This window comes from Sinomonas sp. ASV486 (genome assembly GCF_030908215.1).
Taxonomy (GTDB): Bacteria; Actinomycetota; Actinomycetes; order Actinomycetales; family Micrococcaceae; genus Sinomonas; species Sinomonas puerhi.
The window spans coordinates 115,344-171,916 of record NZ_JAVFJK010000001.1 but is presented as its reverse complement, the minus strand read 5'-3'; the positions used below and the strand labels follow the sequence as shown (position 1 = coordinate 171,916).

At 70.1% G+C, this 56,573-nt stretch carries 51 protein-coding genes and 2 tRNA genes (2 of these 53 cut by a window edge); 18 read left to right on the top strand and 35 right to left on the bottom strand.

Features of this window, described 5'->3' with window-relative positions; genetic code table 11:
* The 5 genes from RBS60_RS00750 to RBS60_RS00730 all read right to left on the bottom strand — a co-directional run.
* Positions 1-1,445, bottom strand: partial view of a DHA2 family efflux MFS transporter permease subunit gene (locus RBS60_RS00750; RefSeq protein WP_307955602.1) — the 5' portion only. Its footprint begins 58 nt before the window's first position; the window shows 1,445 of its 1,503 coding nt (coding positions 1-1,445); the start codon lies at positions 1,443-1,445; its stop codon lies beyond the left edge, outside the window.
* A gap of 66 nt (positions 1,446-1,511) precedes the next feature.
* Entirely contained in the window at positions 1,512-1,919 is a 408-nt protein-coding gene (locus RBS60_RS00745) for an ankyrin repeat domain-containing protein (protein WP_307955601.1), read from the bottom strand.
* Entirely contained in the window at positions 1,916-3,055 is a 1,140-nt protein-coding gene (locus RBS60_RS00740; RefSeq protein ID WP_307955600.1) for a folate-binding protein, read from the bottom strand. Before RBS60_RS00740 ends, RBS60_RS00745 begins: the two co-directional genes overlap by 4 nt.
* Positions 3,056-3,097: 42 nt before the next feature.
* Positions 3,098-3,727 carry an FABP family protein gene (locus RBS60_RS00735; protein ID WP_307955599.1) on the bottom strand — a complete coding sequence of 210 codons (630 nt, stop codon included), beginning with the start codon at positions 3,725-3,727 and terminating at the stop codon, positions 3,098-3,100.
* A gap of 194 nt (positions 3,728-3,921) precedes the next feature.
* Complete coding sequence (locus RBS60_RS00730; RefSeq protein WP_307955598.1) at positions 3,922-4,668, bottom strand: permease; 747 nt, start codon at positions 4,666-4,668, stop codon at positions 3,922-3,924.
* Positions 4,669-4,859: 191 nt separating this feature from the next.
* On the opposite strand from RBS60_RS00730, the gene RBS60_RS00725 reads away from it, so the two are divergent.
* Entirely contained in the window at positions 4,860-5,555 is a 696-nt protein-coding gene (locus RBS60_RS00725) for a response regulator transcription factor (RefSeq protein ID WP_307955597.1), read from the top strand.
* 27 nt (positions 5,556-5,582) lie between these two features.
* On the opposite strand, the gene RBS60_RS00720 is transcribed toward RBS60_RS00725, so the two are convergent.
* Positions 5,583-6,338, bottom strand: a complete 756-nt coding sequence (locus RBS60_RS00720; protein WP_307955596.1) for a GntR family transcriptional regulator — start codon at positions 6,336-6,338, stop codon at positions 5,583-5,585.
* A 346-nt stretch (positions 6,339-6,684) separates the two neighbouring features.
* On the opposite strand from RBS60_RS00720, the gene mshD reads away from it, so the two are divergent.
* The 7 genes from mshD (at position 6,685) to asd (ending at position 14,360) form a co-directional block, all read left to right on the top strand.
* The gene (gene mshD, locus RBS60_RS00715; protein WP_307955595.1) at positions 6,685-7,686 is read left to right on the top strand and encodes a mycothiol synthase; all 1,002 of its coding nucleotides are present in this window, start codon (positions 6,685-6,687) and stop codon (positions 7,684-7,686) included.
* Positions 7,687-7,746: 60 nt separating this feature from the next.
* Positions 7,747-10,110, top strand: a complete 2,364-nt coding sequence (locus RBS60_RS00710; RefSeq protein ID WP_307955594.1) for an RNA degradosome polyphosphate kinase — start codon at positions 7,747-7,749, stop codon at positions 10,108-10,110.
* Complete coding sequence (locus RBS60_RS00705; protein ID WP_307955980.1) at positions 10,107-11,084, top strand: NUDIX hydrolase; 978 nt, start codon at positions 10,107-10,109, stop codon at positions 11,082-11,084. The genes RBS60_RS00710 and RBS60_RS00705 overlap by 4 nt, the downstream gene beginning before the upstream one ends.
* A 14-nt stretch (positions 11,085-11,098) precedes the next feature.
* The gene (locus RBS60_RS00700; protein WP_307955593.1) at positions 11,099-11,917 is read left to right on the top strand and encodes a thymidylate synthase; all 819 of its coding nucleotides are present in this window, start codon (positions 11,099-11,101) and stop codon (positions 11,915-11,917) included.
* 8 nt (positions 11,918-11,925) lie between these two features.
* Complete coding sequence (locus RBS60_RS00695; RefSeq protein WP_307955592.1) at positions 11,926-12,465, top strand: dihydrofolate reductase; 540 nt, start codon at positions 11,926-11,928, stop codon at positions 12,463-12,465.
* Complete coding sequence (locus tag RBS60_RS00690; protein ID WP_307955591.1) at positions 12,462-13,100, top strand: hypothetical protein; 639 nt, start codon at positions 12,462-12,464, stop codon at positions 13,098-13,100. The genes RBS60_RS00695 and RBS60_RS00690 overlap by 4 nt, the downstream gene beginning before the upstream one ends.
* Before the next feature lie 120 nt (positions 13,101-13,220).
* On the top strand, positions 13,221-14,360 hold the full coding sequence (gene asd / locus RBS60_RS00685) for an aspartate-semialdehyde dehydrogenase (protein ID WP_307955590.1): 1,140 nt from the start codon (positions 13,221-13,223) through the stop codon (positions 14,358-14,360).
* A 229-nt stretch (positions 14,361-14,589) separates the two neighbouring features.
* Here asd and RBS60_RS00680 read toward each other — a convergent pair whose 3' ends face one another.
* The 11 genes from RBS60_RS00680 to RBS60_RS00630 form a co-directional block, all read right to left on the bottom strand.
* Positions 14,590-15,546 carry a type IV toxin-antitoxin system AbiEi family antitoxin domain-containing protein gene (locus tag RBS60_RS00680; protein WP_307955589.1) on the bottom strand — a complete coding sequence of 319 codons (957 nt, stop codon included), beginning with the start codon at positions 15,544-15,546 and terminating at the stop codon, positions 14,590-14,592.
* A gap of 92 nt (positions 15,547-15,638) precedes the next feature.
* A complete protein-coding gene (locus RBS60_RS00675; protein WP_307955588.1) occupies positions 15,639-16,763 on the bottom strand; it encodes a winged helix DNA-binding domain-containing protein in 1,125 nt (374 codons plus the stop codon).
* Between the two features lie 137 nt (positions 16,764-16,900).
* Entirely contained in the window at positions 16,901-18,127 is a 1,227-nt protein-coding gene (locus tag RBS60_RS00670; RefSeq protein ID WP_307955587.1) for an acetyl-CoA C-acetyltransferase, read from the bottom strand.
* Positions 18,124-19,818, bottom strand: coding sequence for an AMP-binding protein (locus tag RBS60_RS00665; protein ID WP_307955586.1), 1,695 nt, complete (start codon positions 19,816-19,818; stop codon positions 18,124-18,126). The genes RBS60_RS00670 and RBS60_RS00665 overlap by 4 nt, the downstream gene beginning before the upstream one ends.
* Positions 19,819-19,827: 9 nt before the next feature.
* Positions 19,828-21,009 (bottom strand): acyl-CoA dehydrogenase family protein, encoded by a 1,182-nt coding sequence (locus RBS60_RS00660; protein ID WP_307955585.1) that lies wholly within the window; start codon positions 21,007-21,009, stop codon positions 19,828-19,830.
* 25 nt (positions 21,010-21,034) lie between these two features.
* Positions 21,035-22,207 (bottom strand): 3-hydroxyacyl-CoA dehydrogenase NAD-binding domain-containing protein, encoded by a 1,173-nt coding sequence (locus RBS60_RS00655; RefSeq protein WP_307955584.1) that lies wholly within the window; start codon positions 22,205-22,207, stop codon positions 21,035-21,037.
* Positions 22,208-22,294: 87 nt separating this feature from the next.
* Positions 22,295-22,999, bottom strand: a complete 705-nt coding sequence (locus tag RBS60_RS00650) for a helix-turn-helix domain-containing protein (protein WP_307955583.1) — start codon at positions 22,997-22,999, stop codon at positions 22,295-22,297.
* Entirely contained in the window at positions 22,996-24,060 is a 1,065-nt protein-coding gene (locus RBS60_RS00645; protein WP_307955582.1) for a UDP-N-acetylmuramate dehydrogenase, read from the bottom strand. The genes RBS60_RS00650 and RBS60_RS00645 overlap by 4 nt, the downstream gene beginning before the upstream one ends.
* A 164-nt stretch (positions 24,061-24,224) precedes the next feature.
* Positions 24,225-25,535, bottom strand: coding sequence for an MFS transporter (locus RBS60_RS00640; protein WP_307955581.1), 1,311 nt, complete (start codon positions 25,533-25,535; stop codon positions 24,225-24,227).
* Between the two features lie 7 nt (positions 25,536-25,542).
* A complete protein-coding gene (locus RBS60_RS00635) occupies positions 25,543-25,977 on the bottom strand; it encodes a MaoC family dehydratase (RefSeq protein ID WP_307955979.1) in 435 nt (144 codons plus the stop codon).
* Positions 25,978-26,000: 23 nt separating this feature from the next.
* Positions 26,001-26,450, bottom strand: a complete 450-nt coding sequence (locus RBS60_RS00630; protein WP_307955580.1) for a MaoC family dehydratase N-terminal domain-containing protein — start codon at positions 26,448-26,450, stop codon at positions 26,001-26,003.
* 103 nt (positions 26,451-26,553) lie between these two features.
* Between RBS60_RS00630 and RBS60_RS00625 the strand changes: the two genes are divergently transcribed.
* The 3 genes from RBS60_RS00625 to RBS60_RS00615 all read left to right on the top strand — a co-directional run bounded on the left by RBS60_RS00625 (position 26,554) and on the right by RBS60_RS00615 (position 29,230).
* Complete coding sequence (locus RBS60_RS00625) at positions 26,554-27,063, top strand: hypothetical protein (RefSeq protein ID WP_307955579.1); 510 nt, start codon at positions 26,554-26,556, stop codon at positions 27,061-27,063.
* A 62-nt stretch (positions 27,064-27,125) separates the two neighbouring features.
* A complete protein-coding gene (locus tag RBS60_RS00620) occupies positions 27,126-27,524 on the top strand; it encodes a metalloregulator ArsR/SmtB family transcription factor (protein ID WP_307955578.1) in 399 nt (132 codons plus the stop codon).
* Positions 27,525-27,559: 35 nt separating this feature from the next.
* Positions 27,560-29,230, top strand: a complete 1,671-nt coding sequence (locus RBS60_RS00615) for a SulP family inorganic anion transporter (RefSeq protein WP_307955577.1) — start codon at positions 27,560-27,562, stop codon at positions 29,228-29,230.
* Between the two features lie 74 nt (positions 29,231-29,304).
* Here RBS60_RS00615 and RBS60_RS00610 read toward each other — a convergent pair whose 3' ends face one another.
* From RBS60_RS00610 to RBS60_RS00590, 5 genes are all read right to left on the bottom strand, one after another.
* Positions 29,305-29,529 carry a DUF3188 domain-containing protein gene (locus RBS60_RS00610; RefSeq protein WP_307955576.1) on the bottom strand — a complete coding sequence of 75 codons (225 nt, stop codon included), beginning with the start codon at positions 29,527-29,529 and terminating at the stop codon, positions 29,305-29,307.
* 17 nt (positions 29,530-29,546) lie between these two features.
* Positions 29,547-30,437: a CoA ester lyase gene (locus RBS60_RS00605; protein WP_307955575.1), complete on the bottom strand. Its 891-nt coding sequence runs from the start codon at positions 30,435-30,437 to the stop codon at positions 29,547-29,549.
* An 81-nt stretch (positions 30,438-30,518) separates the two neighbouring features.
* Complete coding sequence (locus RBS60_RS00600) at positions 30,519-30,686, bottom strand: hypothetical protein (protein WP_307955574.1); 168 nt, start codon at positions 30,684-30,686, stop codon at positions 30,519-30,521.
* Between the two features lie 113 nt (positions 30,687-30,799).
* Complete coding sequence (locus RBS60_RS00595; RefSeq protein ID WP_307955573.1) at positions 30,800-31,246, bottom strand: pyridoxamine 5'-phosphate oxidase family protein; 447 nt, start codon at positions 31,244-31,246, stop codon at positions 30,800-30,802.
* 68 nt (positions 31,247-31,314) lie between these two features.
* On the bottom strand, positions 31,315-33,045 hold the full coding sequence (locus tag RBS60_RS00590) for a glycoside hydrolase family 13 protein (RefSeq protein WP_307955572.1): 1,731 nt from the start codon (positions 33,043-33,045) through the stop codon (positions 31,315-31,317).
* A gap of 78 nt (positions 33,046-33,123) precedes the next feature.
* Here RBS60_RS00590 and RBS60_RS00585 point away from each other — a divergent pair, with 78 nt between their 5' ends.
* A complete protein-coding gene (locus RBS60_RS00585; protein WP_307955571.1) occupies positions 33,124-34,326 on the top strand; it encodes an ROK family protein in 1,203 nt (400 codons plus the stop codon).
* Positions 34,327-34,337: 11 nt separating this feature from the next.
* Here RBS60_RS00585 and RBS60_RS00580 read toward each other — a convergent pair whose 3' ends face one another.
* The 9 genes from RBS60_RS00580 to RBS60_RS00540 form a co-directional block, all read right to left on the bottom strand.
* On the bottom strand, positions 34,338-35,300 hold the full coding sequence (locus tag RBS60_RS00580; RefSeq protein ID WP_307955570.1) for an aldo/keto reductase: 963 nt from the start codon (positions 35,298-35,300) through the stop codon (positions 34,338-34,340).
* Positions 35,297-36,319, bottom strand: coding sequence for an acyltransferase (locus tag RBS60_RS00575; protein WP_307955569.1), 1,023 nt, complete (start codon positions 36,317-36,319; stop codon positions 35,297-35,299). Before RBS60_RS00575 ends, RBS60_RS00580 begins: the two co-directional genes overlap by 4 nt.
* A 382-nt stretch (positions 36,320-36,701) precedes the next feature.
* Positions 36,702-37,022, bottom strand: a complete 321-nt coding sequence (locus RBS60_RS00570; RefSeq protein WP_307955568.1) for a hypothetical protein — start codon at positions 37,020-37,022, stop codon at positions 36,702-36,704.
* Between the two features lie 185 nt (positions 37,023-37,207).
* Positions 37,208-37,281: transfer RNA gene (locus tag RBS60_RS00565), tRNA-Met, on the bottom strand.
* Positions 37,282-37,285: 4 nt separating this feature from the next.
* A tRNA-Thr gene (locus tag RBS60_RS00560) sits at positions 37,286-37,357 on the bottom strand.
* 327 nt (positions 37,358-37,684) lie between these two features.
* Positions 37,685-39,778, bottom strand: coding sequence for a DEAD/DEAH box helicase (locus RBS60_RS00555; RefSeq protein WP_307955978.1), 2,094 nt, complete (start codon positions 39,776-39,778; stop codon positions 37,685-37,687).
* A gap of 326 nt (positions 39,779-40,104) precedes the next feature.
* Positions 40,105-40,758, bottom strand: a complete 654-nt coding sequence (locus tag RBS60_RS00550; protein WP_307955567.1) for an MOSC domain-containing protein — start codon at positions 40,756-40,758, stop codon at positions 40,105-40,107.
* A gap of 38 nt (positions 40,759-40,796) precedes the next feature.
* Positions 40,797-41,495, bottom strand: a complete 699-nt coding sequence (locus RBS60_RS00545) for a response regulator (protein WP_307955566.1) — start codon at positions 41,493-41,495, stop codon at positions 40,797-40,799.
* On the bottom strand, positions 41,492-43,132 hold the full coding sequence (locus RBS60_RS00540) for an ATP-binding protein (RefSeq protein WP_307955565.1): 1,641 nt from the start codon (positions 43,130-43,132) through the stop codon (positions 41,492-41,494). The genes RBS60_RS00545 and RBS60_RS00540 overlap by 4 nt, the downstream gene beginning before the upstream one ends.
* Before the next feature lie 136 nt (positions 43,133-43,268).
* On the opposite strand from RBS60_RS00540, the gene RBS60_RS00535 reads away from it, so the two are divergent.
* Positions 43,269-43,703 (top strand): hypothetical protein, encoded by a 435-nt coding sequence (locus RBS60_RS00535; RefSeq protein ID WP_307955564.1) that lies wholly within the window; start codon positions 43,269-43,271, stop codon positions 43,701-43,703.
* Here the strand turns inward: RBS60_RS00535 and RBS60_RS00530 are convergent.
* From RBS60_RS00530 to RBS60_RS00520, 3 genes are read right to left on the bottom strand one after another with little or no spacing between them, the layout of a single operon-like run.
* On the bottom strand, positions 43,700-44,644 hold the full coding sequence (locus tag RBS60_RS00530; protein ID WP_307955563.1) for a cytochrome b/b6 domain-containing protein: 945 nt from the start codon (positions 44,642-44,644) through the stop codon (positions 43,700-43,702). The two genes, RBS60_RS00535 and RBS60_RS00530, sit on opposite strands and share 4 nt — an antisense overlap.
* Positions 44,645-44,684: 40 nt before the next feature.
* Positions 44,685-45,884, bottom strand: coding sequence for a cystathionine gamma-synthase (locus tag RBS60_RS00525; RefSeq protein WP_307955562.1), 1,200 nt, complete (start codon positions 45,882-45,884; stop codon positions 44,685-44,687).
* 11 nt (positions 45,885-45,895) lie between these two features.
* Positions 45,896-47,281, bottom strand: coding sequence for a cystathionine beta-synthase (locus RBS60_RS00520; protein WP_307955561.1), 1,386 nt, complete (start codon positions 47,279-47,281; stop codon positions 45,896-45,898).
* Between the two features lie 82 nt (positions 47,282-47,363).
* On the opposite strand from RBS60_RS00520, the gene RBS60_RS00515 reads away from it, so the two are divergent.
* The 3 genes from RBS60_RS00515 (at position 47,364) to RBS60_RS00505 (ending at position 53,368) form a co-directional block, all read left to right on the top strand.
* Positions 47,364-48,119: a hypothetical protein gene (locus RBS60_RS00515; protein ID WP_307955560.1), complete on the top strand. Its 756-nt coding sequence runs from the start codon at positions 47,364-47,366 to the stop codon at positions 48,117-48,119.
* Complete coding sequence (locus RBS60_RS00510; protein ID WP_307955559.1) at positions 48,116-49,708, top strand: DNA polymerase Y family protein; 1,593 nt, start codon at positions 48,116-48,118, stop codon at positions 49,706-49,708. Before RBS60_RS00515 ends, RBS60_RS00510 begins: the two co-directional genes overlap by 4 nt.
* Positions 49,709-49,771: 63 nt before the next feature.
* Positions 49,772-53,368: an error-prone DNA polymerase gene (locus RBS60_RS00505; protein WP_307955558.1), complete on the top strand. Its 3,597-nt coding sequence runs from the start codon at positions 49,772-49,774 to the stop codon at positions 53,366-53,368.
* Between the two features lie 40 nt (positions 53,369-53,408).
* On the opposite strand, the gene RBS60_RS00500 is transcribed toward RBS60_RS00505, so the two are convergent.
* The gene (locus RBS60_RS00500; RefSeq protein ID WP_307955557.1) at positions 53,409-53,804 is read right to left on the bottom strand and encodes a VOC family protein; all 396 of its coding nucleotides are present in this window, start codon (positions 53,802-53,804) and stop codon (positions 53,409-53,411) included.
* A gap of 184 nt (positions 53,805-53,988) precedes the next feature.
* Between RBS60_RS00500 and RBS60_RS00495 the strand changes: the two genes are divergently transcribed.
* A complete protein-coding gene (locus tag RBS60_RS00495; protein WP_307955556.1) occupies positions 53,989-55,563 on the top strand; it encodes a hypothetical protein in 1,575 nt (524 codons plus the stop codon).
* A gap of 76 nt (positions 55,564-55,639) precedes the next feature.
* Positions 55,640-56,573 carry the 5' portion of a DNA-3-methyladenine glycosylase gene (locus tag RBS60_RS00490; RefSeq protein ID WP_374049186.1) on the top strand. The gene runs 50 nt beyond the window's last position, so the window shows 934 of its 984 coding nt (coding positions 1-934); its start codon is at positions 55,640-55,642; its stop codon lies beyond the right edge, outside the window.

Genomic DNA, 56,573 nt, shown 5'->3' with positions numbered 1-56,573 from the left:
GCCGGCTTGACATAGAAGAACGCAACCACGAGGCCAATGACCAGCACGGCCGCGGGCAGCAGGACGGATTGGGCCATCGCGGTGGTGAACGGCGCCTGGATGAACGGCGGGAGCGGCCCGCTCGCGAGGGCTGCGGTGCTCTGGGACGCACCGCCCGGCCTGGCCGGGAGCTCTGCGGCGAGCCGCGCCTGCATGAGGGCGGCGATCGCCGCGCTGCCGAGCACCGCGCCGATCTGGCGGGTCGTGTTGTAGATGCCCGAGCCGGCACCCGCGAGGTGCGGCGGGAGGCTCCGGGTCGCGAGCGTGGCGAGCGGGCCCCAGAGGCCGGCGTTGGCGATGCCGAGGACGGCGCCGGGGATGAGGAGCACCCAGATGGGCTGGTCCGGCGTGAGCAGCACGTAGTAGAGGACGAGCGACACGACGAACAGGAGCATGCCGCCGATGTTCATGACCTTCGCGTGCCCACGGTCTACGAAGCGTCCGGCCACCGGCGCGAGTCCGCCGGAGAGCACGGCCATGGGGATCATCATGAGCGCCGACTGCGTCGGCGTCATCCCCCGGACCAGCTGGTAGTAGAAGATCGTCGGCAGGCCGAAGGATGTCACCGCGAAGCCCACGGTCGAGATGCCAAGGTTGGAGAGCGTGAAGTTCCGGTCACGGAAGAGGCCCAGTGGCACGAGCGGTTCGGCCTTGTTGCGCCACTGCCACAGCACGAAGACCGCCATCACGACCACACCGGCAGCGATGAGCCCCCACACCGTGACGGGGCCCGAGATCTCGCCCCACGAGTAGGTCTGGCCTTCCTGGATGCCGAACACGATGAGGAACATGCCCAGACCGCTCAGGATGACGCCGAGCCAGTCGAAGCGGTGCGAATGGGTCGCGAGCCTGGGGACCCTGCGCCACGCGAGGACGAACCCGACAACGCCCACCGGAATGTTGATGAAGAACACCCACTCCCAGCCGAATCCGTCCACGAGCAGCCCGCCCAGGATCGGGCCGACAAGCATCGCGACGCCCGCCGTCGAGCCCCAGATGCTCATCGCGGTGCCGCGGCGCTCGGGTGGGAAGATCCGCGTGATGACGGCCATGGTCTGGGGCGTCATCAGGCCCGCCCCTAGGCCCTGCGCCACGCGCGCGGCGATGAGCGATGTGATGTTCCCCGACAGGCCGCACCACAGCGAAGCGAGGGTGAAGAGCACGAGCCCGATGAGGTAGATGTTCTTGGGCCCGAAACGATCCCCGAGCCGCCCGGTGATCAGGAGCGGCACGACGTAGGCCAGCAGATAGGCGCTCGTGACCCAGATGACCTCGTTGATGTCCGCACCGATCCCCCGCATGATCGCGGGGTTGGCGACGGAAACGATCGTCGTGTCGATCAGGATCATGAAGAACCCGATCACCAGCGCCCACAGAGCGGCCCACGGCCGTTGAATATCTTCCATCCGACTAGGTTCTCACGTTACTGAGGACAGGGCCGGTCCGCAGGTCGCCGCCGAATGGGGCGGCCGCTAGCCGGCCGTCCCGAAGCGGTCCAGGATCTCGGCTCGGCCGAACAGGTGGGCGGCCTGACGCGCCGTGGGAGATCCCGCGTCGGGGTTTGCCCCCAGCGCAAGGAGCTCGTCGACGACCTCCGAGTGGCCTTTGAAGACGGCACCGGCGAGCGGTGTCTGTCCGCGGTCGTTGGCCGTCTCGACATCCGCACCGTGCTTGCCGAGGAGCCGCACGAGCGCTGGATGTCCGTGGTACGCGGCGAGCATCATGAGGGTGTCGCCGGACTCATTGGTCAGAGTGGCAGGTGCGCCGGCCGAGAGGTAAGAGCTCAGCGCGGTCTCGTCGCCGGCGCGCGCGGCGTCGAAGAGCTTGCCGGCGAGCGCGATGACGTCGTCGGGAATCTGGCTGTGCGGGGTGTCGGTCATGCGTTCCTCCTGAGCAATCCGGTGGGACGACCGACGACCTGGCCGGCGTCGGGCGCGACAATGGGCTCTTGAGCGGCGGCGTACTCCTCGCCCTCGGCCTCGCCGTGGACCACGAGGGCGGCGTCCGGGTCGACCGAGCGCTTGAGCACGGCGAGGGCAATCGGACCCATCTCGTAGTGGAGGGCCGCAGACGTCACCCGGCCCAGGGGCCTGGTGGCGTCCCCGGCGCCCCCTGCGGCCACCACGGGGCTGCCCGCCGCGGGCAGGGTGTGGGTAGAACCGTCGAGCTGGAGGAGGGTGAGGCGCCGCGGCGGGTGCCCGAGGTTGTGCACGCGCGCGATCGTCTCCTGGCCCTTGTAGCAGCCCTTCGAGAGGTGAACGGCAGTCCTGAGCAGGTCGAGCTCGTGCGGGATGGTGCGCTCATCAGTCTCGAGCCCCCAGCGCGGGCGCCACGCGGCGATGCGCAAGGCCTCGGAGGCCATCGTGCCGGCAAGCCCCACCCCGTCGGCCTCAAGGGCCTCGATGGCGTCGGCGAGCCGCGAGCGCTCCACCACATGCTCGAACCACGGCCGGTCGAGGCCCGGGTGGTGGGCGTCATCGACGGCCGCATAGCTGTAGCCGCCCGGCGCAACGTGCGGCCAGGGGTCGGCCCAGACGAGCGCAGCAGCGTGCGGGCCGAACGCATCGAGGGACTCGAGCCGCCGGGTCGACGCGAGGACGCCCCACCGCTCGGACTCGTCGGTGACCTCGACGCGGAGCATGAACTTCATGGACGTCAGCCACGTGGCGAGGCCCCCCGCCTCGCCCGCCTCGACGAGGAGCCAGGCCCGCTCGCCGTCGTCCATGATCCGGGCGTCGAACTCGATCCGGCCCTGGATGCTCAGCAGGAGCAGCTCACTCGAGTCCCCCGGCCTGAGGCCGGTGACCTGCTGGGAGGAGAGGGTCGTGAGCCACGAGAGCCGGTCGGGGCCCGCGACGGTCACGACGCCGCGGTAGGAGAGGTCGACGGCGGCACTCCCGTGCGCGAGTGCCCGCTGCTCCCGCATAGGGTCGCCATAATGGGCGGCCACACCCTCGTCGGGGCCAAGGGCCGCGACAGCACCGTGCCGCGCAAGGAGTGGGGAAGCGTACGTCATGATCAGTCCAACGCGTGAAGGGGAGATTTCACTCCCGGCGGTCTACTCTGATGGCGCTTGTGCGCTCCGCGGCCCGGAGAGCCGGCGGAGGATCGCGGAGGCGTGGGGAGCGAGCGGCGCGCCGGCCGCTGCCACGTCCCAGCGCCAGAAGAGGTCCGAGTTCACGAGTCCGAAGATGCGCGTGGCCGCCTTGTAGTCGCGGGCATGCGCACCGCGCAGCACGGCGTCCGTGCTCAAGTGGATCTGCGGGCCCTTGATCTGCCCGTAGTACAGCTCGGCGATACTACCTGGATGGACGATCGTGGCCGTGATGTCGAACCCGTCCTGGCTGTTGCGCAGGGACTCGACCGCCTCGGCGGACGTGTAGGTCGGCACGATGTCCGGCGGAGCGAGGCCCGGCCCGCCGTCGGCGTCCTGAAGCGGACGGTCGATCTGCCAGTAGCCCATCTCAGTCGCAAGGGGCCGGATGCGGTTCCCGTCCTCGTCGGCCAGCCAGCTCTCGGCGGTGTACTGCAGGTAGGGGAAGCCGGCGTCCACGAAGACCATGCGCTGGATGAAATGGGGGTCCTCCCCCTCCCCGGCACCGAGTCGGCCCCGTCCCTCCCATTCCCCGATGAGCCACGACAGTGGGACAAGCTCGGGGGTCAGTCCGGATGGGATCTCGATGGGCACTCAGGACTCCTTGGCGGCAGGGACGTCGTCGCGCCCTAGCGCTGGCCCTTGAACAGCTTCCAGACCACGAGGCCAGCGAACCAGGCCATGGCGACCGAGGCGACAGCAAGAAGGACGATGAAGAAGATCTCGAAGGCAACAACGCTCATAGCGCCATCGTAACGCGTTCCCGGGCAGTGCTTGCCCGGCCTGCGTCACACCACGAGCATGCGGTCCATGAAGTAGGCGATGGCTCCCACCGCAAAGGCTGGCGCGAGCCCGAGCGCCACGAACCCCAGGGCCGCGACCCTGTCCGGGCGGGTGCTGTTGAGCGCGCGGAAGGCCGCGAGGACGGCGCCGATCACGACACCGGCGATGGTCGCCGGCAGCACGGTGATGTCCGCGAAGACGAGACCGGCGAGGGGTGCCGCGAGGCCGGAGAACACGATGGCAAGCGGCCCGACGATCGTGTCCGGCCAGCGGATCATCCCGATCAGGAGCGCGACCACGGTGGTGATCGCCGCGACGAGGAGCATGGATCCCGCCCCGGTGAGGCGCGCCGTCGCGATCCACCCTGCACCGAGGCCGCACAGGAGAACCCCGGCGCTCGTACCGAAGGCCGACTCGAGGCGGTGGCTCTGCCCCGTGCCCCGGATGAGCTGGACCACGACGGCGGCCATGACGCCCGCGGCGATGGCGAGCGGCGTCCATGCGAGGTACTCGGGGCCGGGCACGAAGGCCGCGGCAGCCGCCGAGGCGACCCCCGCGAGCGCGACCACGGCGCCGTTGGTCTTCTTGGCGGGGATGCCCAGGAAATGCGGCCAGCCGAAGCCGACGACGACGGCGACCACGGCCACTGAGATGAACTGGGCCACGGTTCCGCCCATGCTCGACCCGACAGCCACCCCAATTCCCGCGATCGCCACGGCCCCGCTCGCCACGGAACGCGTCCAGGCCTTCACATTGCCCTCCCGTGCGCTGCCCTCAGGTCAGTGTTAGTCACCCTGCCATCCTCCCTCACTGCCTCCCACGCTGCCGCCCGCATTGCCGCCCCCAATGTGACGCATGCCCCGGAAATGCGGGCTGTCCGCCTATAATTGGGCGTCATAGGTACCCTGCCCGATGCCGTGCAGACATCTCTTCGGGAGGAACCATGTCGCACATCCTGCTCCTGACAAACGCCACGGGCTCGTCGGTCGACATCCTTCCGGCGCTTGAGCTGCTCAACCACCGCGTCCACATCCTGCCTGCCGAGCCCACGGCGCTGCTCGACGCAGACCCCTCGGACGTCATCTTCCTCGACGCGCGCAGGGACCTCGTGGGGTCGCGCTCGCTCACCCAGCTCTTGAGGGCCACCGGCCTCGCCGCCCCGCTCATCCTGATCCTCACCGAGGGCGGCATGGCCGCCGTGTCCTCTGCGTGGGCGGTCGACGACGTCGTGCTCGACTCCGCGGGTCCGGCCGAGGTCGAGGCGCGCATCCGGCTCGCCGTCTCCCGCGCGTCGACCGTCGAGGAGCCCGAGACTGAGATCCGCGCGGCCGGCGTCGTGATCGACGAGGCGAGCTATACCGCCAAGGTCAACGGTGCGGCGCTCAATCTGACGTTCAAGGAATTCGAGCTCCTCAAGTACCTCGCCCAGCACCCAGGGCGCGTGTTCACGCGCCAGCAGCTGCTCACCGAGGTGTGGGGCTACGACTACTACGGCGGCACCCGCACCGTTGACGTCCACGTGCGGCGGCTGCGCGCGAAGCTGGGCACCGACCACGAGGGGCTCATCGGAACCGTGCGCAACGTCGGCTACCGCCTCACCCTGACCCGGCTGCCCGAGGATGAGCTCAGCGAGGCCTGAGCCCCAGCCCGCCCAGTCCACGCCTCATCAGGCCCGCTGCCCCGTCAGTGGCACTGGTCCGCGCACGCGGTTCTCAATGCTGAAGTTCGTCAGAGTCGGAAGGTAGCGGTCATCGGAGTACTCGACCGGCCGCCCGCCGGAATCGTAGGTGGTCCGGCGCTCGCGCAGCAGCGGCGCCCCGATGTCGACGCCGAGGAGCTGGGCGTCCGCGGTCGACGCGGCGATGGCATCGACCGTATGGTGCGCGCTCTCTAGCCAGATCCCGCGCTCGCCCAGGAACTCCACGATCGACTCGGTTCCGGCATGCGAGTCGGCGAGGTACCGGCCCACATCCAGCACGAACGAGCTGCGTTCGAGCATCGCGGCCTCGCCGTCGAGGAGACGCAGGCGGAGGATGTTGACAACGAAGGCTCCGTCCGGCAGCTCGAGGGCACAGCAGGCCTCGGCGCTCGCCTCCCGCCGGGCGGCCTCGAGCGTGCGCTGGCCGGGGTTCAGGTTCTCCTGCCGTGCCCACTCGGCGAACGGCAGGAACGTCGAGAGGGGCTGGGACTTGGCCCCCGACCGCACGGTAGGCCGCCGTCCGCGGCCCCCGAAGAGCAGTCCCTCGTCGCGCAGCGATGTGAGGGCCTGCCGCACGGTGCCCCGGGAGACGCCGAATTCGCTGCTCAGGGCAGCTTCGCTCGGCAGGCTCGTGCCGGCGCGCCACCGCCCGGTCGAGATCCGGCTGCGCAGTTCGGCCTCGAGCTTCCGGTGCAGCGGCGGCGGACCGGGCTGTGAGGACATGGTTCGAGCGTACAAGCGGAGATCCTGCCTGCCGCCTGAAATCAAGCGGCCCCGAGGTGAACACTCGCCGAATACTGCAGGCCTCGGCTGGCATCACCGCGGCTGGAGACGGACACAGGGCCCCGCACGGTGTGCGGGGCCCTGTGTCCCTCTGAGATTCGCCTGCAACTCGTCTGGGAATCGTGGAGGACATACGGGTCGAACGTATCGAGGCCACCCCACTGGTGGATCCCCCCTGCCCGTCGACTGGCCAGTCGGCTGGTCGGCGGCAGATGTCGACTGTACCTGAGACCCGGCGCGCGGGCAAACTCCTGCCGATTCGCGCGCCGTTCGCTAGCCTTTCCCCATGACCAGCGCATACCCGCAGGATTGGCCAGTCACCGTCGTCGAGGGACGCGTGCCCAAAGCCCTGTGGGCCGAGATCCGGGACCTGCTGGAGGCCGCCGAGGACGCGGACGGCAATCCGTCCCTCTCCGAGCAGACCACGGTGCTCCTGAAGTCCCCGGACACCCGTGCGGAGGAGATCCTGACGGTTGCGGTGCATGCCCTCGACGACACCTCGGGATCCTCTGCCCCCGAGGACCTCGCGGGTCTCGCCGCGATCGCCTTCGGGCCCGACGGCTCAGGGGTCGTTGAGCTGGCCGTCCATCCCACCTACCGCAATCAGGGTGTGGGAACCAGGCTCGTCGAGGCGATCCGTGACGTGCGGGCGGAAGCCGGACTCGCGGGCCTCAAGGCCTGGTCGCACGGCAACCACGAGGCCGCGGCGGAGCTCGCGGCCATGTATGGGTTCACGCCGGAGCGCGAGCTGTGGAAGATGGTGCTGGTCCGCCGGCGCCACGAGGACACGCCGGCACTGTCGCCAGGGGTCAGGATCCGGGCCTTCGAGCCGGGGCGCGATGAGGAGGCCTGGCTCGACGCCAACCGCTCGGCCTTCGCCCACCACCCGGAACAGGGGCAGCTTCGGCGCAGCGACCTCGAGGCGCGCATGGCCGAGGACTGGTTCGATCCCGAGGGCTTCTTCCTCGCCGTCGACGAGTCGGACCATCTCCTCGGCTTCCACTGGACCAAGGTCCACCCCGCCCATGGCGAGCACCGTGCCCTCGGCGAGGTCTACGCCGTCGGCGTCGTGCCCGAAGCGCAGGGACGGGGCCTCGGTCGGGCCCTCACGCTCCACGGCATCGACTACCTCCACTCGCTCGGGCTGGGCACCATCATGCTGTACACCGACGCGGACAACCGCCCCGCCGTCGCGATGTACCGCAGGCTCGGCTTCACGGTGTGGGACAAGGACGTCCTGTACAGCACCGCCGACCCCGGGGGCAGGCCAACCGTACAGGTCCGCTAGGTAGGGTTGGCCATTAGGGTTGGCCCCAGACAGGCCACACACCGGCTCTGGAGAGGAACCATGACTGAAGCCGCACGGGACCAGAGCACCACGACCTCTGAGCCCCACTCGCCCACGGCTGTCGCCGAATGTTCGACGCACGACGGCGCCGCCTCGCCAGCCGCCGGAGCAGCGGAACCTGCCGCCGCGCCGTCGTCCGGGACGACCAGCCCCAGGGCCGCCCGCACCGCGCCGGTGTTCGGATCCTCCGAGGTGCCCGCGGCGCGCGCCACCGAGGACCGCTTCTACATCCCCGAGACCGCCCCGAGCCCCACTCCCGACGGCGAGCACGGCACGGACCGCTTCCTCGACCGCGAACTGAGCTGGCTCGCCTTCAACGCGCGCGTCCTCGAGCTCGCCGAGGACCCCGACCTGTTCCTCCTCGAGCGGGTCAACTTCCTCTCGATCTTCGCCTCGAACCTCGATGAGTTCTTCATGGTCCGGGTCGCGGGGCTCAAGCGCCGCATCGCCACCGGGCTCGCTGTCCCCTCCCCCGCCGGTCTGAGCCCGCACGAGGTCCTCGAGCAAATTTCCGAGGCCGCCCACGTGCTCCAGGAGCGCCACTGCAAGGCGTTCGCCGAGCAGATCCGCCCGGCCCTCGAGGAGTCGGGGATCCGGCTCGTCACGTGGGACGATCTGGGCGAGGCAGAGCACGAGCAGCTGAGCACGATGTTCTCCGAGCAGGTGTTCCCGATCCTCACGCCCCTCGCCGTGGACCCCGCGCATCCGTTCCCCTACATCTCAGGCCTCTCGCTCAACCTTGCGGTGATCGTCCGCAACCCTGTGAGCGACAAAGAGCTGTTCGCTCGGCTCAAGGTGCCGGACCAGCTGCCCCGGCTCATCTCAGTGGACGGCCCCCGCGCCGGGAACCTCCCGCGCCGCGCCGCGCGGTTCATCCCGCTCGAGGACCTCATCGCGGTGCACCTCGACCAGCTGTTCCCGGGCATGGAGGTGCTTGAGCACCACACGTTCCGCGTGACCCGCAACGAGGACCTCGAGGTCGAGGAGGACGACGCCGAGAACCTCCTCCAGGCGCTCGAGAAGGAGCTCCTGCGCCGGCGCTTCGGCCCGCCGGTCCGCCTCGAGGTGACCACGGACATCAGCCCCAACGTCCGGGCGCTGCTCGTGCGCGAGCTCGGGGTCGAGGAGCCAGAGGTGTACTCCCTCCCCGCGCCGCTGGACCTGCGCGGCCTTTCCGTGATCGGCGGGATTGACAGGCCCGAACTGCACTACCCGAAGCAGCTCGCGCACACGTCCCGCTACCTCAACGAATCCGAGACGTCCAAGGCCGCGAACGTGTTCGCGGCCATGCGCCGCCGCGACATCCTCCTCCACCACCCCTACGACTCGTTCTCGACCTCGGTCCAGGCCTTCCTCGAGCAGGCGGCCTCGGACCCGAAGGTCCAGGCCATCAAGCAGACCCTCTACCGCACGTCCGGCGACTCCCCCATCGTCGACGCCCTGATCGATGCGGCCGAAGCGGGCAAGCAGGTCCTTGCGCTCGTGGAGATCAAGGCCCGCTTCGATGAGCAGGCCAACATCTCGTGGGCGCGCAAGCTCGAGCAGGCCGGCGTCCACGTGGTCTACGGGATCGTGGGCCTCAAGACGCACTGCAAGCTCTCGCTCGTGGTGCGCCAGGAGAACGACGGGCTCCGCCGCTACTGCCACATCGGCACCGGCAACTACCACCCGCGCACGGCGCGCTACTACGAGGACCTGGGCCTCCTCACGTGCGACGAGCAGGTGGGCGACGACCTGTCCAGGCTCTTCAACCAGCTCTCCGGCTACGCCCCCAAGTCCACGTTCAAGCGGCTCCTCGTAGCTCCCCGCTCGGTCCGCTCGGGGCTCATCGACCGCATCGAGACGGAGATCCGCAACGCTGGGGCCGGCCTGCGGGCGCGCGTGGTCATCAAGGTCAACTCGATGGTCGATGAGGCCATCATCGACTCGCTCTACCGGGCCTCACAGGCCGGGGTGACGGTGGACATCATCGTCCGAGGCATCTGCGCACTCCGCCCCGGCGTGCCGGGACTGAGCGAGAACATCACGGTCCGCTCGATCCTGGGGCGGTTCCTCGAGCACTCCCGCGTGTTCGCCTTCGCCAACGGCGGCAACCCTGTCGTGTACATCGGCTCCGCCGACATGATGCACCGCAATCTGGACCGCCGAGTCGAGGCCCTCGTGCAGTTGCGGAACCGCGACGACATCTCGGACCTGACCGCGCTGCTCGACCGGTACGTTGCGTCAACCACAGCCTCGTGGCATCTCGACACCGATGGCGGCTGGACCCGCCACCACCTCGACGAGGACGGCAAGCCGCTCGAGGACATCCAGTCCTGGCTCCTCGCCTCGCGCGCACGGCAGCGGCCCGTGAGCCTGCGCTGATGGCAGACACCCCGGTCGAGGACCAGACCGAACATCCCGGCGAGCCGATCGCCGTCCATGCCGCCGGGGCCATTCCCTGGCGTGCGAGCGGCGATCGGCTCGAGGTCCTGATGATCCACCGGCCGCGCTACGACGACTGGTCATGGCCCAAGGGCAAGCTGGACTCCGGAGAGACGCTCCCCGAGTGCGCGGCCCGCGAGGTCCGGGAGGAGATAGGGGCCGACGCGCGGCTCGGCATCCCCCTACCGCCTACCCACTACCGCGTTCCCGTGGGGCTCAAGTCGGTCCGCTACTGGGCCATCCAGATCGAGAAGTCGACGACCATCCGGCCCGACGGCGCAGAGGTTGACCAGACCTACTGGTGCAGCCCCGACGAGGCCGAGCGCCTCCTGACCAACCGCACGGACGTTGCGCCCCTCAAGGCCCTCGTCGATGCGCACCGCAGAGGGCACCTCGCGACGCGTCCGCTCATCCTCCTGCGGCATGCGAAGGCCAAGCCCCGAAGCTCCTGGACCAAGGCCGAGGGGGACCGAACCCTCGCCGCAAGCGGCGTCCGGCAGGCCCAGGCCGTGGGGCGCCTCCTGACCGTATGGAAGCCGGTCCGCGTCGTGACCAGCCCCTGGCGGCGCTGTCTCGACACCGTGCTCCCGTATGTGCGGGCATCCCGCTCGAAGGTCAAGATTCGGCTGGTCGAGGACCTGACCGAGCATGGCGCCGCGAGAAAGCCGCGGAAGGCCGCGGCCGCCGTCGTGAGTCTCTTCGACAAGGGCAAGCCCGCGGTGCTGTGCAGCCACCGGCCGGTCCTCCCGACCCTCCTGCACGAATTCCGGACCTTCCTCGCCCCGGGGCTGGCCTCGGAGCTGCCCACCTCCGATCCGTATCTCACGCCCGGGGAACTCATCGTGTTCCACGTGCCCGTCGAGGGGCGGCAGCGCGTCGTGGCCCTCGAACAGGTGAAGCCCTTCGATGACTGAGTAGGCTGGATGCCATGATCCCGACTCCCTACGAGGACCTCCTGCGCGACGTGCTCGAGAACGGCACCCACAAGGGCGACCGGACCGGCACGGGGACCCGGAGCGTGTTCGGCCGCCAGATCCGCTTCGACCTCGCCGAAGGCTTCCCCCTCATCACCACCAAGCGCGTGCACTTCAAGTCGGTGGCACTTGAGCTCCTGTGGTTCCTGCGCGGCGACTCGAACGTGCGCTGGCTCCAGGAGCAGGGCGTCACCATCTGGGACGAGTGGGCGGACGACGCCGGCGAGCTGGGTCCCGTCTACGGCGTCCAGTGGCGCTCGTGGCCCACGCCGGACGGCGGGCACATCGACCAGATCGCGGCCGTCATGGACTCGCTGCGCACCACCCCGGACTCCCGGCGGCACATCGTCTCGGCGTGGAACGTGGCCGAGATCCCGAGCATGGCCCTGCCGCCGTGCCACGCGCTGTTCCAGTTCTACGTGTCTCCGGGCGCCGAGGGGTCCCCTGCCAAGCTGAGCTGCCAGCTGTACCAGCGCAGCGCCGACATGTTCCTGGGCGTCCCCTTCAACATCGCCTCGTACGCGCTCCTGACCCATATGGTCGCCGAGCAGCTCGGCCTCGGCGTGGGCGACTTCGTCTGGACGGGCGGGGACTGCCACATCTACGACAACCACCTCGAGCAGGTCCACGAACAGCTCACCCGCGACGCCTACCCGTCCCCGCAGCTGAAGTTCGCCCGGACGCCTGAGAGCATCTTCGACTACCGGTACGAGGACTTCGAGGTGCTCGGGTACCAGCACCATCCGGCGATCAAGGCTCGCGTAGCGGTGTGAACAGCCGTATGAACAGAGAGACCACGCGCCGCGAGATCGGGCTGATCTGGGCACAGACCCAGGCGGGCGGCGTGATCGGCAAGGACGGGGCCATGCCGTGGCATGTTCCCGAGGACCTGAAGCACTTCGCGGCCACCACCACCGGGCATCCCGTGGTCATGGGCCGGCGCACGTGGGACTCGATCCCCGACCGGTTCCGGCCTTTCTCGGGCCGCACGAACCTCGTGGTCACGCGCCAGCCCGGGTGGGAGGCCGACGGCGCCGTCGTCGTGCATTCCGTCGAGGCCGCGCTCGCGACGGCCGCCGACTCGCCCGGCGCCGAGCTCGTGTGGGTGATCGGCGGAGGGGAGCTGTTCGCCGAGGCGCTGCCGCTCGCGGAGGTGGCGGTCGTGACGATCCTCGATCTCGACGTGGACGGTGACACGTTTGCGCCGGCGCTCGGCAGCGAGTGGCGACTCGGGGCGGTCCAGCCGGACGACGGCGGGTGGCTCACCTCCCGCACGGGCGTCCCCTACCGGATCGTGGAGTTCCGCAGAGGCTCAACGTGACCGAAGACGCCCCCGCGCCCGAGCAGATCGGCCTTGGATTCGCGGAGGTCCTGGCCCTGCTCGCCTTCCACGGCGGCGAGTCGACGCCCGCGACGGCGGCGCTGCTCGGCGTGGACCACTACGCGAACGTCCCCGATCTGGTCTCCGCCGGGGTATCCTCCCTCGTCGCGCGGAGCTACGCGCACGTGGATGCCCAGGGGGAGCTGAGCGTCGAAGGAGCGGTGGCAGGAATCGCCGTTGCCCTCGGGGCCGCCGAGCGGCGGATGCTCCTGACCCTCGAGTCTCCCGAGTGGTCCGACCGCATTGTGCTGCTCGAGGCACCCGAGGTCGCGGTCCTCGCCCGGCCGCGCGCCTACGGGACCTGGTGGGTGCTTCCCCAGCCCGCGGAACTCCCGGGCGCCGAGGCCACCTTCGCCCTCGTCCGCGGCCACCTCACCGAGCATCCCGAGGGCCGAGTGCTGGTTGAGCGGCACATCGAGGGGCACGGGGTCGCTCTCAGCATCCGTCGCGCGGGCGACGGCGGGTGGATGCTCGGGCAGGCAGTCCCGGGCACCGAGGACATCGCCGAGTTCCCGGCCGACGACGACGCTCTCGTCGTCACGCTCCGCGCCGTCCGCGGGGATCAGGTGGCGTGACCTGACGCGGTGAGGCCGACACACGAGGCGGCCCCGCGCCGTCGAACGTCCGCCTTCCGCGCGCGACGGTGAGATGCGTGCCACAGGCGGGCGGGCGGCATCGCCATTAGAATAGTCCCTATGACTTCTTCGGTAGGCTTCGTCGGCTGGCGCGGCATGGTCGGCTCTGTCCTCATGGAGCGCATGCAGGACGAGGGCGATTTCGCCTCGATTGACCCGGTGTTCTTCTCGACGTCCAATGCGGGCGGCGCGGCGCCGTCCTTCACGGGTTCTGCCGCGGGCGACGCCGGTGCCCTCCAGGACGCGTACGACATCGAGGCGCTGAAGAAGCTTCCGATCATTGTGACCGCTCAGGGCGGGGACTACACCAATCAGGCCCACCCGAAGCTGCGCGCCGCGGGGTGGGACGGCCTGTGGATCGACGCGGCGTCGACGCTGCGCATGAACGAGGATTCGATCATCGTCCTCGACCCGGTGAACCGGACGGTCATCGACGAGGGCCTCGCGTCCGGCGTGAAGGACTTCATCGGCGGCAACTGCACCGTCTCGTGCATGCTCATGGGCCTCGGCGGGCTGTTCCGCAACAACCTCGTCGAGTGGGGCACATCGATGACGTACCAGGCCGCCTCCGGCGGCGGCGCGCGCCACATGCGCGAGCTCCTCACGCAGTTCGGCACGCTCAACGGCGCCGTGGCCGCGGAGCTGTCCGACCCGGCGTCGGCCATCCTCGAGATCGACCGCAAGGTCCTCGCTGCCCAGCGCGGCGGCGTCGATGCGACGCAGTTCGGCGTGCCGCTCGCGGGCTCGCTCATCCCGTGGATCGATGCGGACCTCGGCAACGGCCAGTCCAAGGAGGAGTGGAAGGCCGGGGTCGAGACCAACAAGATCCTCGGCACCGGGGCCGGAGCCGCGATCGAGCCCGTGATCATGGACGGGCTCTGCGTGCGCATCGGCGCCATGCGGTCCCACTCCCAGGCGCTCACGCTCAAGCTGCGCGAGGACCTATCCGTCGCCGAGATCGAGAAGCTCATCGATGCAGACAACGAGTGGGCGCACGTGGTCCCCAACGAGAAGCAGGCCTCGATGGACCAGCTGACCCCCGTCGCGGCGTCGGGCACGCTCGACATCCCCGTGGGCCGGGTCCGCAAGCTCGAGATGGGGCCGGAATACATCTCCGCCTTCACGGTGGGCGACCAGCTCCTCTGGGGCGCGGCCGAGCCGCTGCGCCGCATGCTCAAGATCGCCACCGGGACGCTCTGAGTCTTGCTGCTGAGGCGGCCGGGACCGCATCGGCAGGATGCTGACGCCCAGGAGCGAACCCGCACCGCATCAGCGGCCCTATGCGTCGTGCTGCGCCAGCGCACGAGCGGCCCTACGCCACATCAGCGGCCCTCGACCGCATGGGCGGCCCGGACCCCGGCCGCTCATGCGGTCAAGGGCCGCTCTTGTGTGGCCGGCCGCGAGTCGATCTCAAAGCGTCGGCAACGGCTCAGGCCGTGCGCCGCCGGGCGCGGTCCATCGCGGCTTCGATCCTGCGCCGAACATCGTCCGGCCTCTCAAGATCCGACCAACGAAGCCGGATGAAGATCCAGCCTTGTTCCATGAGCAGGGCCTCCCTGCGCCGCTCGGCCAAGAGCACCGCCGGCGTCGGCTCGTAGTCCATGTACTTCCCCTCGCCGTCGAACTCGATGATGATCATGAGTTCCGGCCAGGCGAAGTCGGCCCGGTATTCCCCCTCCGGTGTGGAGAGCACGAGCTGAACCACTGGCTTCTCGAAGCCGAGCCGCTCGACGAGCACCCGGACGCGCGATTCCCCCGGCGACTCCGTCGCGGATTCGAGCGCATCGAGGACCTTCGACGCGCGGCGCCGCCCACGCGCTGACCCCGCCGCGACGGCCCGCACAATGTCCACGCGGGGCACACCCCGATGGAGCGCGCTGTCCCCAATAACCACCGCTTCCTCGTACGGCAACTGCCGTGCGCAGTCCGCAATCGTCCGCGCCATCGACGTCGCTCTCAGCCGTCGCCCGCGGCGGACCACAACCACGACGTCCTCCGTCGCGAGCTCGAGTCGATGGGACAACGAGTCAGCGCCCCGACTCGTACCGGATCCGGCGTAGCCAACGGCCACATGGACCTCTGGGCCGACATTCCAGACCGAAAGGCCGTGGAGGATTGCCGCGGTGCTCAGACAGTAGACCGCCGAGCCGCCGGTTCCCTCGATGTGCGCATCGACTCGTGCGGCGTCCTTCTCCCACGGCTTGAGACTTGTCCAGCGGTGAAGGGGAATGTAGGCCCCTCGCCTGAGCCTCACAATCACGCCCACTCTGACGGCTCCAGTCAGGAGCCGGTCGTCAATTCCCGCCTGACGGAGCGCTGCTGTCGAAGCCACGTCTCGCGGGGGCCACCTCGGTGCGATCAGGGCCTGAGCGGTGCGCTTGTCCATGTGCCGATCCTCGCCCGGCTCCCACGCCTCTGACAACGGGCCTCGACGCGCCTGTGGATAACCGCGCCGACGGGACACTGAGCGCCCCGCGCCTATCCCGCCCAGTAGGCCTCGATCCGCCTGACTGCCTTGGCCACGCCGGCCGAGGCGGCGGGCCCCAGTTCCTCGAACAGGTCGAGGTCCACTCGGGGCGCTGCGGGCGTACCGCCCTTCGTCCACGTGCCGACAGCCCGGCCGCCCACGGTCACCATCGACTTGAAGATGCCGTTGAGCCCCGGGACGATGCGCTCGAGATAGGGGTCGGGGATCGCCACGGAGCGGTCCGGGTACCCGATCGCCAGCTCATCGAAGCCCGGCAGCACCGCCGCAGCCCGTGCGCCAGCGCGCGAGTCAGCGAGCGCCGCCACGCCGGGGGCACAGAACAGGGTGCGTTCCCCGAACATGACCTCGGCGGACCCCGCTGCGGCCGCCGCGAACGGGCCCCGTACCCGCCCCACAGGCTGGCCGAACCACCACGCGAAGTCCCGTTCGTCCACCGGCCCGTGGGAGGCGATGTACCGGCCGGCGAGGTGCTCGAGCGCGTCGTCGCCCGCGAGGCCCTCCGCCGCCGGGAGCCACTCGTCCGCGAGACGGAACTCCTGCTGCCTCCCGCGCAGCGGACCCTGCACGAGGACGAGGCGGTGACTCAGGATCGAGATGAGGTGGATCCCGCGCTGGGCCGACGCAGGCTGCCCGGCCGCCTCGAACGCCTCGAACAGCTCGGCGCGGGTCAGGCCGCCCCCACCGGCGAGCCGATCCTCGGCGACCTTCCGAACCACCGCGACGTCCTCCTCGGTGATGCCCAGGTCCCGGTGGCGCGACGACGCCGAGCGCATGACGCGTTCCGATGCGAGCCCCACCAGCGTTCGGACGTCCGAAGCGGCGACTGTGAACAGGGTGCCCCGCATGGTCCAGGTCCGCACGATCCCCCCACCGGCGAGGGCCTCCACCACCGCGGCCTCCGAGCACCCCCGCGTCCGCACCGCGACCTGGAGCAGCCCGGCCGGAAGGTTCTGGCTCTGGAGCGCCGTCATGCGGCGCACCGCAGCGACGGGGTCGGCCGCGAGCCCAAGCGCCTCACCCACCGAGGCGACCGGAAGCAGACCCTGCGCGACGAGCCTGAGGCGGGCCAGCGCCGTCGTGCGCAGCTGGCGCCCGGCCGGGTCGGAAAGTCCCATGGCCCCATCATGGCCCGATATGCGGACAGTCGGCGTCCGCAGCCGTCCGGAACTTCTGCGAGTCAACTTCCGGGAGTCACCTTCTGTGGGTCACCTCAGGTGACTTGCAGAAGGTGACCCCAGACGGGGGATGCGGGTCAGCGCTCGAGGAGGAGGGCGTCGCCCTGTCCCCCGCCGCCGCAGAGCGCCACAGCGGCGCGGCCGGAACCGCGGCGGACGAGCTCGTGCACCGCGCTCACCACGGCCCGCGCCCCCGAGGACCCGATCGGGTGCCCGATCGCGATCGCGCCGCCATTGACGTTCACGCGGTCCATCGGCACGCCGAGCAGCGCCGCCGAGTGGGCGGCAACGGTCGCAAACGCCTCGTTGATCTCCACGATGTCGAGATCCCCCGTCGTCCAGCCCTCGCGGGCCAGCGCCGCGGAGATGGCCTTGGCCGGCTTGTCCGGCAGGGTCGTGTCCGGTCCGGCGATCTGACCGTGCGAGCGCACGACGGCGAGCACCTCCAGCGCGCGCCGCTCGGCTTCCGCGCGGGTCGTCAGCACGAGGGCCGAGGCGCCGTCGGAGATGGGCGAGGCGTTGCCTGCAGTGACGGTCCCGTCCGCGGAGAAGGCCGGTCGGAGCCGGGCGAGGGTCTCCGGGGTTGAGTCCGGGCGGATGCCCTCGTCCTCGGTGACCTCGAGCACCGCGCCCTTGCGCTGAGGGACCTTGACGGGCACGATCTCCTGGGCCCAAATCCCCGAGGCAAGCGCTGCCCCGGCGCGGACGTGCGAGGCAGCAGCCACCGCGTCGGCCTCCTCGCGGGTCAGCCCGAGGGCCGCGTTGGCCTTGTCGGTCGCGAGGCCCATGGCCTCGTGGTCGAAGGCGTCGGTGAGTCCGTCATGGGCGGCGGAGTCGAGGAGTTCGAGGGACCCGTACGCGGACCCCGAGCGCGTCCCGGAGAGCAGACGCGGCGCCTGGCTCATGGACTCCTGCCCGCCCGCCACGACCACGGCCGCCTCGCCCAGCCGCAGCATGCGCGCGGCCTCGATGACTGCGGACAGCCCCGAGAGGCACACCTTATTCACCGTGATCGCGGGCGCCGTGAGCGGGATACCGGCGGCGACCGCGGACTGCCGCGCCGGGTTCTGCCCGGCGCCGCCCTGGAGCACGTGGCCCATCACCACGGCGTCGACGTCCTCGGGAGCAAGCCCCGCGCGGCTGAGCGCGCCGGCCATCGCGGTGCCGCCGAGCTCGACGGCCGAGACTGCCGCGAGCTGCCCGAGCAGCTTGCCCTGCGGGGTGCGGGCCGCTCCGACGATGACTACGTCATCGGCACGCCCTCCGGAACGGGCTTCAGGGGAGGGGTTGTGGTTCTCGCTCATCGTGCTCCTTCCGCCGCGAGCGCCGCGAGGGCGCGCAGCTCATGCTTGAGGGTCTTGCCCGTGGAAGTCTTGGGCAGCTCGTCGGTGAAGTGGATCTCGCGCGGGACCTTGAACCCCGCGATCAGCCCACGCACGTGCGCGGCGAGCTCCTCGGCCGCGAGGTCCGAGGCGCGGGCCCGCACCACGAACGCGACCGGCCGCTCGCCCCAGCGCTCGTCCGGCACCCCGATCACGGCGACGTCGAGCACGTCGGGGTGCGAGACGATGGCCTGCTCGACCTCGATCGTCGAGATGTTCTCGCCGCCCGAGATGACGATGTCCTTGGCCCGATCCTTGAGCTGGATGTATCCATCCGGGTGCATGACGCCGAGGTCGCCCGTGTGGAACCAGCCGCCGGCAAACGCGCGCTCGGTGGCTTCGGGATCCCGGTAGTAGCCGAGCATGACATTGTTGCCGCGCAGGACGATCTCGCCGATGGTGTCGCCGTCGGCAGGGACGTCGACCAGGTCGCCGACCGTGCCGATCTCCACGATGCGCGCCGTCTCGGCCTGCACCATGCCCACCCCCTGGCGGGACAGCTTGGCAGCCCGCTCGTCCGCGGACAGCGAATCCCACGCGGGCTGGTATTCGCAGATCGTATACGGCCCGTAGACCTCGGTGAGGCCGTAGACGTGCACCACCGTCACGCCGAGGTCGCTGAGTCTGCGGATGATCGTGGGCGACGGGGGCGCGCCCGCCGTCGTGATCTTGAGCGGGGCGGCGGCGCCCTGTGGCGTCAGCGTGTGGGCCTGCTCCGCGTCCGCGATGATCGAGCACACGGTGGGCGCCCCGCACAGGTGGGTCACACCGTCGTCGAGCGCGGCCCACACCGCGTCCGCGCGGACGGCCCGCAGGCACACGTGCGTGCCCGCAGCCGCGGTGACAGCCCAGGGCGTGCACCAGCCGTTGCAGTGGAACATCGGCAGGGTCCACAGGTAGCGCGTGTCGCCGTCGAAGCCCTGGTGGTGAGACTCGCCGAGCGCGTTGAGGTACGCGCCGCGGTGCGAGTAGAGCACGCCCTTGGGCTTGCCGGTGGTCCCGGACGTGTAGTTGAGCGTGATGGGCGTCTGCTCGTCGTCGACGCCCCAGACCAGGTCCGGCCCATCGGGCGCGCCCGTGAGCAGGTCGGCGTACAGCTCGCGCTGTCCGTGCTCCGCACCGCGCACGACGGCGCCCGAGGCCTCGCGCGCGCCCGTCGCCGCGGCATCGCGCGCCTCGGAATCGCGCGCCTCGGAATCGGGCACCACGATGACCGGCACCTCGGCGGCGGCCCCGCCCAGGTCCGCGACGCCGTCGACCGTTGCCAGCAGCTCGGCGTCGGCGAACAGGAGCGCGGCCTCGGAGTGCTCGAGGATGTACTTCACCTCGTGGGCCGCGAGGCGCGTGTTGAGGGCAACAAGGACCCCGCCCGCGAGCGGGACCGCGAAGTGGGCGATGAGCAGCTCGGGGACGTTGGGCGCGAGGAAGGCCACCCGGTCCCCGGGCTTGATCCGGGCGGCGAGTGCCTTTGCGAGCCGCTGCGCCTCGGCGCCGAATTCGGCGTAGGTGTAGCGGCGGGCGCCGTGCTCGATCGCGGTCTTGTCCGGAAAGACGGCCGCCGAGCGCTCGAGGAAGCGCAGGGGGCTCAGCGGAGTGTGGTTCGCAGCGTGCATCGGTTCCCCCTAGGCGAAGGCGCCGACGCCGGTCACGTCGCGGCCGATCAGCAGGGCCTGGACGCTCTCGGTGCCCTCGTAGGTGTGGATGGACTCGATGTCCATCATGTGCCGGATGACGTGGTTCTCGAGCAGGATGCCGTTGCCGCCGAGCAGGTCCCGGGCCGTGGTGGCGATGAAGCGGGCCTTGCGCGTGTTGTGGTACTTCGCCATGGACGCCTGTGTGGGCCGCATGGTCCCGGCCGCATCGAGTCGCGCGAGGTGGATGCAGTGCAGCTGCATGCTCGTGAGCTCGGCCAGCATCTGGGAGAGGCGGTCCTGCACGAGCTGGAACCTGGCCAGCGGCTTGCCGAACTGGGTCCGCTGGTTCGCGTAGTTCACGGCGGCCTCGTAGCACGCGGTGGCGTGTCCGAGCGCACTCCACGCGACGCCGAGGCGGGTCGCGACGAGGACCGCCGACGTGTCCTTGAACGTCTTCGAGCCCGGGAGCACGTTCTCGGCGGGAATCCGCGCGTCGGTGAGGCGTATGCGGGCCTGGTGGATCGCACGCAGCGAGCCCTTGCCCTCGATGACCTCGGCGTCGTAGCCCTCGGTGTCCTGCTCGATCAGGAAGCCGCGGACGTTGCCATCCTCATCGCGGGCCCACACGACGGTCACGCCGCCCGAGGCGCCGTTGCCGATCCACTTCTTCTCGCCGTTGAGGACCCAGTGGTCGCCGTCGCGGCGGGCCGTGGTCTCAAGGCTGACCGAGTCGGAACCGTGGTCCGGCTCGGTCAGTGCGAACGAGCCGAGCTCCTCGCCGCGGGCGAGCGGGCCGAGCCAGCGCTCCTTCTGCTCGTCGGAGCCGTGGAACGCGATCGAGCGGAGCGCGAGGCCGCCCTGGACCGCCACGATGGTGCCCAGCGAGCCGTCGCCGCGGGAGATCTCCATGTTGACCAGGCCCGCGGCGAGGGGGCTCATGGGCTCCAGGCCGGGTACCTCGATGCCGTCCGCGAGGAGGTTGAGTTCCCCCATGCGCTTGGCCAGGTGCAGCGGGTACTCGGCCCGGTCCCAATACTCGTTCATCTGCGGCAGTGCCTCGTCGATGAACGCGCGGGCGCGGTCCCAGTGGGCGCGGTCCTCGGCCGGGATGCCGGCGAAGACGGCGTAGTAGTCGGTGTCGAGGGCCTCGGAGACGTCGTAGTCAGGCATGCGGTTTCCTTACGGGCTGGGCGGGTTAGCGGGCCAGGAGCGGGGTGATCCCGCCGGCAGGGTAGTTGGCGCCGAGGACCATACAGCGGTCGATATCCTCGGCGGAGGCGACGACGCCCTCAGCGAGCATGATCTCGACCTCCTCGGCGAGAGCGGCGTGGACGCGCTCGAGGACCTGTGCCGGATCGGCGGGGGTGGCGTCCGCCGTCCCGGCCAGCTGCGGAAGGAGGGCGGCCGCCTCGGGTGAGAGGCCGCCGTCGTCCGCAAGCAGGCGCCGAACGCCGGACTCCGCCGCGGCGGCGAGCCACGGGGAGAGCGGGAAGCGCTCGGGGTAGGCCCGGTGCATCGTGGCACAGATGTGCTGCTGGACGGCGGTGCCGATGTAGTCGATGAGCGTCAGCGGGGTCATGGGGAGGTTCCAGGGGGCGAGGGCGCGGTCGACGGCGAGTGGGTCCCCTCCCGCGGCGGCCGTCGCCTCGATCTCACCCAGGATCTCGGCGAAGAGGCGCGTGAGGATCCGGTTCACCACGAACCCGGGGGCATCCGCGACCGGAACGGCCGTCTTGCCGAGCGCCGCGGCGAGGTCCGCGGCGACGGCCATGGCCGCATCCGACGCGACGGGGGTCCGGACCAGCTCGAGGAGCGGCAGGACCGCGACGGGGTTGAAGAAGTGGAAGCCGACAACGCGCTCGGGATGCGCGAGGCCTTCGGCCATGGCCTCAACCGAGAGCGAAGACGTGTTGGTCAGCAGGAGCGCGTCGGGTGCGATGGCGGCCTCGGCCGCAGCGAAGACCTGTCGCTTGACGCTCAGTTCCTCGAACACGGCCTCGATGACGGCGCCGCAGCCCGCGAAGTCGGCGGGATCGGTCGTGCCGGTGATGAGGCCCGCGATCTCCTCGGCCTCGCCGCGCGCGAGGCGGCCCTTGGCCTCGGCGCGCTCGAGCTTCGCACGGATGCCGGTGAGGGCAGCGTCGACGCGCTCGGGAGAGAGGTCGCTCATCGTGACGGGGAGCCGGAGCTGCTGGGCGAAGAGGGTCGCGAGCTGGCTGGCCATGAGGCCTGCACCGATCACGCCGATCGCCGAGACCCGGCGGGCGCCGAGCTCGGCGGACGACGGCGCGGGGCCGGCTTGGGTAGGGGCGTCGGCCTCGACGGGGGCGAGGCCAGCAGTGGACACAGCGTCGGTGATGTGGGGCACACACCAGATGTATCGTGAAACTGAGTCTCAGGTCAAGTGATACGGAGTGTCAGACCTCGATGGACCCGCCAACCACGGTCCGGTCAGTCAGCTGCGCCGCTCGAGGGTCTCCCCGATCCTCCGTGCGATGTCTTCCGGCATGGCCGAGCGTGGGAAGACCGCAACCACGATGTCATCGGGGCTGGAACCCGGACGGCCGCTGCCCGCGCCCGAGGCGACGGGGCCGGCGTCGTGCGCGACGCCGTAGAGCCGGCGGACAGCGTCGAGCTCGTCCCGCAGCCTGGCGGCGTCGAACCCGGCCTCGCCGCGCATTAGCCCACGGAGGCAGTAGTTGTGGGTCGCGATGACGGTCGACGCGAAACGGACGGCATCGAGGGCGGCAATGCCCGGCACGGTGTCGCGGAGGTAGCGCTGGAACAGCCGCTCGTAGCGGAAGGTCGTGACGAGCTCCTTGTCCCGCAGACCGGGCTCGCGGTTGACCACTTGGTAGCGCAGTTGTGCCAGATCGCCAAGGCCCTCGAAGTGCGCGAACACGAGCTCGGCGGCACGGCACACCGCCTTCCACGGGTCCTCGTGCGGTTCGGCGAGGAAAGCCTGCGCCTGCTCGAGGAGGGTGTCGTGATCGGCGAAGACCACATCCTCCTTGGAGCGGAACTGGCGGAAGAACGTGCTGCGGGACAGACCTGCTGCGGCGGCGATCTGGTCCGCGCTCGTTCCCTCGTAGCCATGCTCGGCGTAAAGGCGCACCGCCGCCGCGGCAACCTCTTGGCGGAAGCGGGCCTGCTCGATCACAGCTCGAGCCCGATGAGCAGCGGCTCATTGTGCAGTTCGATGCCGAACCGGGACTTGACCCCGTCCCGCACCTCGCGCGCCAGCGCGAGGAGGTCCTTCGCGGTGGCGTCACCGCGGTTCGTCAGGGCGAGGGTGTGCTTCGTGGACAGGGAGGCGCGTCCGCCCGCGACGCTGCCCGGCTCGAGGCCGTAGCCCTTCGGGAACCCCGCACGGTCGATGAGCCACGCGGCGGAGGTCTTCACGAGCCCGTCCCCCGCCGGGTACCGGGGGGCGTCCTCGGGGAGGGATGCGGCGACGGTGTCCGTCAGCACGGGGTTCGTGAAGAAGGAGCCCGTTGAGTACGTGTCCCGGTCTCCGCGGTCCAGGACCATGCCCTTTGATGCACGCAATCGCAGGACCTCGCGGCGCACGTCCGTCGCATAGGCACGCTGGCCCTGCTCGACGCCGAGGGCCCGCGCAAGCTCGGCGTACCGTACCGGGGCGCTCATGCGGCCCAGCGCGAGCTGGAACTCGACGGTGAGCACCACATAGCGAGGCGATCCGTTGACCGTGGTCTGCTTGAGCAGCGAGTCCCGGTAGGCGAACTTCAGCTCTGAGGGAACGAAGGTCCTTACGGCGTCTGCCTCGCGGTCCCACGCGCGGACCTGCCAGATGGTCTGCGAGACGTCCTGGCCGTAGGCACCGACATTCTGCACGGGCGTGGCGCCCGTCGAGCCGGGGATGCCGGAGAGGGCCTCGACCCCGCTGAACGCGTGGTGCACGGCGTGGTCCACGAACGCATCCCACGGATGCCCGGCCTGGACCTGGACTGAGACCCCGCCGCACGAGTCGGCCGAGTTCACGGCGAGTCCCTCGGAGGCGATCTTCAGGACGGTGCCGGGGTAGCCGTCGTCGGACACGACGAGGTTCGAGCCGCCGGCAATGATCAGCAGCGGTTCGCCCGCCGTGTCCGCGGTGCGGACGGCATCGATGATCTCGGCCTCGGTGCGGGCCACCTCGAAGCGGGCCGCGGGGCCGCCCACGGCGGAGGTGGTCAGGGAGGACAGGAGGGTCGGGCTCACCCGACAAGCTTAGCCGCGCCCCGTTGTGGGGTCTCTGGCGGCGCCTTGTGGGGTCTCTGGCGGCGCCTTGTGGGGTCCCAAGGGGCGCCAGAGACCCCGCAGCGGGTCGCCAGAGACCCCACAACTCACGGCCAGAGACCCCTCAACGGGCGGTGGCGGCGGGGTCAGGCCGATACGGCGCTCACGGTGATACCGGGCCGGCGGGCAGCCTGGCCCGCGAGGACCAGGCTCACGAGCACGAATACCAGCACCGTCAGGAGCGAGTAGCGCACCCCCGTGAATTCGGCAACGAACCCCAGCAGCGGGGGCCCGCAGAGGAACGCGCCATAGCCGATGGTCGAGACGACCGAGACACGCGCCGCGGCGTGCATGGGATCGTCGGCCGCGGCGGACATGCCCACCGGGAAGCCGAGGGAAGCGCCGAGGCCCCACACGACGAGGCCCACGAACGCGAGCCAGAGCGTCGGCGCGAGCACGAACAGTGCGAGACCCACGAGCGCGAGGATCCCACACGCCCGCAGCGCGGGCACCCGGCCGTGCCGGTTCAGGACGGGTGTGCCGAGGAACCGGCCCACGGCCATGGCCACCACGAACACGCTGTAGCCGGTTGCGCCGACTGCCTGGGTGACGCCATAGCCGTCCGCGAGCGCGAGCGCGACCCAGTCTCCCGCCGCGCCCTCGGCCAACGCGAGTCCCAGCACCATGACACCGAGCAGCACGGTGCGCCGGTCCCTCCACGCGGCCGCGACCTGGGCACGGCCGCCCGAAGACTGCACGCCTTCCGCTCCCTGCACGCCTTCGTCTGGCGCGGCGAGCACGGACGACGGCGCGGCGTCCCCGGCGGCCAGCCCGCCGTCGTGGGCAGCGCGGGACGTGGACGCGGCGTCCGCGCGCAGGAATGTCCCCGCCGTGACGACAGTGACGGCAACGATCAGGCCCGCGACCCCCAGATGCCATGCGAGCGGCACGGCCGCAGCGGCGGCCCATGCCCCCACGACGGCGCCCAGCACCGTGCCGATGCTGAACGCGCCATGCAGCTTGGGCATGATGAACTTCCGCAGAGCCCGCTCGACGGCCGCACCCTCGACGTTCGAGGCCGTGTTCCAGCTTGCCGTCCCGAGTCCGATCACCGCGAAGCCGACGGCAGCCGCGATGGGCGAGCGGGCCACGCTCGCGCCGAGCCCCAGCAGGACGAGGCCCGCACCCACGAGGAGGGAGCCGGCCTGGATGGTTCGCGCGGAGCCGAGGCGGATCACGATGAGCCCCGAGACCGAGACCGACGCGAACGAGGCGAGCGTCATGCACAGCAGGAGCAGGCCGACGCCGCCGGGCGTGAGGCCCAGATCCTCCTTCAGGGCAGGGACGCGCGATACCCAGCTCGAGAAGGCGATGCCGCTCGCGCCGTACGCTGCAACGACGGCGAGGCGCCAGCGGCGCACCTCCGGGGACGGAGCAGGCGCGGGGGTCCCGGACACGCCGCGCTCAGGCGAGCCGGACGAGCGCCTGCGCCTTGGTCAGCACGCGCTGGCCGGCCGCGGTCACCATGAGGTCGATGCGGGCGGTGCGGGCCTCGGGATCGAGCGTCCCCACGGTGCCGACTACCTCGAGGACGGCGCCGGGATCATCGGTGCCCGTTGTGTCGGCCACGGGAACTGGCTTCGTGAAGCGCGTCTGGTAGTCGAGGACGGCGCCGGGATCGCCGGCCCAGTCGGTGACGAGCTGGACGGCCGCGCCCATCGTGAACATGCCGTGCGCGATCACGCCGGGCAGCTCGACGGAGACGGCGAAGTCGTTGTTCCAGTGGATCGGGTTGAAATCGCCCGAGGCGCCGGCGTATTTCACGAGGTCGGCGCGCGTCACCGCGATCTCGCGGCGGCCGATCTCGAGGCCCGTCTCAAGCTGGTCGAAGACAGGCATGACGGCGGTGCTGTTCTCTGCGCTCACTGGCCTTCTCCCCGCACGAGAATGGACGATGTCGTGGTGGCAACCGGGGAGCCGTCCTCCGCCGAGATCTCCGCGCGCGTCGTGACCATCGCCCCGCCGCCCATCGCCCGGACTTTGTCCACATGGAGCTCAGCCGTCAGCCGGTCCCCCGCAACAATCGGCCGGTGGTGCGTGAAGCGCTGCTCGGCGTGGACCACGCGCGAGAAGTCGATGCCCGATTCAGGGTCCGCGATGAGCTGCGCGTCGGCCCGCTGGGCGACGATGATCGCGAAGGTCGGCGGCGCCACAAGGTCGGCGTGCCCGAGGGCATGGGCGGCGTCGACGTCGTAGTGCGCGGGGTGCCCGGCCTTGACGGCACGGGCGAACTCGCGGATCTTCTCGCGGGCAACGTCATACACCTCGGCGGACGGATACACGCGGCCGGCGAGATCGGGGTTGATGGCCATGGGGAAAGCCTAGCGGGCCCGGCCGACAATCTGCGGCGGGTCTGGTCGCGACATCGGTCCCCGCGTAGCGTGCTGAGCAGGATCGACCAGGTGGAGGTTCGACGTGCCGGATGCGGGACTGCTGCTCCAACTCGCGGAGATCGCTGGCATCTTCGTCGGCTTCGGTGCGCTTATCAGCGTGCGGAGCGCTGATTCGAGTGACCCGTTCGTCGTCTCGACGATACGGTACGTCACGTGGGTGGGAGTCTGGGTCCTGATCTCCTCCCTCGCCCCGGTGGCTCTCAGCCGATTCGGTCTAGCCGGACGCACTCTCTGGCTCCCGTGCGCTCTGCTCGCACTCGTCGTCTTCATCGTCTTGTGGCTGACGGATACCTTGTCTCCCGAATCGAAGTCGTTCGGGAAGATGACCGCCAGGCCGCTGCTAGGGCTCAGGACACTCTACCTAGGCGTCGGAGGGCCCCTCGTGCTGGGGCTCGTCGGCTCGCTCGTCGTCGTGGCCCTGGACATCTGGCCCGAGGCAGCGCAGGGCCTCTACTTCGCGGCTGTCTCCTCGGGAATCGCGCTGGCCGGGTTGACCCTTCTCACCGTGGTCTTCATCGCACCGCACAGGTGAGAGCATCTCCTGCGATATGATGAATTCATCAAATCATCATATCGCCACGGGAGGACCCGCCCATGTTCAGCGACCGCGAGGCCCCGCTCTACGAGATCAAGGCGAACCTGTTCAAGGGCCTCGCCCACCCGGCGCGGATCCGCATCCTCGAGATCCTCGCCGACTCCCCCACCCAGTCGGCGCCCGTGAGCGAGCTCCTCGAGGGAACCGGGCTCGAGGCCTCGCACCTCTCCCAGCACCTCGCGACGCTGCGCCGGCACCGCGTCGTCACGAGCGTGCGCACGGCCAGCACCGTGACCTACTCGCTCGCCCACCCGAAGATCGCCGAGCTTCTGGCGATCGCCCGCACCTTCCTCCTCGACAGCCTCGCGGACACCCGCGAGCAACTCGAGGCGGCGTCCGCGCTGCCCGCTGTCGGCATCGTGGGCGCCGCAGCGACGCACGACGGCGCCGCCCGGTGACCGCCGTCGGCTCGCCGCGCGCTGGGCGCAGCCCGGTGTCCCATGCAGTGGTCCACGCCCTGACCGCGGCCCGCTCACTCCTGCCCCACCGCTCGGACTACGCCTCGCTGCGCAAGACGTGGCGGGGCGACCTGCTTGCCGGCCTGACGGTCGGTATCGTTGCCCTGCCCCTCGCCCTCGCGTTCGGCGTGAGCTCCGGAGTCGGCGCCGAGGCAGGACTCGTCACGGCGATCGTGGCCGGGCTCGTCGCCGCCGTCTTCGGCGGATCGCACGTGCAGGTGTCCGGACCCACGGGCGCGATGGTCGTGGTGCTCGCACCGATTGTGGCGACCCACGGCGTCGGGGCCGTCGCCCTCCTGTCCGTCCTGGCCGGCGTCATCGTCGTGCTCCTCGGCGCGACACGGCTGGGGCGAGCCGTCGCGTACATCCCGTGGCCCGTCGTCGAGGGCTTCACGCTCGGCATCGGCGTCATCATCTTCCTCCAGCAGGTGCCGTCCGCGGTGTCCGCGCACGTCATGCCGGGGCAGAACACCGCCGTTGCCGCATTCGAGGCGCTGGGAGCCGCTCCATGGCCGCGCGCGGTGGCGAGCGTCGGCGTCGTCGTGTTCGTAGCGGCGGTGACGCTCCTCGTGCCTCGCCTCCACCGGGCATTCCCCGCGAGCCTTATTGCGATCGTGGCCGCCTCGTTCGGGGCGGCGCTGCTCGGGCTCGACGTCGAGCGGATCGGTTCGCTCCCCCCGTCGCTCCCCGCGCCTTCACTGCCCGGCCTCGCCGACCTGCCGGAGCTCACTGGGCCCGCGGTGGCCATCGCTGCGCTCGCGGCAATAGAGTCGCTCCTCTCGGCGCGGGTCGCCTCGGGGCTTGCCGGCCCGGACGGACGGGCCACTGGGCCCTACAACCCGGACCGCGAGCTCGTGGGCCAGGGGCTCGCATCGCTTGCGGCGGGATTCTTCGGCGGCATGCCCGCGACGGGCGCGATCGCCCGCACCGCGGTCAACGTCCGTTCAGGCGGGCGGTCGCGGCTCGCGGCGATCGTGCACGCGCTCGTGCTGCTCGGCGTCGTCTACCTCGCGGCACCTCTCGTCGCCCAGATTCCCCTCGCGGCCCTTGCGGGCGTGCTCATGGTGACGGCGGGCCGCATGGTGTCGGTCCGGACAGCGCGCCGCGTCCTCGGGTCCACACGGCATGATGCGGTGGCGTTCGTCCTGACGGCGGTGATCACGGTCTCGTTCGACCTCATCGTCGCCATCCAGATCGGCCTTGTGGCGGCGGCCCTGCTCACGCTGCGGCAGTTCGCCAAGCTCGGCGGTGTGCGGCGGGAGCCGATCGTCGGCCCGGCCCACGACGGCGACGAGCGCATCGCCGTCTTCCGGCTGGATGGCCTCATGTTCTTCGGCGCCGCGGAGCGGATCCTCTCCGAGATCTCGGGGCTGTCGTCGGCCCCGGGCATCGAGGTGGTGGTGCTGCGGCTCTCACAGCTGCGATATCTCGACGCAACGGGCGCTCAGGCGCTCGTCGAGGTGATCAGGCTCCTCGAGGCGCGCGGCATCACCGTACTGCTCAAGGGCGTGCAGGAGCAGCATCTCCATCTCGTGCAGCGTGTGGGCGTCATCGCCGAACTGCGGCACCACAGGCACCTCTTCGACTCGCTCGACGACGCCGTGGAACACGCCCGCAGCCACGTGCACCGCGCCCGGAGCGTCTGAGGTCACCTCGTGGGAGCCACCTCAAGTGACGCTCAGGACGTGACCTTCAGGAGATGACCCTCAGACGCAGGGGGCTACTGCTTGAGGCGGCGCTTCGCGTCGCGGACCCGGATGCCAAGCCCCGCAAGGTGAGTGACGAGGCCGACGCCGATGATCGCCATGGACGCGTAGACGAGCCACGTGATGTGGCTCAGGTTGGCAATGACGGTCAGCACGATCCCGACGCCCAGGAAAGCCATGCCCGAGAACACAACCTTCTTGTACAGCGGCGACGCCGTCTCCCAGAAGTCGTTCGTCACGGGGTCCCTGTCCGCGCTCAGACGGCCGGCTGGACGCCGAAGGCGTTCGCGAGCTTCATGATCTTCTCGGCGCGGCCGAGACGCGGCAAGTCGGAGCCGTCGCGGATCACGCGGCCGCTTGCCTCGAAGTCGTGCATGAAGTCGGAGGCCCACGCGACGTCGGACGGCGTCGGGGAGATGACCTCGTTGATCACCGTGGTCTGGTCGATCGCGAGGCACAGCTTGCCAGTCATGCCCATCATGACCGTGATGGCGCTCTGCTCGCGCAGGATCGGGTGATTGGTGCCCACCGTCGGGCCGTCGATGGGCCCCGGCAGGTTGCCCACCCGGGAGGCGACGACAAGCTTGGCACGGGGGTAGGCCATGGCCTCGGGGGTCGCAGCCATGCCGGTGTCCCGGCGGAAGTCACCCGAGCCGAAGGCCAGGCGGAAGGCGCCCTGGGCCTTGGCGATGTGGTTGGCCTCCTCGATGCCCACGGCGGACTCGACGAGCGGGATGACCGGAGTCTTGCCGTCCATACGGTGGAAGCTCTCGGTCACCTGATCGGCGGACTCCGTCTTGGCAAGCACGACGCCGAGCAGGCCCGGATTGCCGCGCAGGCCGGCGAGGTCATCGGCCCAGAAGGGGCTCGTGGCATCGTTCACCCGCACCCATGCGCGTCCGCCGTCGGCGAGCCACCGGGACACGTTCTCGCGGGCGTCGCCCTTGTGCGACGGATCGACGGCGTCCTCGATGTCAAGGATCACGGCATCCGCGCGCGAGGCGGCGGATTCTCCGAAGAGCTCCGCCTTCATCGCGTTGACCAGGAGCCACGACCGGGCAATCTCGGGGCTGACCGAGCGCACAGGGCGGCCGAATCGCTCTTCGCTGGCCGGACGGGTCGAATCGGCGGAGGCAGTTGACGTCATAGGCCAACCGTATCGCCGAGGGCACCCCCGCCGCACATCCGGCCCCCGCCGCGGCCTGGGTGCCGCGGACCGCGGGTCAGATCACCGGGCGCCGAGCGCGTATCGGGCGGTCCAGCCCCCGCAGGCTTCCCACCATCGGATGCCTGCGGGTAGGCCCACCGAGACCGGTTTGACGATGGGATTCCGCGAGTCGGGCTTGGACTGTCCCTCGGGCGCGGCTGGGGACAGGGATGCGTCATACTCGGCCATCAGATTCTCCTGACTAGTGTCCTGTCGAAGAATCGGGCTCCCCAGCCGGCTCGATGACTCCAGACTGACGGCGCAACCGTTTTTATGTCAAGCGATTTTATGAACTGGCGCTCCTACCGCGCAAGATAGACGCGTCTGCCGGTGAGGCGGTCCGCGTCGATCCGTACGAAGTGGTCGCGCACTCCCCCGGCCCACGGCTCCTCCACCATCTCGCCGAAGAGCGCAGTCAGCTCGTCCGAGTCATGCACGGCCTCGGCGCGGCCGCTGACCAGCACCGACCATCCGGACTGCGTGGCCGGATCGGCAGCGTCGAGCTGGAGCGCCACGCCGCCCTGTGGCAGGCCGCGCGCCACGGTGCCATCCGGGGTAGTGCGGAAGTACAGCGCGCCAGAGTGCACGAGGTACCGGACCGGATACACGGCCACCCGGCCGTCGTCGACGAACGCGAAGCGCCCGATGCCGGTGGAGCCGAGCAGTGACCAGCACTGCTCGACGTCCAGCTCATGATCCTCGTGGCGAGCCTCGTGCCCATACCGGAAGCTTGAGCCGACCTCAGACATTGTGCCCTCCTAGAGTGATCCCACCCTAGGTTGGCATGCCGCCGCCCGAGACGGAAGTGCCGTTCGGCCTATGGCACGCGCACCCACGCCGTCGCGTCGGACGGGAGCTTGCCGCCCTCGACTTCGGCCGTTGCGAGGAGCACCTCGCCCTCGGGAAGCGCCGCGGCGGCCGGCCCGAAGTTGGTCACGACGTGCCAAGCGCCCTGACCGGACCCCGGGCGCACGAAGTGGAGGACGTCGTCGTCCGACGACTCGGCCCATTCGAGGTGTTCCGCCCCCTCGAGCTCGTGCCGGAGCGCAAGCGCGCGGCGGTAGAACGCGAGGGTCGAGCCCGAGTCCGCCTCTTCCGCACTCACCGCGTAGTCCTTGAACCACGCCGGCTGCGGAAGGTGTGCCTTGTCGGTGCCGAACCCGAACGACGTGCCCTCTGCCGGCGCGGCCTCCCAGGGGATCGGCACCCGGCAGCCGTCACGGCCCACGTCGACGCCCCGGTTGCGGAAGAACGTCGGATCCTGACGGTCCTTCTCAGGAATGCGGCCGACCTCCTGGAGCCCGAGCTCCTCGCCCTGGTACAGGTATGCAGAGCCCGGCAGCGCCAGCATGAGCGCCGTCGCGGCCTCGGCCCGACGCAGGCCCAGCGCGGCGTCGACCTCGGCGGGATCCCCGCCGTCGAGGAGCCATTCCTTGCCGTCTGCGCCGGCGCCGCCCCGGCCCGAGCCCTTGGGGAGGCCGTACCGGGTCGCGTGCCGGACCACATCGTGGTTCGAGAATACCCACGTCGAGGAGGCACCGGTCGCCGCGGCCTCCGCAAGGTTCTTCGTGATGATCTCCCGGAACTGGCCAGCGTCGAAGTCCGCCTGGAGCAGGTCGAAGTTGAACGCCTGCCCGAGGCCCTCGGGCGAGGCGTACTTGGCGCGGCGGTCCGCGTGCACCCACGCCTCGGCGACCGCCGTGCGCGGCGGGTTGTACTCGTTGAAGACCTTGCGCCATTCGGCGTAGATCGAGTGGACCTCGTCGCGGTCCCACAGCGGGTGCTCGCCCGAGGCGAAGAGGTCGGCCCGGTGGATCGTCTCGAGGTCGTCGTGGGCCGCGTCCATGTCCTTCTTGAGGCTGTGGGCCACGTCAACGCGGAAGCCGTCCACACCCCGGTCGGACCAGAAGCGCAGCGTGGTCAGGAAGTCCTCATGGACCTCGGGGTTGTCCCAGTTGAGGTCCGGCTGCTCTTTGGCGAAGAGGTGGAAGTACCACTGGCCGGGAGTGCCGTCGGCCTCGGTGACGCGCTCCCAGGCCCCGCCGCCGAAGATCGAGGTCCACTCGTTGGGCGGAAGCTCACCGTTCTGGCCGCGGCCCTCGCGGAAGATGTAGCGCTCACGCGCGGCCGAACCGGGCGCCGAGGCCAGCGCCTCCTGGAACCACACGTGGCGGTCCGAGGTGTGGTTCGGGACGATGTCGACGATGACCTTGATGCCCGCCCCGTGCAGGGCAGCGACCATCGCGTCGAAGTCGTCGAGGGTGCCGAGGCGGGGGTCGACGTCGCGGTAGTCGTCGACGTCGTAGCCGCCGTCGGCGAGAGCGGACGGGTAGAACGGGCTGAGCCAGACGGCGTCGACCCCGAGCCTGTCCAGATACGGCACGCGCGAGGTGATGCCGGGGATGTCACCGATGCCGTCCCCGTTAGAGTCAGCGAAGCTGCGGGGGTAGATCTGGTAGACGGCCGCCTGGCGCCACCAGTCGGCAGAGGGGTTCGTGAGGTCCTGCTGAACGGTGGCGGGCACCGGTCCTCCTGTTCGGGGGTTCATCTTCGGGGGTTTTATATTTAGACTCTAAATCAAAGCCGCAGACCATTATTCTGCGGAACCGAGGGGGAGGTCAAGGGGATGCGGACAGGACCGGCGGCCGGGCCCCACGTCGTCCGGCTCGCCAACGCCGACACCGTGCTCCGCCGCCTGCGCGATGCCGCCGGCGCCGGCCTCACAGCGAGTGAACTCGTCGGGGCCACCGGCCTCACACGCGCTACGGTCATCGCGGTATGCGACGATCTCGTGGGCCGTGGCTGGGCTCTCGAACTCTCCACCGAGCGCGCCGACGGGACGGCTCCCGGCCGTGGCCGGCCTCCCCGCACGTTCGCGTTCCGCGCAGACGCGGGCGTCGTCATCGGCCTCGACATGGGGGCGGGAAAGACGACGGCGCTCGTCGCGGACCTCCTCGGCACCCCCGTGGCCACCGCAAGCGGCACCTTCCCCGCGGGAGCACCGGGCGAGGAGCGGATCCGGATCGTGGGCACGACGGCGCTCACGGCCCTCGCTTCGGCCGGAATCCCACCGGGACGGGTCCTCGCCGTCGGGGCAGGCATCGCGGCTCCCGTGGACCGCGACGGCCGGATCGCGGCCGGTCAGGGCTTCTGGCGGCAGTTCGATGTGGGCCTCGCGGACGGCCTTGCCGAACGCCACGGCTGGCGGGTGATCCTCGAGAACGACGCCAACCTGGCGGCCCTGGCCGAGCAGTGGCGCGGCGCGGCGCGCGGTGTGGACGACGTTGCGGTGGTCCTCGCCGGCGAGCGCCTCGGCGCTGGTCTCCTCGAATCGGGACGGCTCCTGCGGGGCAGGCACGGTGGGGCCGGGGAGCTCTCCTTCCTGAGCCTTGTCTCGGGCGCGGAGGGCCCTCACGGCATCGGGCAGCTGGCCCGCGCCTGGGGCGCCGAGGAGGCACTCGCACCTGCAGGCCTCGCGGGCCTCGCGCCCCGCGAGGTGACGGCCGAGGTGGTCTTCGCCGCCGCACGCGACGGGGACCCAGGCGCCCTCCGGGTCCTCGGTCGGCTCTCCGAGCGGATGGCCCGCGTCGTGGCGGTCCTCGGCACGCTCCTCAATCCGGAGCTCGTGGTACTCGGCGGGGCCGTCGCGGATGCATCGTCGGCGCTCCTCCCCGGGATCCGCGGCGCGCTTCCGTCGCTCACGGACACCCCGCCGCGCGTCGAGGTCTCCCCGCTCGGCGGCGGTGCCGTGGCGCTCGGTGCCGTGCGCCGGGCCCTCGACGACGTGGCCGAGCGGGCGCTCGACATCAGCCTGCCCACACCGGCCTGACACCTGGCGCGTCAGGGGATGGGACGGCCTCGCGCGGCTGTGAAGAGGGCGAACCACTCAGGTCCGGTCATGGCCTCCGCGACCTCCTGGGCGCCCGCGCACGCCCGGATCCGCTCAGGTGTCGAGGACCCGATTACGGGCGAGATCCCCGCTGGGTGCCGCATGAGCCATCCGAGCACGATGGCCTCGCCCGTGGTGCCGCGCTCCTGGGCCATCCGCGCCACGAGGTCGGAGGTGGCGAGGTCCGCCTCGGCGCGTTCGCCGACGGAGTCCCCGGGCGGCGTCGTGCGTCCCGTGAACCTGCCGCCAGCGAGCGGCGACCACGCCTGGACCTCTGCGCGGACGCGCGCACAGTGCTCGAGCGTCCCGTGCGGGAAGCTGACCGCGGCGCCCTCGGGGTGGTTGACGAGGATGCCGCTTTCGACGAAATCGTGCCGCCCGAGGCTCAGCTCGAGCTGGTTGGCCGCGAGCTGAACGGGAAGATGCTCCTGGAGCGCGGCCATCTGCGCCCCGGAGAAGTTCGAAACGCCGATCCCCTTGATGAGGCCCTCGTCGAGCAGGCGCACGACGGCGCGCCCCACCTCGGCGGGGTCGGCGAGCGGATCGGGCCGGTGCAGGAGGAGCTGGTCCAGGCAATCAGTGCGCAGTCGGGTCAGGATGCCCTCGACGCCCGAGCGGATCGCGTCCCCGCTCAGGTCATAGCGTGCACCGAGTCCGCGCTCGGCAAGGCGGATCCCGACCTTGCTCTGGATCCAGATCCGGTCCCTGAGGCCGGGCCGGGAAGCCAGGACCTCGCCGAAGACGGCCTCGGACGTTCCACCGCGGTAGATGTCCGCGTGATCGAACCGCGTGATGCCGATCGCCAGGGCGGCATAGACCGCCTCGGCCGCGCGTGCGGCGTCGTCCTCGGTGTAGTGCGAGGAGCCCCACGCGCCGCCGAGGCCCATGCAGCCATAGATCAGTCGAGAAGTCACACCGGAAGCTTAGCCCGGAGGCCCTTCACGAGCGGCTTGGTCACGGCGAACGCGATTGCGGCGAGGAGGAGCGAGGCGGCCGCCGAGATCCCTCCGACGCCGAGGAACTGGGTGCCTGCGAGGACGCCGAACAAGCAGAGGACGGGGTAGTGCCAGAGGTAGATCTCGTAGCTGATCCGGCCCACGTACGTCAGCGGCGGAAGCGAGAGCACGCGGCGGATCACGCCGTTCGCGCCGCCTTCCCCGCCACGGGTCATGGCGACAATCAGCAGGAGGGCGCCCGCGGCCGCGGCGAGCGTGTCCACCGTGGTGAGCGGAACCAAGGAGGAGTGCACCACGGAGAAGGCGATGAGGCCCAGGCCGGCCACGCCGTGCCAGGCCTGCGCACGGGCGTCCGAACGGCGCAGGACGAGGGCCAGCGCGCAGCCCGCGAGCAGGGCGCAGGCCCGCAGGATGACGGACATGTGTCCGGTGACGGCCTCGATCGTCAAGGCCGTGGCTGCCAGTGCAAAGGTCGCGATCAGCGCGGCAGCGAGGGCGCGGCGCATACGGCGTCCGTGGACGGTGCGGGCGCCCTTCACGAGGAGGATCAGGGCCACGGGCCAGACGAAGTAGAACCATTCCTCGAGCCCGAGCGTCCAGGTGTGGGCATAGGCCGAGATGCTGTCTGCGCCCGTCTCAGCTCCCACCGGCATGAGGTAGAACAGGGCCATCACAGTGCCCCAGAGCGCATTGCCGAGCCCCATGAGCACCGAGATCGGCACGAACACGACCACGAGCATGATCAGCAGCGGCGGGTACAGCCGGACCGCGCGGCGGACGTAGAACCGACGCAGCGAGATACGGCCGTTCGAATCGTGCTCCTCGAGGAGGAGCGTGGTGATGAGGAAACCCGAGAGGACGAAGAAGATGTCGACGCCGCCCGCGCCGCCGAAATGCAGCGGCATGACCGCGTGGTAGACCACGACGAGGGTGATGGCAAGAGCGCGGATGCCGTCGAGCGCTGGTACGTGGCCCAATCTCCCCGCGCGGGGTCGGGCCGGCGCTGCTGTGGTTAGGGTCGTTGCTGCCGTCATATTTTCCTCTCGTCGGGTCCGACAGAGTGTAGCGGACCCGTCTTGAGGGGCCTTTGAGGAAGGCATTACCCGATCTCGGGCAAACGAAAAGGACCCCCGGTTTTCCGAGGGCCGCCGATCGGGACGAAGTGGACCGTGAACCATGCCGCGGCGCGCGGGACGAACGTGCAGGCAGCCGGACTACGGGGCGAACAGCTCGAGGACGCTCCGGTCCCTCAGCGCATCATGCAGGAAGACCCGCCCGTCCTCGGCCCAACGCACAGGGGGAAACGGAGCGCGCGACGATGCTCGGTCAGGAGGGAACGGAGCGCGCGACGATGCTCGGTCAGGAGGGCCACGGATTGAACGCGCGCAGCTTGGCCTCCTCGAGCTCGGCAGCATGTACGCGCCGGCTCGCCGCGCCGTAGCCGATCATACCGCCGATGAAGAGCATGACGCCCAGCAGGAAGACGAGGGGTGAGATCCCGACAAGGCCGAGGAAGGTGATCACCGCCGCCCCGATCGTGAAGAGCATCCACAGCGACTTCGAGCGCTCGGCCGACCGCGACAGGCGCCGTGTGACCGCTATAGCCGCCTCGAGCCTCTCGGCTGCAGCGCGCTGCGGATCGTAGGGCTGCCGGTATTGGGGCTGGGGAGTCTGCTGCATGGCCGGGACCGCTTTCGTAAAGACGGGGGATTAACTGCCCATGGTGCGCGCGTCCCTTGCGAACCGTCAAGGTAGCGGAAAAGGTACCCAGGCAACAGTGTCACGGCCACAGTCGGCCCATTCTCTATATCGGCCGATCTACTGCGGATACGACAATGGCCCCGGAAATCCGGGGCCATTCGCCGTAGCGGTGCCGGGACTCGATCCCGGGACCTCACGATTATGAGTCGTGCGCTCTAACCAGCTGAGCTACACCGCCAGAGAGCCCCCCACGGGAATCGATCCCGTGACCTCCATCTTACCAAGATGGCGCTCTACCACTGAGCTAGGGGGGCAACAGACAGATACTTTACCGGACGGGCCGCAGCCTCACCAAATCGGGCGACGCTGTCCTCTCCGTCCGGATCGAGGGGTGCAGGCGCTCCGCACGCAGCCGATGAAGCTTCGGGTACGGGGCTGACTTTGGGACTGCCCGAGAGCCGTAGCGCGACCGTTTCAACCTGCGCTTGGGCGGCTGTATCCTGCGCGGCCCGCGGAATGCAGCGAGCCCGTTCCCGGAAGGCTCCCGGGAACGGGCTCGAAGGGGGTTGATCACCTCGTCAGAGGCAGGCGCCCAGTGGCGCCGGAGCGCTGATTCACACGGTCACCACTGATTCACACGGTCACCACTGGCGGCCGCGGCTGCCGTCCTTGCTCTGGCGCGGCTTGCGGGGAGCGAAGTTGCCGCGGTCGTCGCGGCCGCCGAAGCCACCGCGGTCGTCGCGATCACGGCCGCCGAAGCCACCGCGCGCGCCGAGGCCACCGCGGTCTCCGCCGCGGTCGTCGCGGTCGCGGCCGCCGAAGCCACCGCGGTCTCCGCCGCGGTTCCCGCGGAACCCGCCGCGCGAGCCGCGGTCGCCGTCGTCCGCGCGGGCGGGGCGGCGGCCGTTGTCGAGCTCGAGCCTGATGAGCTCGCCGCCGATGCGGGTCTTCGACAGGGCCTTCCACTGCTCAGAGCTGAGATCGGCGGGAAGCTCGACGAGCGAGTGGTCGGCGCGGATGTCGATCCCGCCGATCTGGCTCGAGCTGAAGCCGCCCTCGTTGGCGAGCGCGCCGACGATCGAGCCGGGCATCACGCGGTGGCGGCGCCCAACGGCGATCCGATACGTCGCATTGCCTTCGGTGAGCGAACGGGACGGGCCGCGGGTGCCGAAGCCGTCCTTGTTGCGCTCGCGCTTCTGGAACTCGGGGGCGGAGGGGAGCTCCTTGACGAAGAACGGGGTGTCGCCCTGGACCATGACAGCCAGCGCGGCGGCGATCTCGGCCGCCGGCACCTCGTGCTCCTCCTCGTAGGAGGCGATGAGGTCGCGGAACATCGCGACGTCCTGGGACTCGAGGGTCTCGGTGATGCGGTCCGCGAACTTGCTCATGCGCAGCGAGTTGACCGTCTCGGCGGTCGGCAGGTGCATGGGCTCGACAGCCTGACGGGTGGCCTTCTCGATCGCGCGCAGGAGGTACTTCTCGCGCGGGGTCATGAAGAGGATCGCGTCGCCCTTGCGGCCCGCGCGGCCGGTGCGGCCGATGCGGTGCACGTAGCCCTCGGTGTCGTGCGGGATGTCGTAGTTGATGACGTGGCTGATGCGCTCGACGTCCAGGCCGCGGGCGGCGACGTCGGTCGCGACGAGGATGTCGATCTTGCCGTCGCGCAGCGCCTCGACGGTGCGCTCACGCTGCGCCTGGGCGATGTCACCGTTGATCGCGGCGGCCTGGAAGCCACGCGCCTTGAGCTTGTCGGCGAGGTCCTCGGTGGCCATCTTCGTGCGGACGAACGCAATGACGCCGTCGAACTCCTCGACCTCCAGGATGCGGGTCATGGCATCGAGCTTGTGGGAGCCCATGACCTGGACGTAGCGCTGGCGGATGTTCGTGCCGGTCGTGGTCTGGGACTTGACCGAGACCTCTTCCGGCATGTTGAGGTACTGCTTCGACAGACGGCGGATCTGCGAGGGCATGGTTGCGGAGAACAGGGCGACCTGGCGGCCGTCCGGGGTCTGCTGGAAGATGCGCTCGACATCCTCGGCGAAGCCCATGCGGAGCATCTCGTCCGCCTCGTCGAGCACGAGGTACTGAAGCCCGGAGAGGTCGAGGGAGCCCTTCTCGATGTGGTCGATCACGCGACCGGGGGTTCCGACAACGACCTGGGCGCCGCGACGCAGGCCAGCGAGCTGGGGGCCGTATGCCGAGCCACCGTAGACGGGCAGGACGGTGAAGTCCTCGAGGTGCTTGGCGTAGGAGGTGAACGCCTCCGCGACCTGGAGCGCGAGCTCACGGGTCGGAGCCAGGACAAGGGCCTGCGTGGAACGGGACGGGCCGTTGAGGTCGTGCAGCTCCGCGAGGCGGGACAGCGCGGGAACGGCGAACGCGGCCGTCTTGCCGGTGCCGGTCTGGGCGAGGCCGATGACGTCGCGGCCCTCGAGCAGGAGGGGGATGGTCGCGGCCTGGATGGGCGAGGGCTTCTCGTAGCCGACGTCGGTCAGGGCCGCGAGGATGCGGGCGTCGATCCCGAGGTCGGTGAATCGAACACCCTCATCGTCGTCGTCCTCGGACTTCGCGTCGGCCTTCGAGGCCTCGGCGGTGGCGGGGGTGACCTCGGCGTCAGAGGCGGTGACCTCAGCGGCGGCGGGGGTGACCTCGGCGTCAGAGGCGGTGACCTCGGCGGCAGGAGAGTCGGTGTGCTCGGGAATCTGGGGGGTCTCGGAGGGGGCTTCGAACAGCATTTCGGACAAGGGGTATCCTCGCTCTGGGGAGCCTGGGGGCTCGTCGGTCAGTTAACGAGCCCAGCGCTCTCTCAATCCCAGGCAGGGCTCTACGCTGCGTCCGGCACCACAATGCACCCGTACAGCGTTCCTTCAGCCGGACTCCCCTATGCAATTGCCCGCTCTGCGGCGGGCCCCAACACGCTACCGTCCTGCCTCAAGAATTGGGCAGAAAAGGGAATTCCGGAAAGTGGGGGATGTAAAGATCATACAGGACGCACGACGCCGCCCGCTCGCCGCCCGCCGTCGGGCGAGGGTGAACTTCAGCACACCCTTCGCGCCGACCGCTAGTCGGCGACGCGCTCGGCCACGGTGAGGACGTACCTCCGCAGCGCCGGGGCGAGCCGGACGTCCCCCTCGGCCTCGGCATCGAGGAGGGCCTGTGCCATCTCGCGCGTGGGTTCGGCGAGCCACTCGCCCACACGGACCCCGTGGCCGGGGATGTTCTCGACGCTGAAGGTCGTGCCAGCACCGATGTCCCCTGGGGTGACGACCCTCAGGTACGCCCCGGAGAGGCCAGCCCGGGTGAACCATGAGACCCAGCCGTCCTCCCCCATGCGCCGGGCGAACGTGGCGCACGGAATGCGGGGCATCGTGACCTCCAGCACCGCGCCTGACGAGAAGCGCCAGCGCTCGCCGATCACGGCATTGCTCGCGGTGATGCCCTCGACCCTCAGGTTCTCGCCGAAGAGGCCCGCGGGAATCTCGCGGCCGAGCTCACGGGCCCACAGGGCGGCGTCGTCCTCCGAATACGCGTAGACGGCCTTGTCCTCGCCGCCGTGATTGGCCCGGTCGGCCTGCACATCGCCGTAGAAACCGAGCCGCCGGACGCGGACCGGGCCCTCGACGGGGCGCTTGTCGATTCCAGTGACGCCGACCGACCCGGCGTCGGGCAGGAGCTGATGGACTCGACAGACAGCGACGACGCGGGCGGTCTTCATGTCCACAGGGTACCCTCGCTGGTCCTTCGTAGCCCCTGTCACGGGTCGAAGCGGTAGCCCATGCCTGCCTCGGTGTGCAGGTGGCGCGGGTGAGCCGGATCGTCCTCGAGCTTGCGGCGCAGCTGGGCCAGATACACGCGCAAGTACTGGGTCTCCTTCTCGTACGCGGGTCCCCACACCTGGGTGAGGATCTCCCGCTGGGTCACGAGCTGGCCCGCGCGGCGCACGAGGAGCGCGAGGATGTTCCACTCGGTGGGGGTCAGGCGCACGTCGGCCCCCTTGAACAGCACGCGGCGCGCCGCGAGGTCCACGCTCAGGTCTCCTGTCTGCACGCGGGGCACCTCGCCCACGCGCGGCCCGCGCCGTGCGGCCGCCCTGAGCCGTGCGAGGAGTTCCTCGAGGCCGAACGGCTTGGTCACGTAGTCGTCGGCACCGGCGTCGAGCGCCTCGACCTTGTCCTCCGACCCGTGGCGCGCGGACAGCACAATGATGGGGAGGTCCGTCCATTCGCGCAGGCGGCGGATCACCTCGATCCCATCGATGCCCGGAAGGCCGAGATCCAGGACGAGGACGTCGATCGGGCGCTCCGCCGCGATCTCGAGGGCCGCCTCCCCCGTCGCCGCAGTCAGCGCCTCGTAGCCGTGGACGCGCAGGTTGATCTGGAGTGCGCGGGCGAACTGCGCCTCGTCCTCCACCACGAGGACGGTGGTCGGTGCGGCCCTGCCCGACGGGCTCATGCGCTAGTCCCCCTGGTCTCCGGGCCCGAGGACACCGCCCGGCCGGGCGGTACGCCCGGAGCGAGGGGAAGGGCGACCGACATCGTGAGCCCGCCCCCCGGCGTCTCCTCGGCCTCGATGCGCCCACCCATGGCCTCGACGAAACCCTTGGCCACCGCGAGCCCCAGACCCACGCCGCCTTTCGCGGTGTCGTCGCCGAGCCGCTGGAAGGGGCGGAACACGAGCAGCAGGTCCTCGGGCGGGATGCCCTCACCGTGGTCCACAACCCTCAGCACCCCGCAGGGACGGCCGTCTGCATCCTCGACGCCGCTACGGGACGTGATCTCGACGGGTGCTTCCGGGGCGTAGCGCAGCGCATTCTCGACAAGGTTTGCGACCACACGCTCGAGGAGCACCGGGTCCGCCTCGACGGCAGGGGCATTGGCGGGGATGAGGTCCACGACCCGTTCCTGGCCCGCGACCCCGCGCGACACGACCTCACGCCACGCGACGGGCCTCAGGAGCGGGCGCACGTTGTCCGCCGAGATGCGGGACATGTCCAGGAGGTTGTCCACCACGTGGGAAAGGCGGTCCGTGTAGTCCTCGATGGTGCCCAGGAGCTCCGCTTCCTCCTCGGGCGTGAAGTCGACCGAGGACTGACGCAGGCTGCTCACGCTGAGCTTGATGCCCGCCAGGGGGGTGCGCAGGTCATGCGAGACGGCCTGGAGGATCGCAGTCCTGATCGAATTGCCTTCCTCGAGCCGCCGGTTGGCCTCCCGGCTGCGCGCAAGCTGGGCCCGCTCGCGCATGGCCACGAGGTACACCCCGAAGGCCTTGAGCGTCCGCCGCTCGCCGTCGTCGAGCGAATGGCCGCCCACGAGGAGGGTGTAGTAGCCGTCAGGCGCCACGGCATCATCCGCCGCTGCATGCGAGATGGGCGGCGCCTCCCCCGCCGTCGCCACGACGTCCCAGCCGGACACCGTCCGGGCCGCATCGGCGAGGGCCCTGCCGTGTCCCGTGCGGCCAGGAGAGCCGCTCCGGCCGGCTCCTCCCACGCCGTCATCGCGTTCGCCGCCGTCAGCCCCGCGTGTGCCTCCGGCGACGCCCCGGGAGATAAGGGCCACCGCACGCAGTCCGAGGGCAGAGCGCACCCGTTCGAGGAACTCGTCCATTCCTCCCGTGGATCCGAGGATGCCGAGCGCGAGGTCGCTCATCGCGCCGGCCTCGGCGGCGGCCCGAGTCGCCTGTTCGAAGCGACGCGCCGCGGCACCGACAGCCAGCGCGATCGTGCACGCGACGACGAGGAAAACGACGAGCCCCAGCGCCGCCTCCGGCCGAGCAACGCTCAGGCTCCCGAAAGGCTCGGTGGCGAACCAGTTCAGGGCGAGGTTGGCCACCACCGCGGCCAGGACAGCTGGCCAGAGTCCGCCGACGAGCGCCACCACGACGGTGGCCAGCATCTGGAAGAGGACGACGGTCACGAGCCCGCGGCCGCTGCGGTCCTCGCCCACGAGCCAGAGGGCCGCAGGCTGGACTGCGAGCGGCAGTACGACGGCGATCACCAACCCCACCAGCGTGCGCCGCCGGTCGAGGACACCCAACTCGGCAAGACGAAGGCGGTGCCCTGGCGCCGGGAGGAACGGAGTCCGATGGCTCATCCTGCCATTCTGGCAAACGGACCCCGGCGGCGTGAGGTGTGGCGCGCACGGCCCGATTCCGCGTCATGCGGCTGGCTGCACGTGCTCTCCTCCTTTCGGGGATCGAGAGGCGGCCCCATCAGGAGGAACAGAAGACATGATCGGCGAGACGACCGCGCGCGGAGAACCTGCGGAACGCGGACCACGGGGCGCGGGGGCAGGGACCCTCAAGGAGCTGTGCGCCTCCTTCGTCGACGGCTACCGCCGCCGGGACCCGGCGCTCCTCCTTGGCCTGTACCTCGACTCGGCACGGATCGTACCGGTCTGGAACGAGACGCACCCGGTCTCCCCCGCCGAGGACATCGAGGACCGCATGAGGCTAGGGTTGCCGATGCAGTTCCGGGTCCAGGACATCTTCGAGGATGGCGCACGCGCATATGTGCGCCTGGCCTGGTCCGTCGACGGCACGACGACGGACGGCACCGACCTCGAGCTCTCCGGCACAGCGTCCCTCGACTGCGAGAAGCGGGACCGCCGCTGGTACATCGCGTCGGAGTGGCTCAGGCACGAGGCACCCGGGCTCGAGGGCTAGTTCCGCGTCACCGTGCCCATGAGCGAGGCCACCGGCCGAAGGAACAGGGGCCGTGCAAGGAACCACAGGCCCACAACGACGAGCACTCCCACGGCGAACAGGATGAACCCGAGCCAGTCGTCGCCGTCATGCGAGGCGAACATGTGGTTCAGGTTCCGCAGGGCCCCCGTGGTGAGCACGAGGAAGACGTGCACGATGACGAAGAGCACAAAGAACGCCATGACCGGGAAATGCACCGCGCGCGCCCACTCGAGGGGGTAGGCCTTGTTGAGCCGCGGCGCCTTCTGGTTGGTGGGCCATGCGCCGGACATGCGCAGGCCCGTGACGATCGCCAGCGGGGCGGCAATGAACACGACCAGGAAGTACGTCAGCTGCTGGAGGGCGTTGTAGTTCAGCCAGCCGTCCTCGAGCGGCCAGTCGAGCGAGGCGTACTGGATCACCGCTGAGAGCGCGTGCGGGAAGATGCTCCACGTAGTCGGGACGAGGCGGACCCAGTGCCCCGTGGCGAACATGAGCACGAAGAACACCATCCCGCTGAGGACCCACAGGGCATCGAGGCACAGGTGGAACCACAGGTCGAGGCTGATCTTCTTGGGCTGGCCCTTCGTCTTGACCAGACCCTTGTTGTTGCGCTTCCAGTAGCCCTGCGGGCGTGTGGTGAAGCGCACCTGGAGGCCCGAGCGCACGATGAGGACCAGGAACATCAGATTGAGGAAGTGCAGCACGTTCAGCCAGGCAGGCAGGCCCTCAGGGGCCCAGTCCGGCAGGGGGGCGTGCCCGGGGTAGGTCGCGATGAAGTCCGAGACGGCCTGGGTGCCGCGCAGCAGCTTCGCGGCGAGCACCACGAGGGCGAGCACGACGACGGCGCCCACGCCGAACGCGGCCGGGCGGAACCACGGCGCCTGGGTGAGCGACGGCTTCGCGGGTGAGGTCTGCGGCATGGAAGGAGTCCTCTAGGGTGGGCGGGTTCGATAGAACGGGCTAGAGCCGTGCGATGGCCGCGTCGAGGTCTGCGATGAGGTCATCGGCGTCCTCGATGCCCACGGATAGGCGCAGCAGGTTCACCGGAACGGCCAGTTCGGTGCCCTTGACCGAGGCGTGCGTCATCTCCGAGGGGTAGTTCATGAGCGACTCGATCCCGCCGAGGCTCTCCGCGAGCGTGAACAGGCGTGTGGACTCGGCGACCTTGCGGGCCGCCTCCTCGCCGCCGGAGAACTGGACGGAGATCATGCCGCCGAAGCGGCGCATCTGCTTCGCCGCGAGCCCGTGGCCGGGATGGTCCGGGAGCCCCGGGTACAGGACCTTCTCGATGCCGGGGCGGCCCACGAGCCACTCGGCGATCTTCTGGGCGTTCTCCGAGTGGCGCTCCATGCGCACACCGAGGGTCTTGAGCCCGCGCGTGGTCAGGAACGCGTCCATCGGGCCGGACACCGCGCCCACCGCGAACTGCACGAACCCGACCTTCTCAGCAAGCTCGTCGTCGTTGACCACGACGGCGCCGCCCACCACGTCGGAGTGCCCGCCGATGTACTTGGTCGTCGAGTGGACCACGATGTCCGCGCCGAGGGCGAGCGGGTTCTGCAGGTAGGGAGACGCGAAGGTGTTGTCGACCACGAGGAGGGCCCCGGCGTCGTGCGCGATGTCTGCGATCGCCGTGATGTCAGAGATCTTCATCATCGGGTTGGACGGCGTCTCGACCCACACGAGGCGCGTCTCGTCCGTGCCTCCGGCGGACACCGCCGCGCGCACGCGGTCGAGGTCGGACATGTCCACGGGCCGGTTCGCAATGCCCCACGGGCCGAGGACCCTGGAGATGAGGCGGTACGTGCCGCCGTAGGCATCGTTGCCGAGGACGATCCGGTCACCGGGCGAGCACAGGGCGCGGATGAGGGCGTCCTCGGCGGCGAGGCCGGAGCCGAATGAGTAGGCGTGGTTGCCACCCTCGAGCGCGGCGAGCTGCTCCTGGAGCGCATCGCGGGTCGGGTTGCCGCCGCGGCCGTACTCGTAGCCGGACCGGAGGCCTCCGATCCCGTCCTGGGCGTACGTCGAGGAGAAGTGCAGCGGGGGCACGACGGCGCCCGTGCGCGGCTCGAACTCCTGGCCGGCATGGACGGCACGCGTGTTGAAGCCGGCCCGCTGAATCTGTCCGCTCTGCTGGTTGTGTTCGCTGCGCTCACCCATACTGCGTCACCTTACTTGTTGAGGTTGGCCAGGAGGTCATGGCGGGTCAGGATGCCGACGGGCGCACCGACGAAGGTGACCATGACGGCGTCCTGCTCGCTCAGCATCGCCTGCAGGGCGGCCTGCCCCTCGAGCGAGCCGATGACGGGCAGCCGCTCGCCCATGTGCTCGGAGATCTTGTCGGTCAGCTTGGCCTCGCCGCGGAACAGCCTGGCGGAGAGGGCGCGCTCGTCGACGGCGCCGAGGACTTCGCCCATGACCACGGGCGGCTCGGCCGAGAGCACGGGGAGGTGGCTCACGCCGTACTCGGTCATGATGTCGATGACGTCGCGGACCGTCTCGTTGGGGTGGGTGTGGATGAGGTCGGGCATCTGACCGGTCTTGCCCTTGAGCAGTTCGCCGACGGTCCGCTCCCCCTCGCCGGGGAGGAAGCCGTAGGAGCGCATCCAGTCGTCGTTGAAGATCTTGGCAAGGTAGCCGCGGCCCGAATCGGGCAGGATCACGACGACGACCGCTTCCTCGGGCAGGTCCCTCGCCGCACGCAGGGCTGCCACGACGGCCATGCCGGAGGAACCGCCCACGAGGAGGCCCTCTTCGCGGGCGAGCCGGCGGGTCATGGCGAACGACTCGGCGTCGTTCACCGCGAGGACCTCATCGGGGACCGACTTGTCGTAGTTCTCGGGCCACATGTCCTCGCCGACGCCCTCGACGAAATACGGCCGGCCCGTGCCGCCGGAGTAGATCGACCCCTCCGGGTCGGCGCCGATGACCTTGACCTGGCCGCCCTCCGACTCGGGGCGGTCCTTGCTGACGTCCTTGAGGTAGCGGCCCGTCCCGGTGATGGTCCCGCCGGTTCCCGCGCCGATGACCACGTGGGTGATCGTGCCGTCCGTGTCCGCCCAGATCTCGGGGCCAGTGGTCTCGTAGTGGCTTCCCGGGGCGCCCGGGTTGGAGAACTGGTCCGGCTTGAACGCGCCGGGGATCTCCTTCACGAGGCGGTCCGAGACGCCGTAGTAGGACTGAGGCGAATCAGGAGCCACGGCGGTGGGGGTCACGACGACCTCTGCACCGTATGCCGCAAGGACCGCCCGCTTCTCCTCGCCGACCTTGTCCGGGACCACGAAGATGCATTTGTAGCCCTTCTGCTGCCCCACGAGGGCCAGGCCCACGCCGGTGTTGCCGCTCGTGGGCTCCACGATGGTGCCGCCGGGGAGGAGCTTGCCGTCTGCCTCGGCCTGCTCGATCATCTTCAGTGCGATCCGGTCCTTGATGGAGCCACCGGGGTTGAGGTATTCGAGTTTGACCAGGACCGTCGCCTTGATGCCTTCGGTGACCTTGTTCAGCTTGACGAGGGGCGTGCGGCCGATGAGCTCGACGACGGACTTGGCGTACTTCACGCCCCAACTCTAACGGCTGGGCGGGTCCATGAGCCGACTCCGCCCGATTGACTGTTTCGAACATATTTTCGATAATTGAAGCATGTCACTCGCATTCAGCTCCGATGTGGTTTCCGTGGGCGCCCCCGCGGCCGGGACGCTGCGCGAGCTCCAGGAACGCATCCATTCACTCCAGGGCAGAAGGAACCGTGAAGGGTCCTACCCCGTCCTTCCCTGCTTCTCCCCGTTCTTCCCCGACGGCCTCCGCGGCGGTGCGGCGTACTCCCTCGAGACGCCGTTGTCCGTGGCGATGGCACTCCTAGCTGGGGCGTCTGCCGAGGGGCAGTGGTGTGGGGCCGCCGGGGTGCAGGATTTCGGCGCGGAGGCCGCCGCCGGGTTCGGCGTGGACCTCGACCGGTTCGTCCTCGTACCAGACCCCGGGGACGACTGGACCGCGGCCGTCGGCGCCCTCGTCGAGGTGCTTCCCCTCGTCCTCGTGCGCCCTCCGGGAACCGTGCGGCCGAGCGACGCGTCGCGGCTCGGGTCCCGGCTGCGCGAGAGGGGCGGGGTCCTGCTCGTCCTGGGCACATGGCCCCAGAGCGAAGGGCGCCTGACGGCCAGCAGCTCGAGCTGGGAGGGCCTGGGCCATGGGCACGGGCATCTGGCGCGGCACCGGGTCCGCCTCGAGCTGAACCAGCGTGGCCGGAAACGGACCGGCACCGTGGAGTTCGGACCGACGAGTGGTGCTGGACTTCCAGGCGCAGCGGCGCGGCCGGATGCGGGATGGCCGAGCACGGGGCTGCCAGATGCCGTCCGCAAGGAGCGGGATCTGGCCGGAAGGATCGGGGCGGCGGGATGAGTCCCGCAACGCCGAGGGCGCTTGTGGTGTGGTTCCCGGACTGGCCGCTGGTGGCGGCCCAGCTGGCCGGGGAGGTGCCTGAGGGTGCAGCGGCGGCCGTCATCGACAAGGGTCTGGTCGCTGTCTGCTCCGCCGACGCCCGGACTGCCGGAGTGGTCCGCGGGCTGCGGGTCCGGGAAGCGCAGGTCCGGTGCCCCGAGCTCGTCACCGTCCCGGCCGATCCCGCGCGCGCGGAACGGGAATTCGACCCTGTGGTCAGAGCCCTCGAGACCGCCGTACCGGGCGTCCAGATCCTCCGTCCAGGCCTGTGCGCCGTACGGGCCCGGGGCGCGGCCAGGTACTACGGGAGCGAGGAGGCCGCGGGCGGCGCCGCTCTCGAGGGCGCATCCGGGCTCGGGCTCGAGGCCCGCGCCGGAATTGCCGATTCGGTCTTCGCGGCCGAGCAGGCGGCGCGGAGCACCCATGAGCTCTCCGGCCTTCGGGTCATCGGGGCCGGGGCGTCTGCCGCATTCCTCTCCCCTCTGCCGGTCGCAGCCCTCGGCGACCCGAGGCTGGCCTCCCTTCTCACACGCCTGGGCCTGCGCACGCTCGGGGACTTCGCCGACCTTCCCGCCGCCGAGGTCCGATCCCGGTTCGGGGCCGAGGGGCTCGCGGCCCACGCCCGGGCCAGCGGACGGGACCCGCGCGCCGTCGTGCCCCGCGTCCCCCCAGCACCGCTCGACAGGACCGCGGAGTTCGAGCCCGGGCTGACACGGGTCGACCAGATAGCGTTCGCCCTCAGACCGGTCGCCGAGGACTTCGTCGCCGGGCTCATGCACGCGGGCCTTGCCTGCACCCTGCTGCGCGTGCAGATCACCGACGATTCCGGTGCCCGCTCCGAGCGATCCTGGGGCCATCCCCACCAGTTCTCTCCCGGCGACGCTGTAGAGCGCGTCCGGTGGCAGCTGCAGTCCGGGCAGGACCCCTCGCCCCGCCCGCGGGAGCGGACGGCCTGGCGCACCACCGGAGACGCCCTCGGGGCACCCGTGGTCCAGGTCCGTCTGCTCCCCGAACGGGTCGATCTGCTCGGCCGCCGAGCCCAGGCCCTGTTCGGTGGTGTCGACGAACGGCTGGACCATGGCCTCCACCGGCTCCAGACCATGCTGGGCCACGGCTCGGTGCTCCATGCCGCCGCTGCCGGCGGGAGGCTTCTGGCAGAGCGATGCCTCCTCGTGCCGTGGGGCGAGGATCCGCCGCTGGGCACCTCAGACCGTGCGTCGCGTCCGTGGCCAGGGTCGGTGCCGCCACCCCTTCCGGCCACGGTGTTCTCCGAGCCGCCGCCGGTGACCCTGCTCGGGGACGATGGACTCCCCCTCGGGGTCGGCGCCCGCGGGGGCCTCTCGGCGGCGCCAGCGTGGTTCGTGCCCGCTGCGGGGGCGAGGAGACGCGCCGTCCGGAGCTGGGCCGGACCATGGCCTCTGCGCGAGCGGTGGTGGGACGCGGCCGAGGGACGCCGGGCCGAGCGGTTCCAGATCCTCGACGGCGACGGCGAGGCCTGGCTCCTGCTCGGGGAGGACGGTAGCTGGTGGGCCGAGGCCCGCTACGACTGACGGCCACGTAAGGCCCCTCATCCAGATGAGGGACTGAAGGGACGCTGAAGGAAGGAGGCCCACATGGGCTGGAGCAACCCGCCGATCCCCTGGCAGCAGCTGCACGACATCCTCGAGGGCAAGGAGGTGAGTGCCGACGAGCTGCGCGGCAGTTCGGGGAGCACCGGCCCGGGCCGCAGCGGTTCAGGGCGGACTGAAGCAGGGCGGAAGCCCATCGAGCACGACGGCGGTGACAGCCCCGCGTGGTCCCGCAAGCGCGGGCCCTACATCCCGCTGCCGGTCCCCAGCAGCACGGCGGCCGTCCCCTACGCGGAGCTTCACGTCCATTCGCACTACAGCTTCCTCGACGGAGCGTCGTCGCCCGAGGAGCTCGTCGAGGAGGCGGTACGCCTCGGCCTGCATGCTCTCGCCATCACGGACCACGACGGCTTCTACGGGGTGGTGCGGCTCGCCGAGGCGGCGGAGGCCTACGGCCTCGCCACGGTCTTCGGCGCCGAGCTGTCGATGGGCCTCTCGGGTCCCCAGAACGGGGTGCCTGATCCGGAGGGCGAGCACCTCCTCGTGCTCGCCCGCGGGGAGGACGGCTACCACCGGCTCGCAGGGGCCATCACGGCGGCCCAGCTCGCGGGCGGCGCGGAGAAGGGGCGCCCCGTGTACGTCCTCGAGGAGGTTGCGGAACGCCTGCGCGGGCACTGCGTCGTGCTCACGGGATGTCGCAAGTCAGCGGTGCGGCGGGCGCTCCGCGAGCACGGCGAGGAGGCGGCGGAGCTCGCGGTCCAGGGGCTCGTCGAGCTGTTCGGCACCGACGGGGTGGCCGTCGAACTCTTCGACCACGGGAATCCGCTCGACAGCGCCCACAACGATGCCCTCGCGGATATCGCCCGGCGTCTGGGCCTTCCCTGCGTCGCCACGAACGCGGTCCACTTCGCCGAGCCCTCGCGGCACCCGCTCGCGACGGCGCTCGCCGCCGTGCGCGCACGGCGCAGCCTCGACGAGCTCGACGGCTGGCTGCCGGCGAGCGACGGCGCACATCTGCGCAGCGGCGCGGAGATGGCCGAGCGTTTTGCCCGCTACCCCGGCGCGGTCGAGAACACGGTGCGCCTGGCAGACGAGCTCGCCTTCCCGCTCCGCTCCGCCCGCCCCAAGCTGCCCAAGCAGGACGTCCCCGACGGGCACACGCCCATGTCCCACCTCCGTGAGCTCGTGGAGCGCGGGCTCGAGGACCGCTATGGGGTGCCCGGCGCGGCGTGGCGCGGCCCAGTCCCCCCGGAGGAGGTCCGCGAGCGCATCGAGAAGGAGCTCGCCGTGATCGAGAAGAAGGACTTCCCGGGCTACTTCCTCATCGTGCACGAGATCGTGCAGTTCGCCCGGAGCCGGGGCATCCTCTGCCAGGGGCGCGGCTCGGCGGCCAACTCCGCCGTCTGCTATCTCCTGAGCATCACGGCCGTGGACAGCATCGCCTACCAGCTGCCGTTCGAGCGGTTCCTCTCGAGCCTGCGCGAGGAGGAGCCGGACATCGACGTCGACTTCGATTCGGACCGACGCGAGGAGGTCATCCAGCACGTCTACGCCAAGTACGGCCGCACCAACGCCGCCCAGGTGGCCAACGTGGTCAGCTACCGCCCCAAGAATGCGGTCCGGGACGCCGCGAAGGCCCTCGGCTACGGGCAGGGGCAGCAGGACGCATGGTCCAAGCGGCTCGAGCGGTGGGACGCGCTCTCCGAGGGGAGATCCGACGACGCCGACGGCATCCCTGCGCGCGTCGTGGCCCTGGCGGAGCAGTTCCTCGGCTACCCCCGCCACCTCGGCATCCACTCGGGCGGGATGGTCCTGACCGAGCGGCCTGTGGGCGAGGTCGTGCCCATCGAGCACGCCCGCATGGAGAACCGCACGGTCCTGCAGTGGGACAAGGACGACTGCGAGTGGATGGGCCTGGTCAAGTTCGACCTGCTCGGCCTCGGCATGCTCGCCGCGCTCCAGTACTGCTTCGACCTCATTGACGAGCACTTCGGCGAGCGCTGGCGGATCGAGGACATCCCGAAGGAAGAGCCAGCGGTCTACGACATGCTGTGCAGGGCGGACTCGGTCGGCGTGTTCCAGGTCGAGTCGAGGGCGCAGATGAGCACGCTTCCGCGGCTGCGCCCCAGGGAGTTCTACGACCTCGTGGTCGAGATCGCGCTCATCCGCCCGGGCCCGATCCAGGGCGGGGCCGTCCATCCCTACATCCGGCGGCGCGCCGGCGAGGAAAACATCGCCTACCCGCATCCCCTCCTCGAGCCGGTGCTCGCGCGAACGCTCGGCGTCCCGCTCTTCCAGGAGCAGCTCATGCAGATGGCGATGGCGATCGGCGGCTGCACGGCCGAGGACGCCGACCTGCTCCGCCGGGCCATGGGCTCGAAGCGCGGGGTCGAGAAGATCGGGAGTCTCAAGGAGAAGCTGTTCGCGGGCATGGCCGCCAACGGGCTGAGCCCCGAGGAGGCGAAGGGGATCTACACCCAGATCGCGGCGTTCGCCGACTTCGGCTTCGCCGAGTCCCACTCGATCAGCTTCGCCGTGCTCGTGTACGCGAGCTCGTGGCTCAAGCTGCACTATCCGGGGGCCTTCCTCGCAGCGCTCCTGCGGGCTCAGCCGATGGGGTTCTACTCCCCGCAGACGCTGGTCGCGGACGCGAGGCGCCACGGCGTCGTCGTGCTCCGCCCGGACATCCTCCGCTCGCTCGCGGACGCCTCGCTCGAAGAGCTCGACGGAGCGCACGACGGCGACGGCTCGCCCGAGTCGGTCGGCTCACCCGGGAGCGGCTCGTCAGCAGGCTCACCGCAGGACTATGCCCTCCAGCACAATGTCTCCGGGCCGGCTGCCGGTCTCGATGCGTGCCTCGAGCGCGTGCAGCCGCCCGTCGGGCCCTTCGATCCGCAGGCGCAGGACGAGACCCTCGCGCACCGCCGGGACACCGCCCGTGCGGTGCGGCTCGGGCTCGGGAGCGTGCGGGGCATCGGACAGGACCTCGCCGAGAGGATCGTGGCCGAGCGAGAGGCTGGGGGCCCCTTCCGGGAGCTGGCCGAGCTGTCCCGGCGGACGGGACTCTCAGCCGAGCAGCTCGAGTCGCTTGCGTCCGCGGGTGCCCTCAACTCGCTCGGCCTCACGAGGCGCGAGGCCCTGTGGCAGTCGGGCGCGGCGGCCCTCGAGCGTCCGGGCCAGCTTCCCGGGTCCCAGCCGTATGTCCAGCCTCCGCTGCTGCCTGAACTCGGCGCCGAGGATGCCGTGGCGTACGACCTGTGGGCCACGGGGGTCGCCACCGATGACCATCCGCTCCGCCACGCCCGCCCGCGGCTCGACGCGCGCGGCGTCCTGCGCATCGACCAGCTGCGCACGGCGAATCCGGGGAGCAGAGTCGAGGCGGCCGGCGTCGTGACCCACCGGCAGCGGCCTCAGACAGCGCAGGGCATCACGTTCATGAACCTCGAGGACGAGACAGGAATCCTCAACATCGTCTGCAGCACGGGAGTCTGGACGCGGTACCGGCGCATCGCGCAGGCGGCACCGGCCATGGTGATCCGCGGCATGCTCGAACGTTCCAAGGAGGGCGTCACCAACCTGGTCGCGGACCGGCTCGAGGCCCTTCCCCTGCGGGCGAAGACCTCGAGCCGGGACTTCCGTTGAATCAGGGCTGGCTGCGCGTCCCGTCTATTCCTGCTGTGGCCTATCCCTGCTGCGGCGCGTTCTCCCACAGCCCGAGAACGTTGCCCTCGGTGTCCTTGAAGTACGCGGCGAAGCCCATCTCCCCAACAGGCAGCTTCGGGGAAATGGTGCTCCCGCCGAGTTCGGCGATCTTGGCCAGGGAAGCGTCGATATCCTCGACGTCGATCGTGATCACCGGCTCCTTGGGCGGGAACTCCTCGCTCCGGACGAACATGCCTCCGTTGATGCCGCCGGCCTCGGTGGGCTGGCCGTTCTCATCGCTGGGCGTGGTTCCGACCATCGTGTAGTCCATCCCAGGGACCGCCATCATGTTCCAGCCGAAGGCCTCGGTGTAGAAGCGGTTGGCGCGGTCGCCGTCGTCCGCGGGGATCTCGAAGTGCACGACTTTTCCAGACATGGTGCTGCCTTCCTTCGAAAGAGTGGGACGCGGGGTCAACGCCCTATCCACGATCCTTGAGCGGTCTCCGGCGTGAGTCAAGACCCGCTCCGATCGCCCACCGATAACGCGCGAATAATGCCGCGTGTGATCTATTTCATGCACTTGCAGATGCACCAACTTTTCGAGCAAAGAAGCGGAAGTGATGACGGAGCAAGAGAGCGGCCTGCGGATCACCGTGGAGCCCTACGATCCGGAGCCAGCTATCTCGGCGACCCGCATGGCACTGCTTGAGCACCCGGCGGTTCGAGCCGTCCTCGGCGATGCCGAGTTGTCCGTCCACAACCTCGAGCTCTCGGACAAGGACTCCGACCGCGCCGGATTCGAAGCGGTCGTCCACAATGCCCGCACCTGCCGCTCAGCCCACGTTTCCGGCCGAGTGGATGAGCTGGAATCGGTCTCGGTGCGCCCCTCGGACTTCCTGCTGCTCGCGAGCGAGGACGAGTACGGTCAGGCCGTCGAATTGGCGTTGCGAGACCCCCGAATTGCCGAACTCGTCGACGCGCACGGCCTCACCCCCTACCGGCCCATGCCGCCAGTTCTAGACAGCCCTGAGCCCGACGGGACTAGACAGCGGGTCATCGCCGTCGGGCTTCGAGGAGAAAGCGGCGACCTGGCACACAGGATCATCGGGGTGCGTCTCGCTGACGGTTCCGTCATCCACGAGCCAGCGGGCGTGGCCCATCCGACGTCGGACAATTGCGAGGCGACGCCGGCGGAAGGAGGATGCGAGCCGTCGGCGGGGCGCGACCAGGTGAGGGTACGCGTCCTGAGGGGCTCGGCCGTGTTGTGGGATCTTGTCGTGGTCCGACCCGAAGCATCGTCGGGGACCAACGGATCCGGAATCGAGCTCCGATACGTCGACTACAAGGGACGGCGCGTCCTCCACCGGGCTCACGTGCCCATCCTGAACGTCGAGTACGGGGGTGCGGGCGTGCGCGCAGGCTGTGGTCCCACCTATCGAGACTGGCAGAACAGCGAGACCTGCTTCGAGGCAGTCGGAAGCGAGCCGGTCGGTCCTGGATGGCGGCTCTGCACGATCCCGCCGCAGACGATCTTGGACAGCGGTCACGACGGAGGAGGCTTCCGCGGCGTAGCCCTGTGGTACCACAACGGGGGATTGAGGCTGGTCAGCCAGCTTCAAGCTGGCTGGTACAGGTATATCTCCGAATGGCATCTCCTTGACAACGGCACCATCCAACCCCGCTTCGGATTCGCGGCAGTCGCCAATCCATGCACCTGCAAGGTCCACACCCACCACGCCTACTGGAGACTCGACTTCGACATCATCACACCAGGCAACAACGTCGTCGAGGAATACAACAACCCGCCAATCATCCCTGGCACCCATTGGCACACGAAGAAATACGAGATCCGCCGGACGAGGGACGCAGCCCACAACAGACACTGGCGTGTGCGCAACAAGGGGACATTCATGGGCTACACCATTCAACCCGGCCCCCACGACGGCACCGCGGATGCCTTCGGCGCGGGCGATCTGTGGGTACTGCGATACCACGCCGGCGAAATCGACGATGGACACGGCTTCTCGACGAATCCCTATGTGTCACGCGCTGACATCGACAAGTTCCTGAACAGCGAATCTGTGGATGGGCAGGACGTTGTCCTGTGGTACGGCGGCCACTTCGTGCACGATCAGGCCCATCCGGGCACAGGCGGCCACATTGTCGGCCCCGACCTCGTGCCCTTCAACTGGTAGACAACTGCCAGCCAGAAGACACCAGACAAGGGGCTCGCGCCCTTGGACTGTCAGTCGCCCGTGACACCATGAGCGGGTGACCCTCGCAGCCCCGCTCCCCCTTACACGACCCGGCACGTCTGCTGGCACAGCGGATGCGGCGGCCATGTGGGAGGCCCCAGCGCACTATTCGCTCGCCGCAACGTGCTTCCCGCTCCAGCGGGGGGACGGCGACCCCACCTTCGCCGCACACCCCGGTGGACTCTGGAGCGCGTTTGGGACGCCGGAGGGGCATGCCTCCGTCCTCGTCACCCACGCCGCCGGCAAGGTGACGGTCCGTGCCTGGGGCGACGGCGCGGCGTCGGCCGTCGAGTCCGCACCCGGGATGCTCGGCCTCACCGACGACTGGTCCGCGTTCGACGACGCCGGTTTCCTGGCGACCCTCCCGCCGGTGGTCCGCGAGGCACGACGCCGCCATCCGGCCCTGCGCCTGCCCGCCACCGGCCGCGTCGTGGATGCACTGGTGCCGACCATCCTCGAGCAGAAGGTCACGACGGTCGAGGCCCGGCGCGCCTACCGGTACCTCGTGCGCCGCTACGGCACGCCCGCGCCCGGCGCCGGCACCGTCGCACCGGCAGGGCTCATGGTCGCGCCGAGCGCCGAGACGTGGCTGGGGATCCCGTCGTGGGAGTGGCACCGAGCCGGCGTCGGGCCCCAGCGTTCGGACACCGTCATGCGTGCCCTGCGCGCGGCGTCGGGCCTCGAACGGCTCGCGTCGAAGACGGCGGAAGAGGCGGCAGCCGCCCTGAAGTCCATCCCGGGCGTCGGCGTGTGGACAGCGGCCGAGATCACGCAGCGCACTCATGCGGACCCCGACTCGGTCTCGGTGGGCGATTTCCACCTCGCGAAGTTCGTGGGGGTCGCGCTCACCGGCGAGCGCACCGACGACGCCGGCATGCTCCGCCTCCTCGAGCCATGGCGGGGCCACCGGCAGCGCCTCGTACGGCTGCTCGGGCTCTCAGGGATCCGCG

What these genes read in the sequence shown, in the direction of transcription:
- RBS60_RS00745 (WP_307955601.1), bottom strand. Translation starts at nt 1,919, where the DNA reads ATGACCGACACCCCGCACAGCCAGATTCCCGACGACGTCATCGCGCTC.
- RBS60_RS00740 (WP_307955600.1), bottom strand. Translation starts at nt 3,055, where the DNA reads ATGACGTACGCTTCCCCACTCCTTGCGCGGCACGGTGCTGTCGCGGCC.
- RBS60_RS00725 (WP_307955597.1), top strand. Translation starts at nt 4,860, where the DNA reads ATGTCGCACATCCTGCTCCTGACAAACGCCACGGGCTCGTCGGTCGAC.
- RBS60_RS00720 (WP_307955596.1), bottom strand. Translation starts at nt 6,338, where the DNA reads ATGTCCTCACAGCCCGGTCCGCCGCCGCTGCACCGGAAGCTCGAGGCC.
- mshD (WP_307955595.1), top strand. Translation starts at nt 6,685, where the DNA reads ATGACCAGCGCATACCCGCAGGATTGGCCAGTCACCGTCGTCGAGGGA.
- RBS60_RS00710 (WP_307955594.1), top strand. Translation starts at nt 7,747, where the DNA reads ATGACTGAAGCCGCACGGGACCAGAGCACCACGACCTCTGAGCCCCAC.
- RBS60_RS00700 (WP_307955593.1), top strand. Translation starts at nt 11,099, where the DNA reads ATGATCCCGACTCCCTACGAGGACCTCCTGCGCGACGTGCTCGAGAAC.
- RBS60_RS00695 (WP_307955592.1), top strand. Translation starts at nt 11,926, where the DNA reads ATGAACAGAGAGACCACGCGCCGCGAGATCGGGCTGATCTGGGCACAG.
- asd (WP_307955590.1), top strand. Translation starts at nt 13,221, where the DNA reads ATGACTTCTTCGGTAGGCTTCGTCGGCTGGCGCGGCATGGTCGGCTCT.
- RBS60_RS00680 (WP_307955589.1), bottom strand. Translation starts at nt 15,546, where the DNA reads ATGGACAAGCGCACCGCTCAGGCCCTGATCGCACCGAGGTGGCCCCCG.
- RBS60_RS00675 (WP_307955588.1), bottom strand. Translation starts at nt 16,763, where the DNA reads ATGGGACTTTCCGACCCGGCCGGGCGCCAGCTGCGCACGACGGCGCTG.
- RBS60_RS00670 (WP_307955587.1), bottom strand. Translation starts at nt 18,127, where the DNA reads ATGAGCGAGAACCACAACCCCTCCCCTGAAGCCCGTTCCGGAGGGCGT.
- RBS60_RS00665 (WP_307955586.1), bottom strand. Translation starts at nt 19,818, where the DNA reads ATGCACGCTGCGAACCACACTCCGCTGAGCCCCCTGCGCTTCCTCGAG.
- RBS60_RS00660 (WP_307955585.1), bottom strand. Translation starts at nt 21,009, where the DNA reads ATGCCTGACTACGACGTCTCCGAGGCCCTCGACACCGACTACTACGCC.
- RBS60_RS00635 (WP_307955979.1), bottom strand. Translation starts at nt 25,977, where the DNA reads ATGCCTGTCTTCGACCAGCTTGAGACGGGCCTCGAGATCGGCCGCCGC.
- RBS60_RS00630 (WP_307955580.1), bottom strand. Translation starts at nt 26,450, where the DNA reads ATGGCCATCAACCCCGATCTCGCCGGCCGCGTGTATCCGTCCGCCGAG.
- RBS60_RS00620 (WP_307955578.1), top strand. Translation starts at nt 27,126, where the DNA reads ATGTTCAGCGACCGCGAGGCCCCGCTCTACGAGATCAAGGCGAACCTG.
- RBS60_RS00605 (WP_307955575.1), bottom strand. Translation starts at nt 30,437, where the DNA reads ATGACGTCAACTGCCTCCGCCGATTCGACCCGTCCGGCCAGCGAAGAG.
- RBS60_RS00600 (WP_307955574.1), bottom strand. Translation starts at nt 30,686, where the DNA reads ATGGCCGAGTATGACGCATCCCTGTCCCCAGCCGCGCCCGAGGGACAG.
- RBS60_RS00595 (WP_307955573.1), bottom strand. Translation starts at nt 31,246, where the DNA reads ATGTCTGAGGTCGGCTCAAGCTTCCGGTATGGGCACGAGGCTCGCCAC.
- RBS60_RS00590 (WP_307955572.1), bottom strand. Translation starts at nt 33,045, where the DNA reads ATGAACCCCCGAACAGGAGGACCGGTGCCCGCCACCGTTCAGCAGGAC.
- RBS60_RS00585 (WP_307955571.1), top strand. Translation starts at nt 33,124, where the DNA reads ATGCGGACAGGACCGGCGGCCGGGCCCCACGTCGTCCGGCTCGCCAAC.
- RBS60_RS00570 (WP_307955568.1), bottom strand. Translation starts at nt 37,022, where the DNA reads ATGCAGCAGACTCCCCAGCCCCAATACCGGCAGCCCTACGATCCGCAG.
- RBS60_RS00555 (WP_307955978.1), bottom strand. Translation starts at nt 39,778, where the DNA reads ATGCTGTTCGAAGCCCCCTCCGAGACCCCCCAGATTCCCGAGCACACC.
- RBS60_RS00550 (WP_307955567.1), bottom strand. Translation starts at nt 40,758, where the DNA reads ATGAAGACCGCCCGCGTCGTCGCTGTCTGTCGAGTCCATCAGCTCCTG.
- RBS60_RS00545 (WP_307955566.1), bottom strand. Translation starts at nt 41,495, where the DNA reads ATGAGCCCGTCGGGCAGGGCCGCACCGACCACCGTCCTCGTGGTGGAG.
- RBS60_RS00540 (WP_307955565.1), bottom strand. Translation starts at nt 43,132, where the DNA reads ATGAGCCATCGGACTCCGTTCCTCCCGGCGCCAGGGCACCGCCTTCGT.
- RBS60_RS00535 (WP_307955564.1), top strand. Translation starts at nt 43,269, where the DNA reads ATGATCGGCGAGACGACCGCGCGCGGAGAACCTGCGGAACGCGGACCA.
- RBS60_RS00530 (WP_307955563.1), bottom strand. Translation starts at nt 44,644, where the DNA reads ATGCCGCAGACCTCACCCGCGAAGCCGTCGCTCACCCAGGCGCCGTGG.
- RBS60_RS00525 (WP_307955562.1), bottom strand. Translation starts at nt 45,884, where the DNA reads ATGGGTGAGCGCAGCGAACACAACCAGCAGAGCGGACAGATTCAGCGG.
- RBS60_RS00515 (WP_307955560.1), top strand. Translation starts at nt 47,364, where the DNA reads ATGTCACTCGCATTCAGCTCCGATGTGGTTTCCGTGGGCGCCCCCGCG.
- RBS60_RS00510 (WP_307955559.1), top strand. Translation starts at nt 48,116, where the DNA reads ATGAGTCCCGCAACGCCGAGGGCGCTTGTGGTGTGGTTCCCGGACTGG.
- RBS60_RS00505 (WP_307955558.1), top strand. Translation starts at nt 49,772, where the DNA reads ATGGGCTGGAGCAACCCGCCGATCCCCTGGCAGCAGCTGCACGACATC.
- RBS60_RS00500 (WP_307955557.1), bottom strand. Translation starts at nt 53,804, where the DNA reads ATGTCTGGAAAAGTCGTGCACTTCGAGATCCCCGCGGACGACGGCGAC.
- RBS60_RS00495 (WP_307955556.1), top strand. Translation starts at nt 53,989, where the DNA reads ATGACGGAGCAAGAGAGCGGCCTGCGGATCACCGTGGAGCCCTACGAT.